Annotated in this window: 55 protein-coding genes, 1 tRNA gene and 2 pseudogenes (1 of these 58 running past the window's edge); 19 read left to right on the top strand and 39 right to left on the bottom strand. The window is 66.2% G+C overall.

Annotation, left to right across the window (positions count from 1 at the left end; genetic code table 11):
• A partial coding sequence (locus HLH25_RS20005) for a hypothetical protein (protein ID WP_220791772.1) occupies window positions 1-423 on the top strand: 423 nt, incomplete at its 5' end.
• A 561-nt stretch (window positions 424-984) separates the two neighbouring features.
• Here the strand turns inward: HLH25_RS20005 and HLH25_RS10035 are convergent.
• Both HLH25_RS10035 and HLH25_RS10040 read right to left on the bottom strand, forming a co-directional pair.
• Window positions 985-1,500, bottom strand: coding sequence for a DUF192 domain-containing protein (locus HLH25_RS10035; RefSeq protein ID WP_182974035.1), 516 nt, complete (start codon window positions 1,498-1,500; stop codon window positions 985-987).
• Window positions 1,501-1,532: 32 nt separating this feature from the next.
• A complete protein-coding gene (locus tag HLH25_RS10040) occupies window positions 1,533-2,213 on the bottom strand; it encodes an MBL fold metallo-hydrolase (protein ID WP_182973938.1) in 681 nt (226 codons plus the stop codon).
• Window positions 2,214-2,392: 179 nt separating this feature from the next.
• Here HLH25_RS10040 and HLH25_RS10045 point away from each other — a divergent pair, with 179 nt between their 5' ends.
• The 4 genes from HLH25_RS10045 (at window position 2,393) to HLH25_RS10060 (ending at window position 5,579) form a co-directional block, all read left to right on the top strand.
• Window positions 2,393-3,466: an XdhC family protein gene (locus HLH25_RS10045; RefSeq protein WP_182974036.1), complete on the top strand. Its 1,074-nt coding sequence runs from the start codon at window positions 2,393-2,395 to the stop codon at window positions 3,464-3,466.
• Window positions 3,463-4,095, top strand: a complete 633-nt coding sequence (locus tag HLH25_RS10050; RefSeq protein ID WP_182973939.1) for a nucleotidyltransferase family protein — start codon at window positions 3,463-3,465, stop codon at window positions 4,093-4,095. The genes HLH25_RS10045 and HLH25_RS10050 overlap by 4 nt, the downstream gene beginning before the upstream one ends.
• Window positions 4,096-4,166: 71 nt before the next feature.
• On the top strand, window positions 4,167-4,517 hold the full coding sequence (locus HLH25_RS10055) for a RidA family protein (RefSeq protein ID WP_182973940.1): 351 nt from the start codon (window positions 4,167-4,169) through the stop codon (window positions 4,515-4,517).
• Between the two features lie 312 nt (window positions 4,518-4,829).
• Window positions 4,830-5,579, top strand: a complete 750-nt coding sequence (locus tag HLH25_RS10060) for a CHAP domain-containing protein (protein WP_182973941.1) — start codon at window positions 4,830-4,832, stop codon at window positions 5,577-5,579.
• Between the two features lie 220 nt (window positions 5,580-5,799).
• Here HLH25_RS10060 and HLH25_RS10065 read toward each other — a convergent pair whose 3' ends face one another.
• The 14 genes and pseudogenes from HLH25_RS10065 to rfaD form a co-directional block, all read right to left on the bottom strand.
• Window positions 5,800-6,255: a 23S rRNA (pseudouridine(1915)-N(3))-methyltransferase RlmH gene (locus HLH25_RS10065; protein WP_174788004.1), complete on the bottom strand. Its 456-nt coding sequence runs from the start codon at window positions 6,253-6,255 to the stop codon at window positions 5,800-5,802.
• Window positions 6,256-6,269: 14 nt separating this feature from the next.
• The gene (gene rsfS / locus HLH25_RS10070) at window positions 6,270-6,731 is read right to left on the bottom strand and encodes a ribosome silencing factor (RefSeq protein ID WP_220791775.1); all 462 of its coding nucleotides are present in this window, start codon (window positions 6,729-6,731) and stop codon (window positions 6,270-6,272) included.
• A gap of 204 nt (window positions 6,732-6,935) precedes the next feature.
• Window positions 6,936-7,478: pseudogene (locus HLH25_RS10075) on the bottom strand (nicotinate-nucleotide adenylyltransferase); the annotation flags it as partial.
• 2 nt (window positions 7,479-7,480) lie between these two features.
• Window positions 7,481-8,731, bottom strand: a complete 1,251-nt coding sequence (locus HLH25_RS10080; protein ID WP_246401992.1) for a glutamate-5-semialdehyde dehydrogenase — start codon at window positions 8,729-8,731, stop codon at window positions 7,481-7,483.
• A gap of 236 nt (window positions 8,732-8,967) precedes the next feature.
• A complete protein-coding gene (gene ychF / locus HLH25_RS10085; protein WP_182973943.1) occupies window positions 8,968-10,062 on the bottom strand; it encodes a redox-regulated ATPase YchF in 1,095 nt (364 codons plus the stop codon).
• A complete protein-coding gene (gene pth / locus HLH25_RS10090; RefSeq protein WP_182973944.1) occupies window positions 10,062-10,640 on the bottom strand; it encodes an aminoacyl-tRNA hydrolase in 579 nt (192 codons plus the stop codon). The genes ychF and pth overlap by 1 nt, the downstream gene beginning before the upstream one ends.
• 36 nt (window positions 10,641-10,676) lie before the next feature.
• Window positions 10,677-11,318, bottom strand: coding sequence for a 50S ribosomal protein L25/general stress protein Ctc (locus tag HLH25_RS10095; protein ID WP_182973945.1), 642 nt, complete (start codon window positions 11,316-11,318; stop codon window positions 10,677-10,679).
• 112 nt (window positions 11,319-11,430) lie between these two features.
• Complete coding sequence (locus HLH25_RS10100) at window positions 11,431-12,027, bottom strand: histidine phosphatase family protein (protein ID WP_182973946.1); 597 nt, start codon at window positions 12,025-12,027, stop codon at window positions 11,431-11,433.
• Between the two features lie 84 nt (window positions 12,028-12,111).
• Entirely contained in the window at window positions 12,112-13,092 is a 981-nt protein-coding gene (locus HLH25_RS10105; protein ID WP_182973947.1) for a ribose-phosphate pyrophosphokinase, read from the bottom strand.
• A 119-nt stretch (window positions 13,093-13,211) separates the two neighbouring features.
• A complete protein-coding gene (locus HLH25_RS10110) occupies window positions 13,212-14,186 on the bottom strand; it encodes a hypothetical protein (RefSeq protein ID WP_182973948.1) in 975 nt (324 codons plus the stop codon).
• Window positions 14,183-15,007, bottom strand: coding sequence for a peptidoglycan editing factor PgeF (gene pgeF, locus HLH25_RS10115; RefSeq protein WP_182973949.1), 825 nt, complete (start codon window positions 15,005-15,007; stop codon window positions 14,183-14,185). Before pgeF ends, HLH25_RS10110 begins: the two co-directional genes overlap by 4 nt.
• 14 nt (window positions 15,008-15,021) lie before the next feature.
• Complete coding sequence (locus HLH25_RS10120) at window positions 15,022-16,056, bottom strand: class I SAM-dependent methyltransferase (RefSeq protein WP_310889090.1); 1,035 nt, start codon at window positions 16,054-16,056, stop codon at window positions 15,022-15,024.
• Window positions 16,053-16,901, bottom strand: a complete 849-nt coding sequence (gene lgt, locus HLH25_RS10125; protein ID WP_182973950.1) for a prolipoprotein diacylglyceryl transferase — start codon at window positions 16,899-16,901, stop codon at window positions 16,053-16,055. The genes HLH25_RS10120 and lgt overlap by 4 nt, the downstream gene beginning before the upstream one ends.
• A 43-nt stretch (window positions 16,902-16,944) precedes the next feature.
• Window positions 16,945-17,925, bottom strand: a complete 981-nt coding sequence (gene rfaD, locus HLH25_RS10130) for an ADP-glyceromanno-heptose 6-epimerase (RefSeq protein ID WP_182973951.1) — start codon at window positions 17,923-17,925, stop codon at window positions 16,945-16,947.
• Between the two features lie 271 nt (window positions 17,926-18,196).
• On the opposite strand from rfaD, the gene HLH25_RS10135 reads away from it, so the two are divergent.
• The 5 genes from HLH25_RS10135 (at window position 18,197) to HLH25_RS10155 (ending at window position 20,948) form a co-directional block, all read left to right on the top strand.
• On the top strand, window positions 18,197-18,520 hold the full coding sequence (locus HLH25_RS10135) for an accessory factor UbiK family protein (RefSeq protein WP_182973952.1): 324 nt from the start codon (window positions 18,197-18,199) through the stop codon (window positions 18,518-18,520).
• 191 nt (window positions 18,521-18,711) lie between these two features.
• Window positions 18,712-19,215 carry a type III secretion system chaperone family protein gene (locus HLH25_RS10140; RefSeq protein WP_114729564.1) on the top strand — a complete coding sequence of 168 codons (504 nt, stop codon included), beginning with the start codon at window positions 18,712-18,714 and terminating at the stop codon, window positions 19,213-19,215.
• Window positions 19,212-20,042 (top strand): pyrroline-5-carboxylate reductase, encoded by an 831-nt coding sequence (proC, locus tag HLH25_RS10145; protein ID WP_182973953.1) that lies wholly within the window; start codon window positions 19,212-19,214, stop codon window positions 20,040-20,042. Before HLH25_RS10140 ends, proC begins: the two co-directional genes overlap by 4 nt.
• 104 nt (window positions 20,043-20,146) lie before the next feature.
• Window positions 20,147-20,797 carry a TetR family transcriptional regulator gene (locus HLH25_RS10150; protein WP_182974039.1) on the top strand — a complete coding sequence of 217 codons (651 nt, stop codon included), beginning with the start codon at window positions 20,147-20,149 and terminating at the stop codon, window positions 20,795-20,797.
• Between the two features lie 76 nt (window positions 20,798-20,873).
• Window positions 20,874-20,948 (top strand) — tRNA-Gln (locus HLH25_RS10155).
• 466 nt (window positions 20,949-21,414) lie between these two features.
• On the opposite strand, the gene HLH25_RS10160 is transcribed toward HLH25_RS10155, so the two are convergent.
• A complete protein-coding gene (locus HLH25_RS10160; RefSeq protein WP_114729562.1) occupies window positions 21,415-21,684 on the bottom strand; it encodes an HU family DNA-binding protein in 270 nt (89 codons plus the stop codon).
• Window positions 21,685-21,932: 248 nt separating this feature from the next.
• Here HLH25_RS10160 and HLH25_RS10165 point away from each other — a divergent pair, with 248 nt between their 5' ends.
• The gene (locus HLH25_RS10165; RefSeq protein ID WP_182973954.1) at window positions 21,933-22,853 is read left to right on the top strand and encodes a rhamnan synthesis F family protein; all 921 of its coding nucleotides are present in this window, start codon (window positions 21,933-21,935) and stop codon (window positions 22,851-22,853) included.
• On the opposite strand, the gene HLH25_RS10170 is transcribed toward HLH25_RS10165, so the two are convergent.
• Both HLH25_RS10170 and HLH25_RS10175 read right to left on the bottom strand, forming a co-directional pair.
• On the bottom strand, window positions 22,762-25,482 hold the full coding sequence (locus tag HLH25_RS10170; protein WP_310889089.1) for a glycosyltransferase: 2,721 nt from the start codon (window positions 25,480-25,482) through the stop codon (window positions 22,762-22,764). The genes HLH25_RS10165 and HLH25_RS10170 overlap by 92 nt on opposite strands.
• 9 nt (window positions 25,483-25,491) lie before the next feature.
• Window positions 25,492-26,841, bottom strand: coding sequence for a beta strand repeat-containing protein (locus HLH25_RS10175; RefSeq protein ID WP_182973955.1), 1,350 nt, complete (start codon window positions 26,839-26,841; stop codon window positions 25,492-25,494).
• Window positions 26,842-27,041: 200 nt separating this feature from the next.
• Between HLH25_RS10175 and HLH25_RS10180 the strand changes: the two genes are divergently transcribed.
• Window positions 27,042-29,897, top strand: a complete 2,856-nt coding sequence (locus HLH25_RS10180; RefSeq protein ID WP_182973956.1) for a glycosyltransferase — start codon at window positions 27,042-27,044, stop codon at window positions 29,895-29,897.
• Between the two features lie 25 nt (window positions 29,898-29,922).
• Here HLH25_RS10180 and HLH25_RS10185 read toward each other — a convergent pair whose 3' ends face one another.
• Entirely contained in the window at window positions 29,923-31,815 is a 1,893-nt protein-coding gene (locus HLH25_RS10185; protein ID WP_182973957.1) for an N-acyl-D-amino-acid deacylase family protein, read from the bottom strand.
• 250 nt (window positions 31,816-32,065) lie between these two features.
• Window positions 32,066-34,108, bottom strand: a complete 2,043-nt coding sequence (locus HLH25_RS10190) for an NAD(+) synthase (RefSeq protein ID WP_182973958.1) — start codon at window positions 34,106-34,108, stop codon at window positions 32,066-32,068.
• 215 nt (window positions 34,109-34,323) lie between these two features.
• Here HLH25_RS10190 and HLH25_RS10195 point away from each other — a divergent pair, with 215 nt between their 5' ends.
• Window positions 34,324-34,500 (top strand): DUF1328 domain-containing protein, encoded by a 177-nt coding sequence (locus HLH25_RS10195; protein ID WP_114729551.1) that lies wholly within the window; start codon window positions 34,324-34,326, stop codon window positions 34,498-34,500.
• On the opposite strand, the gene HLH25_RS10200 is transcribed toward HLH25_RS10195, so the two are convergent.
• The 7 genes from HLH25_RS10200 to HLH25_RS10230 all read right to left on the bottom strand — a co-directional run bounded on the left by HLH25_RS10200 (window position 34,454) and on the right by HLH25_RS10230 (window position 39,464).
• Window positions 34,454-34,963, bottom strand: coding sequence for a disulfide bond formation protein B (locus HLH25_RS10200; protein ID WP_246401956.1), 510 nt, complete (start codon window positions 34,961-34,963; stop codon window positions 34,454-34,456). The genes HLH25_RS10195 and HLH25_RS10200 overlap by 47 nt on opposite strands.
• Window positions 34,963-36,327 (bottom strand): alpha,alpha-trehalose-phosphate synthase (UDP-forming), encoded by a 1,365-nt coding sequence (locus tag HLH25_RS10205; protein WP_182973959.1) that lies wholly within the window; start codon window positions 36,325-36,327, stop codon window positions 34,963-34,965. Before HLH25_RS10205 ends, HLH25_RS10200 begins: the two co-directional genes overlap by 1 nt.
• On the bottom strand, window positions 36,315-37,073 hold the full coding sequence (gene otsB / locus HLH25_RS10210) for a trehalose-phosphatase (RefSeq protein ID WP_182973960.1): 759 nt from the start codon (window positions 37,071-37,073) through the stop codon (window positions 36,315-36,317). Before otsB ends, HLH25_RS10205 begins: the two co-directional genes overlap by 13 nt.
• Before the next feature lie 82 nt (window positions 37,074-37,155).
• A complete protein-coding gene (locus tag HLH25_RS10215; RefSeq protein ID WP_310889088.1) occupies window positions 37,156-38,067 on the bottom strand; it encodes a DUF2155 domain-containing protein in 912 nt (303 codons plus the stop codon).
• 8 nt (window positions 38,068-38,075) lie between these two features.
• On the bottom strand, window positions 38,076-38,300 hold the full coding sequence (locus tag HLH25_RS10220; protein ID WP_182973961.1) for a hypothetical protein: 225 nt from the start codon (window positions 38,298-38,300) through the stop codon (window positions 38,076-38,078).
• Window positions 38,297-38,878: an outer membrane lipid asymmetry maintenance protein MlaD gene (mlaD, locus tag HLH25_RS10225; protein WP_182973962.1), complete on the bottom strand. Its 582-nt coding sequence runs from the start codon at window positions 38,876-38,878 to the stop codon at window positions 38,297-38,299. The genes HLH25_RS10220 and mlaD overlap by 4 nt, the downstream gene beginning before the upstream one ends.
• A 217-nt stretch (window positions 38,879-39,095) precedes the next feature.
• Complete coding sequence (locus tag HLH25_RS10230; protein ID WP_182973963.1) at window positions 39,096-39,464, bottom strand: NADH-ubiquinone oxidoreductase subunit NDUFA12 family protein; 369 nt, start codon at window positions 39,462-39,464, stop codon at window positions 39,096-39,098.
• A 187-nt stretch (window positions 39,465-39,651) separates the two neighbouring features.
• Here HLH25_RS10230 and HLH25_RS10235 point away from each other — a divergent pair, with 187 nt between their 5' ends.
• Genes HLH25_RS10235 through HLH25_RS10245 form a run of 3 tightly spaced genes read left to right on the top strand, consistent with a single transcriptional unit; the run spans window position 39,652 to window position 42,895 of the window.
• Window positions 39,652-41,220, top strand: coding sequence for a TSCPD domain-containing protein (locus HLH25_RS10235; RefSeq protein ID WP_182973964.1), 1,569 nt, complete (start codon window positions 39,652-39,654; stop codon window positions 41,218-41,220).
• Window positions 41,221-41,258: 38 nt separating this feature from the next.
• Window positions 41,259-41,723: a RidA family protein gene (locus tag HLH25_RS10240; RefSeq protein WP_182973965.1), complete on the top strand. Its 465-nt coding sequence runs from the start codon at window positions 41,259-41,261 to the stop codon at window positions 41,721-41,723.
• Window positions 41,724-41,737: 14 nt separating this feature from the next.
• A complete protein-coding gene (locus HLH25_RS10245) occupies window positions 41,738-42,895 on the top strand; it encodes a GNAT family N-acetyltransferase (protein ID WP_182973966.1) in 1,158 nt (385 codons plus the stop codon).
• A 540-nt stretch (window positions 42,896-43,435) separates the two neighbouring features.
• Here the strand turns inward: HLH25_RS10245 and HLH25_RS10250 are convergent.
• Complete coding sequence (locus HLH25_RS10250) at window positions 43,436-44,110, bottom strand: hypothetical protein (protein WP_182973967.1); 675 nt, start codon at window positions 44,108-44,110, stop codon at window positions 43,436-43,438.
• A 201-nt stretch (window positions 44,111-44,311) separates the two neighbouring features.
• Here HLH25_RS10250 and HLH25_RS10255 point away from each other — a divergent pair.
• Window positions 44,312-44,533: pseudogene (locus HLH25_RS10255) on the top strand (peptidogalycan biosysnthesis protein); the annotation flags it as partial.
• 122 nt (window positions 44,534-44,655) lie between these two features.
• On the opposite strand, the gene HLH25_RS10260 reads toward HLH25_RS10255, so the two are convergent.
• From HLH25_RS10260 to HLH25_RS10305, 10 genes are all read right to left on the bottom strand, one after another.
• The gene (locus HLH25_RS10260; RefSeq protein ID WP_182973968.1) at window positions 44,656-45,597 is read right to left on the bottom strand and encodes a LysR family transcriptional regulator; all 942 of its coding nucleotides are present in this window, start codon (window positions 45,595-45,597) and stop codon (window positions 44,656-44,658) included.
• A 120-nt stretch (window positions 45,598-45,717) separates the two neighbouring features.
• Window positions 45,718-46,524 (bottom strand): formate dehydrogenase accessory sulfurtransferase FdhD, encoded by an 807-nt coding sequence (gene fdhD / locus HLH25_RS10265; protein WP_182973969.1) that lies wholly within the window; start codon window positions 46,522-46,524, stop codon window positions 45,718-45,720.
• 151 nt (window positions 46,525-46,675) lie between these two features.
• On the bottom strand, window positions 46,676-47,284 hold the full coding sequence (locus HLH25_RS10270) for an NTP transferase domain-containing protein (RefSeq protein ID WP_182973970.1): 609 nt from the start codon (window positions 47,282-47,284) through the stop codon (window positions 46,676-46,678).
• Window positions 47,281-47,574, bottom strand: coding sequence for a hypothetical protein (locus HLH25_RS10275; RefSeq protein WP_182973971.1), 294 nt, complete (start codon window positions 47,572-47,574; stop codon window positions 47,281-47,283). The genes HLH25_RS10270 and HLH25_RS10275 overlap by 4 nt, the downstream gene beginning before the upstream one ends.
• 4 nt (window positions 47,575-47,578) lie before the next feature.
• On the bottom strand, window positions 47,579-48,652 hold the full coding sequence (gene moaA, locus HLH25_RS10280) for a GTP 3',8-cyclase MoaA (protein ID WP_182973972.1): 1,074 nt from the start codon (window positions 48,650-48,652) through the stop codon (window positions 47,579-47,581).
• Window positions 48,653-48,719: 67 nt separating this feature from the next.
• The gene (locus HLH25_RS10285) at window positions 48,720-51,023 is read right to left on the bottom strand and encodes an FdhF/YdeP family oxidoreductase (protein WP_182973973.1); all 2,304 of its coding nucleotides are present in this window, start codon (window positions 51,021-51,023) and stop codon (window positions 48,720-48,722) included.
• A gap of 4 nt (window positions 51,024-51,027) precedes the next feature.
• Window positions 51,028-51,489 carry a nitrate reductase associated protein gene (locus HLH25_RS10290; RefSeq protein ID WP_182974043.1) on the bottom strand — a complete coding sequence of 154 codons (462 nt, stop codon included), beginning with the start codon at window positions 51,487-51,489 and terminating at the stop codon, window positions 51,028-51,030.
• 53 nt (window positions 51,490-51,542) lie between these two features.
• The gene (locus HLH25_RS10295) at window positions 51,543-51,692 is read right to left on the bottom strand and encodes a DUF2474 domain-containing protein (RefSeq protein ID WP_182973974.1); all 150 of its coding nucleotides are present in this window, start codon (window positions 51,690-51,692) and stop codon (window positions 51,543-51,545) included.
• Window positions 51,679-52,698: a cytochrome d ubiquinol oxidase subunit II gene (cydB, locus tag HLH25_RS10300; protein ID WP_182973975.1), complete on the bottom strand. Its 1,020-nt coding sequence runs from the start codon at window positions 52,696-52,698 to the stop codon at window positions 51,679-51,681. The genes HLH25_RS10295 and cydB overlap by 14 nt, the downstream gene beginning before the upstream one ends.
• Before the next feature lie 3 nt (window positions 52,699-52,701).
• Window positions 52,702-54,135 carry a cytochrome ubiquinol oxidase subunit I gene (locus tag HLH25_RS10305; protein WP_182973976.1) on the bottom strand — a complete coding sequence of 478 codons (1,434 nt, stop codon included), beginning with the start codon at window positions 54,133-54,135 and terminating at the stop codon, window positions 52,702-52,704.
• Between the two features lie 337 nt (window positions 54,136-54,472).
• Between HLH25_RS10305 and HLH25_RS10310 the strand changes: the two genes are divergently transcribed.
• Window positions 54,473-55,510 (top strand): Dyp-type peroxidase, encoded by a 1,038-nt coding sequence (locus tag HLH25_RS10310; RefSeq protein WP_182973977.1) that lies wholly within the window; start codon window positions 54,473-54,475, stop codon window positions 55,508-55,510.
• Window position 55,511: 1 nt separating this feature from the next.
• Window positions 55,512-56,243, top strand: the 5' portion of a protein-coding gene (locus HLH25_RS10315; protein WP_182973978.1) for a family 1 encapsulin nanocompartment shell protein. Its footprint extends 93 nt past the window's final position; only the first 732 of its 825 coding nucleotides appear in the window; its start codon is at window positions 55,512-55,514; its stop codon lies beyond the right edge, outside the window.

Here is a 56,243-nt window from a genome sequence, read left to right on the forward strand (position 1 = left end):
CAAAGGCCCAAGCAATCAAACTCGAAAGCTATAAAAACGCATAAATCAAAGAAATATGCATCACAGCGTCCCAAGCAGGCATCAATCAAACCCAGGCTAAACCCAGATCAACCAATCCCAAATCAACCCACTTCCGCAGGCCGTCAGAACGCCGCCAACATATCCCTTCCATTCCATATTCTGTTGTCAAAGACCTCTGCTAACCATCCACTCAACCCAGCAGGGCCAAGGAAACTAGCAGGTCCAAACCGCCAGGTCAAGAACCTCAGCCCCGGCGGTGAAGAGCGATCTACACCCCACCCTCAGAACCGTCAACAGGCGACTTTCACCCAAAGCCACAAAAAATTCGTCCACGCCCATCAAAATCCGTCGCAAGGCGCAGAAAACAGGGGTTTTTCCCGATTAAAAAAATGGCGTCGTTGACTCAGAACTCCGGGACTTCCCGTCCCTGCGTCGTCCCAAGTCGTCTTGATACCCGACTCATGCCCGAGAAAAGCCGCATGTCAGAGCACCAGCCCCGCCGCCAGAGCCCTCAGCCCGCCGATGATCGATCATGGAAACGGGCACCTCGGCCGCCGCAAGGACCGCCCCAATGCCGCACGAAGCAACGACACCGGTTCTGAGGCCGCGCAACATCGCGTCACCAATCAATCCGAATCAGGACTATCACCGGAATCGCGAAATCGACTCCAACAGACCGCGGCAACACTTGCTGGAGCACGGCCTAACGCGCGAGATCGCCCGCTGGACCCCATGCCCACTGGCGGCAATCAACCCCACGCCTCATGCATGATCACGCAATTCGCCGCATCGCGATCATTGATCCGGATGAACATGCGGCTGCTTGAAACCCTTCCGTCTCGCACGACAGCAACATCCCCGCGTGCCCCCAGGCCCCGGCGCAGGCAAGGCTTGCATGACCCGACACGCCGGAGCACAGGAAACGCATGCCGCTCCCAGCGGAGCGGCTTTGTAGACTGCCTCTCAGCCCACTGGGGCTGTAAGCGCCTTGCTCTCCACCTTGTCGCCGACAACGATGCCAAGCTTCTCGGTCACACCGCCCTGCAATTCCAGCGTCGCGCGCGCAGGCCCATGGCTGCTGATCCGCGCCAGACTCTGCGGCACGGCGTTTTCGGCAATCGCCGAAATCCGCCCATCCTCGCCAATAAAGACGATATCCAGCGACACCAGCGTATTTTCCATCCACATGTCGCTCTGCTGCGGATAGGGCCAGACGAACAGCATGCCGCGATCGGCAGGCACCGACGTCCGGAACATCTCGCCGACCCGCTGCTGGCGCGGGGTCGTGGCCAGTTCGACGGAGAAGACGTGCTTCGTCCCGTTCGCGCCCGTGATCGTCAGGTTCTCACGCGGCAGTTCCGCCTGCGCCTTGGTCGGCGCATCATCCCCGACCTGGGCATGCGCGATCCCGATCAGTTGCCCTCCGCCCAGCGCCACAACCAGGCCGCACGCCGCGGCGCACATGCGCAAATCCCACATCATCCATTGCTCTCTTCTGTTTGTCGGCGACATCACCGCACGAACGGGTTGCTGCGCCGTTCGGCACCGATCGTGGTCATGTCGCCATGGCCGGGCAGAATCGTCACCGCATCGCCCAACGGCAGCAGACGATCCGCGATGGCCTGAATAAGCTGCGGACCATTGCCATAAGGAAAATCGGTGCGTCCGACCGACCCGCGAAACAAGGTATCCCCCACAAAGGCAAAACCAGCCTTGGGGTCATGGAACACCACATGACCAGGCGTATGGCCGGGAACATGCAGCACCGCGAGCGACCGCCCCAATACCGGCAGGCTTTCGCCATCGGTCACATAGCGATCCACCGTCACATTGCCCATGCCCGTCAGCCCGTATCGAGCCGCCTGCGCCGCGATATCGGACAGCAGGAACGCATCCCGCTCATCCGGCCCGATGATCGGCACCGTTCCGCCCTGAAGCCGAACCAGTTCATTGCGCAGCCCATCCGCTCCACCCGCATGGTCCAGATGACCATGCGTCAGCAGGATGCAATCCACCGTCAGATCACGCGCCGCGAGGGCATGCAGCAGGACCGGAACATCCCCACCCGGATCGACCACCACCGCATGCCGCGTGGCAGGATCCCACAGGATCGAACAATTCTGCCCGAAGGCGGTGACCGGCACGACGGCCAGTTCCAGCCCGGCCAGATCAGGAGTGGAAGACAACGACATAATGGCGACTCCTAGCCTTACACGCCGCGCGCCGGGACCCAGGGCCACGCTCCAACCCCTGCCCCGAACCAGACGCCGGAGGTTTCCGTTGTGTACGAGCCGACGACCGACGGAGCAAGGCCGCCCTGCGGCACGGCTGCTGGCCTGTCTATATTCACGCTGATAGAGTGATGCGCATGATGTCACAGCCCCTCCTTCATGACCCGCTGGACCTGGCCATCGCCTGGGCCGAGAACGGACAGCCGGCGGCACTGGCCACCGTCATCGCCACATGGGGAAGCTCCCCCCGACCGGCCGGCAGCATGATGGCAGTCAACAGCGACGGACGCATCGAAGGATCGGTCAGCGGCGGCTGCGTCGAGGCATCCGTCTTCGATGCGGCCATGACCGCGATGCAGGATGGCCGCCCCAATCTACTGTCTTATGGCGTGACATCGGAACAGGCCTGGTCGGTCGGCCTGGCCTGCGGCGGTGAACTGGACGTGCTGGTGGAAGCGGTCGGCCCAGGCGGCACCCTGCCCATGCCCATATTGCGCGCGGCGGTCGATCTGCGGCACCAGCGGAAACCCGCATTACTGGCGACACGCCTCTCCGACATGCGCCATGTGCTGGTCACCCGCACAACCCAGGGCGAGTTGACCGGCACCGTCGGCGGATCGATCGATCCACACCTGCTCCCGGCGCTGGAACAGTCATTCCGCGATGGCCGCAGCCGCCGCGTCACCGGCGCGGCCGACGAATCCTGGTTCCTGCATCTGTTGACGGCGCCCTACCGGCTGCTGATCGTCGGCGCGGTCCATATCGCACAGGTCCTGGCACCGCTGGCGACGACGATGGGCTTCGCGGTAACCGTCATCGACCCCCGCACCCAACTCGCCACCCCGGAACGCTTCCCCGGCATCACACTGGTCACCGAATGGCCGGACGAGGCCCTGGACTCTCTTGCCATCGACACCCACACCGCGATCGTCACCCTGACCCACGACGCCAAGCTCGATGACCCGACCCTGCGCACGGCCCTGGAGAGCCCCGCCTTCTATATAGGTGCGCTCGGGTCGCGCAAAACGCAGGCCTCACGCCTGGAGCGACTGGCGGAAGACGGGGTCGGCCCCGAGCGGACAGCCCGCATCCACGGCCCGGTCGGACTGGCGATCGGCGCGATCGGCGCCCCCGAGATCGCCCTGTCGATCCTGGCCGAGATCGTGGCCGTGCGCCGCGACGCAGCGCTGGCCCGCCACCCCGGCTGGACATGACCGCAGCCCCCGTCATCGCTCTGGTCCTGGCCGCCGGCCGATCGTCACGGTCCGCCCCGCACCACAAGCTGCTGACCGCCGATGCCAGCGGCACGCCGATGATCGCCCGCACCCTCCACGCCCTGTGCGCCAGCATGATCGACCGCGTCGTGGTCGTGCTGGGCCACCGCGCGACAGATCTGCGGAACGCGATCACCGCCCAAGCGCCCTATGCCCGCCCGCTGAGCACGATCATCGCGCCCGACCATGCGACAGGTCTGTCCGCCAGCCTGCGCGCGGGACTGCAAGCGATCGCGGAGCCCCCACCCGAAGCCGTGCTGATCTGCCTGGGCGACATGCCGACCCTCCGCCCGGACCTGATCAACCGGCTGATCGCCCGCCACCGGCACGACAACCCGCCCGTGACGATCCCCAGTCACGACGGACGGCAAGGTCACCCCGTCCTGTGGGACCGGACGATGATCCCGAGACTGATGACCCTGGAGGGCGACCGGGGCGCCGGCGCGCTGATCCGTGCACTCGGCGCACAGACAGCCATCGTGCCGGCCGACGAGACGATCCATGAGGATTTCGACACCCCCGCCCGGCTCGAACGGTTCGCCGCGTCGCGACCACCGCAGGGCGGTTGACTGGCCCCGACCCGGTGTCGGAGAAGGGCATGCGCGGCCCCGGTGGCCGCCAACATGAAGGACTGGCCCCAATGAGCAAGATCATCCGCACGGAACCGAACGCGATCCTGTCCAAGGTCGTGGAATATCACGGCTTCCTGTTCACCCAGGGTTTCGTCGCGCGCGACCTGAAGGGCGACGTCTCCGCCCAGACCCGCGATATTCTGGAGCAGATCGACGAAGCGCTGGAACTGCACGGCACCGACAAGACCCGCCTGCTCCAGGCCCAGATCTGGCTGAAGGACATCGCCGACCGCGACGCCCTGAACGTCCTGTGGTCCGCCTGGCTGCCGAAGGATGGCGCTCCGGCCCGCGCCTGCGTCCAGGCCACGATGGCCAGCCCGGAGGTCCTGGTCGAGATCATGCTGATCTGCACCAAGTAAGCCTTTCGATTTACCCGGAAACGGGGCCCGCCGGCCATGCCGGATGTCACTTTTATGCAACGGGTCCCGATTCCGATTCTCCTTCCGGGGCTCCGACCCCTCTGTTCCCCACATCCCCACACTTTCCATTTTTCATTGAATAACCGTGGTCTGCATTTTTCGATGAGGAATATATTCCTATTTTCTGAATCCAAACATCCCGTTTTCTGAAAATGTCATCGAAGCCGCATGAGAAATGCGGCGCCGTCTTGTCAGGGTTGCAGTGTCATTGCTACCCCTGTTGGGCAACGACAGTGTGTGAGGTCTTGTAGGATGCGGGCAGGTGGTTTGGGACGTGCGTTCCTCTTTTCTGTAGCAGCGGCGTCCCTGGGCCTCGTCTTCTCCGCCAACGCAGATGCGAACACGCGCCGGTCGGTTCATCATGCTGCACATGCCGCTCACGCGGTACATGCCGTGCAGCACGGGCACCATGTGGCGTTCCGTCGCGGCAGGCATCACGAAGCCGGCCATGTCATCCAGTGCGTGGCCTTCGCCAAGTCGGCATCCGATGTCGTGCTGCGCGGAAACGCGGCCAACTGGTGGTACAACGCTGCCGGCGTCTATGCCCGCGGCGCGGCCCCGGAATCCGGCAGCATCCTGAATTTCCGCGCCAACCGACGCATGCCGCTGGGCCATGTCGCAGTCGTTCGCCAGGTTGTCGACAGCCGCACCATCGTGATCGACCAGTCGCACTGGGCGCAGCGCGGCATCAGCCGCAACGTGTCGGTAATCGACGTTTCGCCCAACAATGACTGGACGGCGGTTCGCGTCGCCCTGGCCCATAACGGGGCCTACGGCAGCATCTATCCCACCTACGGCTTCATCTATTCCCGCCCGGACAGCAGCGGCCGCATCATGACCGCCAGCAGCGAGCGTTCGGTGCCGCAGACCATCAACAGCGTCCCGAGCGACCTGCGTCATCCGATGCGCTCGACCGAAGTGGCTGAAGCTCCCGAGAGCCTGCCTCGCGTGACCTACGGCCACGCCTTCCGCGAAGACGCCCCGAACCGCTCCATTCGCTAAACTGCGCGGCAACAAAAAGCCTTTCTCAAACACTCCCTGAGCCACCGCACACACCAGAATCCTGCCTGGAAATGTGGGCTGGTGAGCGAGAGCGCCGCATAGCGGCGCGCCCGTCGCGTGTTTCCGAGCATCGAAGCGGAGCGGCCTCAATGGCCGTGAGCACCGCAGCGCAGGAAACACGGGTCGGATCGCCACCAGCGCGCATTTCCAGGCAGGATTCTCAGGGGCGTCCGGCGCGATGGTAGGGATGTCCCGAGGCGATCGCCCGCGCCCGATAAAGCTGTTCGGCCAATAGACCGCGCACCAGCATGTGCGGCCACGTCATAGGCCCAAGCGAAAGCGTATCGTCGGCCCGCGCCAGCACCGGCCCGTCCAGCCCTTCCGCCCCCCCGATCAGGAAGCAGACCGGCCGCGACAGGCCCAGCCAGCGCTCGACATGCCGGGCGAAATCCAGGCTGGCATGCGCCCGCCCGCCCTCGTCCATCGCAATGACGAATGCCCGATCGGGCAGGGCGGACAACAGGGCCTGCCCTTCGCGCCGCTTGATTTCCGCGGCTGCCCCCCTACCCTCCGCAACCTCGACCATCTCCAGCTTCGGTGTCAGTCGTTCGGCATAACGCTGGAACAGGTCGCGATCCACACGGTCCTTCATGCGCCCGACAGCGATCAGCCGCATCATCGGACCGCGTCCTACTCGGCTTCCGGCGCTCCGCCGGGCGGCACGTCGAGATCGGCCCCCCACATGCGCTCCAGGCCGTACTGGGCCCGCGCCTCGGTCTTGAACAGATGCACGACGATGTCGCCGGCATCGATCAGCACCCAGTCGGAACCGTTCGCCCCCTCGATCAGCACCCGCTTCAGTCCCGCCTCACCCAGCTTGCGCTCCAGATGCGTCGCCATGGCGGAAATCTGCCGATCGGCAATACCGGTGGCGATCACCATCCGGTCGGCGAACGACGCACGCCCCGTCAGGTCCAGCACCACGATCTCCTCGCCCTTGTCGTCGGCCAGACTCTCGGTGATGACCGAGAGATATTTTTCCAGCTTGCTGATTTCCGCCGGTTCGCGGTTCACCGCCTTGCCGGGGCCGGCAACGGCCGCCTTCTTGCGCGGCGTACCCGGCGCCCGCGCGGCACCCGGCACTGCGGCCAGTCCGGCCGTTGTCTTTCTGCCGGTCGTGCCGGCTGTCTTCTTGGGTGCCGTGCGACGAGTGGTACCCGTATCGGCCGGAGGCTTCCTGGCGATGACTCTTACTCCTGATGTTTTCTGTGCGGGATCACCTTGAGGCGCCAACGCACGCTCCAACGCGGTGGCACGCAATTCCGTTGCTGATATACCGATCTGCGGGGCAGGAAGAAAGGCCCAGGCGCACGGCGCGCACTCGGCCAGGACCGGCGCCTCCCGCGCCGGCCGCCGCCAACGGCCAAGCGCCAGCGCCGCCTGCCCCCGAAGCGCCGCCGGATTGTAAGGCGGCCGGGGCAACACCGCGAACGGCACCATCGAGACCATGCGCCGCCACCGCCGCCAGCGCGGCAGGTCCGCCAGCCCGTCCGCCCCCATCAGCCAGACAAATTCCACATTGGGAAAACGCAGCCGCAGCAACGCCAGCGTATCGACCGTATAGCGCGTGCCAAGATGCCGCTCGATATCGGTCGCGATGATGCGCCGCCCATCGACCTTCGCCGCCACCCCGGCCAGCCGCTCCGCGAGCGGCGCCATCCCTCTGGCGGGTTTCAGCGGATTCCCTGGCGAGACCATCAGCCAGACCTGATCCAGCCGCAACAACCGCAACGCCCGCTGCGCCAGTTGCAGATGCCCGACATGAACCGGATTGAACGATCCCCCGAGAAGACCGACCCGAATCCGCCGCCCGTCTCCCCAAACCGGAAGCGATGTCACAATCAGGGACGCTGCTGGCCCGTCCCCACCACTTCGTAGCGGAAGGTCGTCAGCTGCTCCAACCCGACCGGACCACGCGCATGGAAGCGCCCGGTCGCAATACCGATTTCCGCGCCGAAGCCAAACTCCCCGCCGTCACAGAACTGGGTCGAGGCGTTCCACATCACCACCGCACTGTCGGTGCCGTTCAGAAAGCGCGCCGCGACCTCGGCATCCTCGGTCACGATCGCCTCGGTATGCGCGCTGCCAAACCGCGCGATATGCGCCAGCGCATCCTCCACACCATCGACCACCGCGATCGACAGAATCGCATCCAGCCATTCGGTGGCGAAATCGGCCTCGCTGGCCGCCGGCAGGTCCGGCAGAATCGCCCGCGCCCGCGCATCCGCCCGAAAGCCGCACCCCTTCGCCGCCAGATCGGCAACAATCCCCGGCAACAGCGCCGGCGCCACCGCGGCATCGATCAGCAGCGTCTCGGTCGCCCCGCAGATCCCCGTGCGGCGCATCTTGGCATTGACCACCACCCCCCGCGCCATCGCCGGATCAGCGGCTTCATGGACATAGGTGTGACACAGCCCTTCGGCATGCGCGAGCACAGGCACCCGCGCCTCGCGCTGCACGCGCTCGACCAGCGATTTGCCACCACGGGGAATGATCAGATCAATCAGCCCCGCCGCCCCCAGCATATCCGCCACATGGCGCCGATCGGCATCCGGCGCGATCTGCACCGCCGCCTCCGGCAGGCCGGCAGCCCGCAAGCCCGCCGCCATCGCCCCATGAATCGCCCGCGCACTATGCAGGCTTTCCGACCCACCGCGCAGGATCACCGCATTGCCCGACTTGATGCACAAGCCCGCCGCATCGGCCCCGACATTGGGGCGGCTTTCATAAATCATGCCGATCACGCCAACCGGCGTCGCCACCCGGCTGATCCGCAACCCGTTGGGCCGGGTCCACTCCGCCAGCACCCGCCCGACCGGATCGGGCAGCTTCGCCACATCCTCCAGCCCCGCCGCCATCGCCTCGACCCGCGCCGGGGTCAGCGTCAACCGATCGCGAAACGCCGCACTCGCGGTCGAGGCTTCAAGATCCAGCGCATTCGCCGCCAGGATCTCGTCCTGCCGCTCACGCAACGCGGCGGCGGCATGGCGCAGGGCCGCATTCCGGGTTTCGGTAGAACTCCGCGCCAGAATCCGGGTCGCCTCACGCGCCCGCGCACCCAGCGTCGGCATGGCCGGGGCCCACTCTTCCATGACGGATGTCACTGCGTTCATGACCGGCCTCCCTGCCTCGATAACGGATCATTTTCGAACCGTCCGCCCGGCGAGGGCAAGGGGAGAAAAAGCCGGGCGATCATTTCCCGTTCTTTTTTGAAAAAAAGAACCAAAAAACTTTCATCCGTTCAGGAGCCTTGTGCTGGGGACACGCGACGCCCCTGAACAGATCAAAAGTCTTTTTGCTTCTTTTTCTTCAGAAAAAGAAGACCCCCTTACACATTGAAGCGGAACAGCAGAACATCGCCATCCTGCACCACATAATCCCGCCCTTCGATCCGCAGCTTGCCGGCTTCCTTGGCACCAGCCTCGCCCTGGTAACGAACGTAATCCTCATAGGCGACCGTCTCGCAGGCGATGAACCCCCGCTCGAAATCGTTATGGATCACGGCCGCAGCCTGCGGCGCGCGCGTGCCGGCCGTAATCGTCCAGGCACGGGTCTCTTTCGGGCCAACCGTGAAATAGGTTCGCAGCCCCAGCAGCCCGTAACCGGCGGCAATCACCCGATCCAGGCCGCTATCGGCCAGACCCAGCCCCTCAAGAAATTCCTTGCGATCCTCCGCCCCCAACTGGCTGACTTCCGCCTCGATCGCCGCCGAAACGACAACGACGGCCGCACCTTCAGTCTCCGCGCGCGCCTGCACCTTCTTCGAGAAGTCATTGCCGGTGGCGGCCGACGCTTCCTCGACATTGCAGACATACAGCACGGGCTTGCTGGTCATCAGTTGCAGGCGACGCACCGCCTCTTCCTGCCCGGCGGGAATCGCCGTACGCGCCGGCTGCCCCTCGCGCAGGGCCGCGATCAGCGGCTCCATCAGCGCGACCTGGGCAGCGGCCTCGCGGTCATTGCCCTTCGCCTTCTTCTGAAGGGCGACGATCCGCTTCTCCAGCGAGTCCAGATCGGCCAGCATCAGTTCCGTCTCGATGATCTCGGCATCACGGATCGGATCGACCCCGCCTTCGACATGCGTGATGTCGTCATCCTCGAAACAGCGCAGAACGTGGATGATCGCATCCACCTCACGGATATTGGCCAGGAACTGGTTGCCCAGCCCCTCCCCGCGCGAGGCCCCGCGCACCAGGCCGGCGATATCGACGAATTCCAGACTGGTCGGCAGGATCTTCTGCGACTTGCCGATCTCCGCCAGCTTTTCCAGCCGAGGGTCAGGCACCGCCACCCGGCCCACATTGGGCTCGATGGTGCAGAACGGATAATTCGCTGCCTGGGCCGAAGCCGTCTCGGTCAGGGCGTTGAACAGGGTCGACTTGCCGACATTCGGCAGGCCCACGATACCGCAATTGAACCCCATCAGCCCTTCTCCCCGGCCAGCATCGCCATTTTGGTCATGAACAGTTCGGGCTTCCCGTCCGCAAGGACCGGCGCCGTGTCGGACAGGCCGTCGAGCATCGGCTCCAGCCAGTCCTGATCGCTTTTCGAAAAATCACCCAGAACGTGGCCCGTCACACGCTCGCGCACACCAGGGTGCCCGATGCCGAGACGTACACGCCAATAGTCCTGGCTCCCCAGCATCCTGTCCATCGAGCGCAGGCCGTTATGCCCCGCCGCGCCGCCTCCGCGCTTCACCCGCACCCGACCGGGCGCCAGATCCAGCTCGTCATGAAAGGCGGTGATGGAATCGACTGGTATCTTGTAGAAGGCCGCCGCCTGCTGAACGCTCTCGCCCGAAAGGTTCATGTAGGTCATGGGCTTGAGCAGCAGCACCTTGTGCGCACCGACCCGCCCTTCGGCCACCTCGCCGCGAAAGCGTTTCCGCCATGGCGTAAAGCCATGGCGGAGCGCGATGCGGTCGACGGCCATGAAACCGACATTGTGCCGATGCCGGCTCATTCCCGGCTCAGGATTACCGAGCCCGGTCCAGAGCAGCATTGCCTTTTCCCTGTCGTCTGGCCGTCAGGTCCGTTCTTACTTCTTCGCCGGCCCCTTCGCCGGAGCCTTCGCCGCCGGAGCGGCAGCGACTTCCGCCGGGGCCGTGTCGTCGACGGTCGGCGCCGCAACGGTGGCGATCACGAAGTTCGGGATCTGCAGAACGGGGGTCACGTTCTCCGTACCCGCCAGATCATCCCAGCGCACGTTGTCATGGATGTCGAGCTGCGACAGGTCCACGGTGAAGGCATCGGGGATGTTCGCCGGATCGACGCTGACATCCACGCTGTGGCGGACGATGTTCAGCACGCCACCGCGCTTGATGCCGGGCGACTTCTCTTCACCGGTGAAGACGATGCGCACTTCGACATGCACGCGCTCGCCGGCGGCCAGACGCTGGAAGTCGACATGCACCGGCTGGTCGGTCACCGGGTGCAACTGCACGTCGCGCATCAGGGCAGTGGTCGACGCGCCATCGACGGTGATGTCGTACACGCGCGAACGCCAGCCGCCCTTGTGCATCTCACGCAGCACCAGACGGGGGTCGAGGCCGATCAGCGTCGGTTCCTGCTTCGCACCATAGATAACGGCCGGCACCTGACCGGCACGCCTCGTCGCGCGCGCTGCCCCCTTACCAGCCTTCGCGCGCGAAGAAGCCTCAAGTTTCGTAAATTGGGTCACGTTCTGCTCCTGAAAACCTGTTCACGCAGGCCTCCAGGGGTGCCCGCGCGTGGGGGCGTGTAACGGAAAAGCCCGACCGAAGCAAATATTTCGGCGCCAGACGGCCGCGCGATCAGCCCATCTCGTCCAGGCTCCACGCCGCATCGGCCGCAGCCGGCGGCCGAACCCACAGCGGCGTGGCATTGGGCAGGCGCACATTGGCCGGCAGCCCCATCGCCGATCGCAGGGCACGGAACATCGCGCCATGGCAGACGATCAGCACCGTCCCCTCGCCATCCAGCGCGCGATTGACCGCCGCCACGGCCCTGGCCCGCAATTCAGCGAACGGCTCGGCCCCGTTCGGCGTGTAGTCGCCGGCGATCCAGCTATCGTACCAATGGCCCATCGGCTGGCCTTCCTGGTCGCCGAAACAGACCTCCTGCAACCCGTCATCCACCGCGACCGGCAACGGGTGCCCACCCGGCGCGGCCATCGCCTGCGCCACGATCTGCGCCGTGCGCAGGGCGCGGACCAGCGGTGACGCCACGATCCGCGCGATCGGCGCATAAGCGGCTTCATCGCGGGCCAACAGCGCGCCGGCCGCCTCCGCCTGGGCGATGCCCCGCGCATTCAGGGGAATGTCCGACCGCCCCTGCGACCGCCCCTCGGCGTTCCAGTCCGTCTCGCCATGACGCAGATACCAGTAAGGCCGGGCGATCAGCTTGGTCATATCCGGAAGCTCCTGTCGGTTCATCCACCCCCGATAGGTCGTCCCCCTCTCCCCGGTCAATCCGGGGGAGGCACCCTCAGCCGCTCAATCGAACAGCGAGGAGACCGAGCTTTCGTCCGATATCGCCCGCATGGCGCGCGACAGCAGGTCGGCCGTGCTGATCTGGCGGATATTCTCCGCCTTCGCCACGGCCTCGGTCGCGGCAATGCTGTCGGTCAGAGTCAGCATGCGAATCGGCGACTGTGCGACGCGCGACACAGCACTGCCGGTCAGCACACCATGGGTCACATAGGCTTCAACCGCCACCGCACCCTGGTTCATCAGGGCCACGGCGGCGTTGCACAACGAACCGCCGCTATCGACGATATCGTCGACCAGAATGCAGTAGCGGCCGCGCACATCGCCGATCACGTTCATCACTTCGGACACGCCCGCCCGCTCGCGCCGCTTGTCGATGATGGCCAGATCGACATTCAGCCGCTGCGCCAGTTGCCGCGCCCGCACCACGCCACCGACATCGGGCGAAACGATCATCAGGTTCTCGAAGCCACCGGGGATATCCAGAGCAGGCGCCGCGTACGGTAGCGAACCGGGCTCGATCCGCCCCTTGATATCGCGCGTAAACAGCGGCGCAGCGTAAAGATTGTCCACCGGAATATCGAAGAATCCCTGGATCTGCATCGCATGCAGATCCATCGTCAGGACGCGATTTACCCCAGCCTCGACCAGCAGGTTGGCCACCAGCTTGGCGCTGATCGGCGTACGCGAGCCGGATTTACGATCCTGCCGCGCATAGCCGAAATAGGGTATCACCGCCGTGGCCCGACGGGCCGATGCGCGACGCAGCGCATCGAGCATGATCAGCAGTTCCATCAGGTTGTCATTGGTCGGCGAGCAGGTGCTCTGGATGACGAACACATCCTCGCCGCGCACGTTCTCATGGATCTCGACGAAGACTTCCATGTCCGCGAAACGCCGGACCGACGCGTTGCACAGCGGCATCCGCAATTCCGCCGCCACCTTCTCGGCCAGGGGCAAATTGCTGTTACAGGCGACGATCTTCATCTGGCAACGCTCCCGGAAGGCGCACTCATGGCTGGCGCGCGGGTTCTAGCAACCGCGCCCCGTCCTGTCATCCGTCTCGCGTATCGATCACGCATGCCGGCCATGCCGCAGGCGCGGGATCAGCCCGACCGTTGCCCCTTCGCCACAGAAGGCGCACCCGCCTGCGTCCCGGCAGGCGGCGGCAACGGCGCATTGTCCCGCCCCGAATAGCGCGAGATCACCTGCCGCACCCCACCCGCCGCCTCCTGCGCGGCGGCCAGCGCGACTTCGCCCCAATGGCCGTCCAGCGAATGGGCGTCGATATCGTGAAGCTGCGTGGCCGCCCCCGATTCCTTGCCCTGCGCATCCACCACCCGCCAGACCAGTTGCAGATGCTGCTGCGGATGGCCGGAACCGCCGGGAATGACCTCGCTGACCGTCACCACGCACGAGACGGTAAAATCGGCATCGCGCGGATTGTCCTGCACCGCATCCTCGGCATCCCGCAGCGCGCCCACGAACGCCTGGGCCAGCGCCACATTCCCGTCCCCCGGCGCCCCTTTCACCCCGGAGAAATAGACCCGCGCCGCACGATGCTTCAGGCTGTGCGGGTCCAGCGCCATCTGGTCGGCCTGAATCCCCGTCAGCGCCCCCGCGATCGCCAGCGCAAGCTGGCGCGCCGACCCACGCAGCGCCTCCACGTCGCCGGCAGCCCAGGCGGCAGCGGGCACCCCCACGCCCTCACCCGCGTTCCGCACCACGCCGGCCGGCGTCATGATGCTGTAGGTCGGCACCACCATGCCGCCCCGCGTCTCCGCGCCCAGCCGCAACCACCAGTCGCCGGGCCGCACGGGCTGGGCCATCGCCGGCACGGTCTGTTCCAGCAGGGCGGCGGCCATGTCGCGGCTCCACTCCCGCGCGGCGGCATCGGTCAGCAGCGCCGCCGCCGGCAGCGGAATCGCCAGCCGCGCGGGCGGTGCATTCCGGGCCAGCGACCGCCCGACCTGCCCCGGATCGCGAAACGGATGCGGCACGTCCAGACACCCGGACAGGAGCAGCAGACCGGCCGCACCGGCCAGCCCGGCGAGACGACGAAGGGGAAACACGCAAATCATGCCAGACCTGTAGCACCAGCCGGCGCGATGACCGAAATCTGGTGCCCGATCGGCCCGCCCCCCGCCAGCGTCCGGCGCCGATGGCTGAAGAACCGTGCCGCGTCGGCCAGCGTATCGACCCCCAGGGCCACCGCCTCGCCGACCCCCGCTCCCCGCAGGCGCGCCACGCAATACCCCGCCAGATCGAACTGGAAATGCTCCACCCGCCGACCGGCGTGAAAGAACGCTTCCGCCGCCGGATCGGCCGCCAGCGCCTGCGCGCGCATGTCGGCCCCCACCTCGTAACTGTCCAGCCCGATGCAGGGGCCGACGACCGCCCGCACCTGCGCGGCCGCCGTCCCCAGCGCCGCCATGGAAGCCAGCGTGGCTTCCAGCACGCCGCCCACGGCCCCGCGCCAGCCGGCATGCGCCGCGCCCACCACCCGACCGTCCGCCGAGGCAAACAGTACCGGCCCGCAATCGGCGGTAATCACCCCCAGCGCCAGCCCCGGCCGATCGGTCACCATCGCATCGGCCGCCGCCCCCTGCCCGACGGGCCAGGGCGCCGTCACCGTCACCACCCCATCGCCATGCACCTGCGTCACGCCCAGCAAATGCGCCGGCGCCACGCCGATGGCCCGCGCCACCCGCCGCCGGTTTTCCGCCAGCGCCGCCGGATCGTCGCCCGAACGGGTCGAGCAGTTCAGGCTGGCATAAGGCCCCTGCGACACCCCGCCCTGCCGGGTAAAGAATCCATGCGGCACGCCATCCAGCAGCCCATGCCGCAGGATCGCGGCAGACGGAATCGTCCCGGCCTCCCGCACGATATCCTCCTGGCTCATGGCGTCCTCCCTCCTCACCGTGCGTCCCCGCCGGCGGGCGCGACGGCAAAACCCGGCGGCACCGGCAATCCCGGCGATGTCACCGCCAGCGCCCTGAACAACCGCCCCATCCGGTCCGGCGCCGCCAGCCGCTGGGCGGCATCCTGAATGGCGTGGGCTTCGACCGGCGACCGGTTGCGCGCCAGTTGTCCGGCCCGCGCGAAAAGACCCAGTTCCGCCAGCAGCGCCCCCTGCGTCACGCTGCCATGACACGCCGCCCCCGTTGCCGCACGCGCGAAAGCCGCAAAATCAACATGCGCCGTCAGGTCGGCCAGTCCCGGATCGGCCAGCGGCCAGGCCGGCTGGCCATCGCGCAGCGCCTGCAATGTGTCGCCCCACAACGCGCCGTCATACCCATAATCAATGAACAAAGCCGTACCGACCGACCGGGCGAACCGAGCCGCCACCAGCCGCGCCACACCCAGCGCGTCGGGGCAGCACTCCAGGATCTCGCCCTCGGGCACCGGCCGGTCGAACGGCCCTTCCGGCAGGTCCACCGCCGGCAGCGTCACGAACCCCACCCCATCCACGAACCGCTCGTCCCAGCCCGCCTCGGTCCGCACGAACTGCCGGATCGGCAAGGCATCGAGAAATTCATTGGCCAGCAGGATCATCGGCCCGTCGGGCAGCGCCGCGATCGTCTCATGCCACGCCACCGGATGCGCCGTCCGCCCCGCCAGCGCCGCACGCTGCACGTCGCACAGACGGGGCGAGGTCTCGACCAGATGCACGCGCGCCGCGCCATGGCAATCGGGCGCCACCCGCGCCAGCAACCGCGTCATGTCGGCCATCAGCGTCCCGCGCCCCGGCCCGGCCTCGGCGAGGATGAACGGATCGGGCCGTCCCATCCCCTGCCAGGTCACGGCCACCCACGCCCCGAGAATCTCGCCGAACATCTGCGAAATCTCGGGCGCGGTGATGAAGTCCGCAAACGGGTCCCGCCCGGCATAATAGGCCGCATTGGCCCGCGCCATGAACCGGTCCAGCCGTTCCGGCGCGGCACCGCTCACGAATGCTCGCCTTTCACGGCCTCGGCCGGCATCAGGACCGGGCAGGGCGGCTTCAGCATCGCCTGCGCCATCAGCCCGGCACCGGCAATCGCCATCGGAATGCACAGAAGCTGCCCCATCGTGGTCCCGAACGGCAGGAACCCGATAAAGGCGTCCGGCTCGCGGAAAAACTCGCAGAAGCTGCGCGCCAGCGCATAGCCGAACAGGAACAGCCCGGCCAGAAAGCCCGGCCGCTCGCGAATCCGCTCGTGGCGCGCCACCAGCCACATGACGGTGAACAGCACCGCGCCTTCCAGCAACGCCTCATAGAGTTCGGAAGGATGACGCGGCTCCGGCCCCGCCTGCGGAAAGATCATCGCCCACGGCAGGTCGGCCGGCGCGGCCCGCCCCCACAATTCCCCGTTGATGAAGTTCGCGATCCGCCCCAACCCCAGCCCCATCGGCACCACGATGGTCACCCGGTCGGAAAAGGCCAGGAAACTCAGCCCGTTGTGCCGGGCGAACAGCGCCAGCGCCACCACCACCCCCAGCGCCCCGCCATGGAACGACATCCCGCCATGCCACACCTGCAACGCGGCCAGCGGATGCGCCAGATAGACCTGCGGCTGATAGAACAGGATGTAGCCCAGCCGCCCACCGAGCACGACGCCCAGCGTGGCCCAGGTCAGGAAATCATCCACCTGCTCGGGCGTACCGGCGCGCGGCGTCAGCGTGACCAGATGGCGCACCAGCCGCCAGCCCACCAGCAGCGCGGTGATATAGGCCATGGCGTACCAGCGGATGGCCAGCGGCCCCACATGCACCATGACCGGATCGAATTGCGGAAAGATCAGTACAGGCAGCATGCGGCGTCCTTCGACGTCGAGGGGGGCAGGAACCGGGCGAACGTCACAGATAGGCGTCGGCGGTGGCGAGGTAATCATGCACGTAGCGGCGGACCCCGTCCTCCAGCGACGTAAACGGCCGAATATACCCCGCCGCGCGCAGCCGCGTCATGTCGGCGCAGGTATAGGATTGATAATGCCCGCGCAGCGCCTCGGGCATGTCCACGAATGCCACCTGCCGGGCCACGCCGGCCGCGTCGCACACCGCATGGGCCAGATCCAGATAGGTCCGCGCCACCCCGGTACCGCAGTTGAACAGCCCGCCGACATGCGGATTGTCCAGCAGCCACAGCATGACATTGACCACATCCCCCACCCAGATGAAGTCGCGCGCCTGCGCCCCGTCCGCCAGGCCGGGCACGTTCGAGCGGAACAGCGTGGCCGGCCCGCCGCGCATCAGTTCGTCGTATTTCACCTTCACGACCGAGACCATGCCACCTTTGTGGTATTCGTTCGGCCCATAGACATTGAAGAATTTCAGCCCGGCCCACTGCGCCGGCGCGGGCTCGTTTCCGGCCGTCCACGCCTGCACGTGGCGGTCGAACACATGTTTCGACCAGCCATACAGGTTCAGCGGCCGCAACGCCTCCAGCCCCGCCGGATCGTCGGAAAACTGCTCGGGCCGGTCGGCCGCGCCATAGGTGGCGGCCGAGGACGCATAGATGAACCGCACCCCTTCCCGCGCGCACCACTGCCACAGCCGCGTCGACAGATCGACATTGGTGCGCCAGACCAGATCGCCGTCGCGGGCGGTGGTCTCGCTGATCGCCCCCATATGCAGCACGGCGGACACGTCGGGCCGGCTGTCCAGAAAGGCGTCCAGCGCCTCGGGGGCCACCAGCCGATCGGGCGCATGGCGCGCCACATTGCGCCATTTGTCGCCCGTTCCCAGCCAGTCGACGATCACCGTCTCCTCGCCCCGCGCCCGAAGCGCCGCCTGTAGACACGAGCCGATGAAACCGGCTCCACCGGTGATGATGATCATGCCGTCTCTATAAAACAGATCGCGCCACGTTCGAAGAGGCTGTGCGGACTGCGCTTCGGATCGCCACCAGAGCGGATTGCAGACAGCCTCTCCGGCACTCCGATGGACAGTCTCAACCCGCCCCGGCCCCCGCGCCGCAAGCCCGCCTTTCGCATTGCCGGATGGCCTTGCGGCACCGGACTGTCTATATGCTGCGCATGCGATCCCTCGGTCCGCGCTCCCTCCGGCGGGTGCGGGCACAGACCCGGCAGTGAACATAGGAGGACCCGCCATGTCCGACAGGCCACGCTTTTTTGATGATCTCGCCGGTGTCGCCGGCGGCGCGCTCTCGGCCCTGGCAGGCGTGCGCGAGGAGGTCGGCGCCATCGTCCGCGTGCGGGTCGACGAAGCCCTGTCGTCGCTCAACCTGGTCCGGCGCGAGGAATTCGAGGTCGTGCGCGAGCTCGCCGCCCGCGCCCGCGCCGCGCAGGAAGAGTCCGACGCCCGGCTGGCCGCGCTGGAAGCACGAGTCGCCACGCTGGAAGCCGTCATCGCCCCCAACGCGCCGTTTCCGGCCCCCGAGCCGCCGGGCGGGTCGTTCAGCAATTACGCCTGAACGCGCATTTTTTCGTCTCGATCGCCCGCACGCATACGCCCGCGCTTGCCAGCATGGCCAGACCGCCCATAGGGTTGGGGTGTGACCACATTCCCACCCGTGGCGGGAATGACACATGGTCCGGTTTGCAGACGTTCGGGGTCCGACGCACGACGCCGGCCCCCTCCCTCCACGGCCTAGGGGAGTCCCACATGCCTGCCCTCTCCATCTCCACTTCCAAGCACGACGCCAACCCGCTCGACCTGATGGAACAGATCGTCGGCGGATACGAATGGGCGTTCGAACGCCGCAACGATTCGGAAATGGCCGCCGAGGCCCCAGGGAAATGGTGCGACTACGGTCTGTATTTCTCCTGGTCGCGCGAAGTCAGCGCGATGCACTTCACCTGCACGTTCGATCTCAAGGTGCCTCACCAGCAGCGCCGCGCGCTGTTCGAACTGGTGGCCCTGGCCAACGAGCGGTTGTGGATCGGCCATTTCGGCATGGATCTGGAAAGCGGCATGCCGCTGTTTCGTCACGCCGTCCTGCTGCGCGGCGCCCCCGGCGCATCGATGGAAAGCCTGGAAGACATGATCGACATCGCCATCACGGAATGCGAGCGCTTCTATCCCGCCTTCCAGTTCGTCCTGTGGGGCGGCAAAACCCCCACCGAGGCGCTGGAAGCCGCCATGCTCGACTGCGCAGGCGAAGCATGACCGACGAAAAGACTCCGCCCGCCCCGCTCCCCCCGCTGCTGCTGGTCGGATGCGGGCAGATGGGCGGGGCGATGCTGGCCGGCTGGCAGGCGGACGGGCTGGCCCCGTCCGTCATCCTCGACCGGCACCGCGACGACATTCCCGCCCCGCACACGGTCGTCCGGCAGGCCGCCGACCTGCCGGACGATTTCACCCCCGCCCTGATCGTCCTGGCGACGAAACCGCAGAAGGCGGCGGACATCCTGCCGTCCATCGCGCGTTTCGCCCGCCACGCGCCGGTCCTGTCGGTCATGGCCGGCAAGACGGTCGGCGGCCTCACCGCCGCCCTCGCCGCCGCCGGCGCCCCCGGCGCGACCGTCATCCGCGCCATGCCCAACACGCCCAGCGCCGTCGGCCAGGGCATGACCGTCTGCTTCGCCCCCCCCGCCGCGACCGAGGCCGACCGCGCCCTCTGCACCCGCCTGCTCTCGGCGGTGGGCGACGTGGCCTGGGTGGCGGAAGAGCGGCAGATGGACGCCGTCACCGCCGTCTCGGGCAGCGGCCCCGCCTATGTCTTCCTGCTGGCCGAACTGATGGAACAGGCCGGCATCGCCCAGGGCCTGCCGGCCGGCCTGGCCAGGCAGATCGCCCGGCGCACCGTCTCGGGCGCCGGCGCGCTGATGGAACAGTCGGGTCTCGACGCGGCGGAACTGCGCCGCCGCGTCACCAGCCCCGGCGGCACGACCCAGAAGGCGCTGGATGTCCTGATGGCGCCGTCGGCCTGGCCGGCGGAAATGGAGGCGGCAATCGCCGCCGCCGCCCACCGCGCGCACGAACTGGCATCCTGAGCGACGAACTTGCACGCCCCTGCGCCGTAATTTAACCGCAATGAGGACCAAGCCTTCCGGATCGGCCGGATCGGGCCACAGACCAGATGACCGTCAGAAAGCTTATGGATAACGATCAGTTCGACGATGCCCTGCTTCGCGCCGCCATGGAGCGCGCCGCACTTTACGGTTGGGGACGGCTGACCGTCGTCGACGCCGCGCGCGACGCCGGCGTGCCGCTGGACGAGGCCCGGCGCCGCTTTCCGGTCAAGACCGCCATTCTGCTGAAACTGGGCCGGCTGGCCGACGAATCGGCCCTGGTCGATGACGGCAGCACCGGCACGGTGCGCGAACAATTGTTCGACGTGCTGATGCGCCGTTTCGACGTCCTGCAACAATATCGCGAGGGCGTCCGCGCCGTCATGCGCGCCCTGCCGTTCGATCCCGCGCTGGCCCTGTTCCTGGGCGCCACGACGACGGAGAGCATGCGCTGGATGGCCGGCGCCGCGGGCCTCGACCTCTCCGGCCCCGCGGGCGTCCTGCGCCTCCAGGGTCTGATCGGCGTCTGGGCCTACACGATGCGGGCGTGGGAGCGCGACGACACCGAAGACATGTCGCGCACAATGGCCGCCCTCGACCAGGCGCTGGACCGCGCCGGCCGCCTGGGCACCATGCTCGCACGGCGCGGCGCCGCCACGGCGGAGACCGGGCAGAGCATGGACCCGATCGACCCCTCGATCGACCTGCCGCTCGATCCTCTGTCGGACCAACTGTAACCCCCGACGCAGGAACCCTCTTTACGCGGCCCCATCCTTCCCTCTAGAAGGACGAGGCCGACACGATCCGGTCCAATGGGGCGTAGCCAAGTGGTAAGGCAGCGGATTTTGATTCCGCCATTCGGAGGTTCGAGTCCTCCCGCCCCAGCCAAACCGACACTATAAGAGCCCAGCCCCTGCCGGCCCCTTCCCGGTGAAGACACGGGCGGACACCTCCGCACAGGGCCTCTCCACGCCAGAAACACAGCCTTATCATATTGTTTCTGAAAAGAAACATGATATGGAACGATCGCCCGCGCAATCAGGTCGTCACCCCGCCATTCCTGTTCCTGACCGGAACGGCAACCAGCGCGCGCATCCCGATTTCACAATCAGGAAGACATAGGCTCGAAATTTCCAGAATCGTTCCCGGCGGGCCGTCATCACGGCCACGTCCGGCACAGGCGACGCCATCGCCGCGTCGATACCGGAGATCTGAAGAACAGACCCGGCACACTTTCCCCGATCACCCGGCGAAAGCAGTCTTTGCCACATCCGCGTCGCGGGGGGTCACACCCGCGTCACGGGGGCGGGCCACGGCCGCTGGCAGCCATGGCCCAGACGAATCCCCAGACGGATCAGACCGCCTTCTTGAGGTTCGGACTGGCCTTGAAACGAACGGTCTTGCCGGCCTTCACCTTCACCGGCTCGCCGGTGCGGGGGTTCAACGCCTTGCGCGCCTTGGTCTTCTTGACCGTGAACGTCCCGAAAGACGGCAGGGTGAATCCGCCTTCCTTCTTCAGTTCCTTGACGATGGCAGCCATCAGGTCGGACGCGGCCTGGTTGGCGGCGACGCCGGTGCAGTCGATCGAATCCTGAATAACGGCTGCAATAAAGGCTTTGCTCATGTGCTCTCTCTTCTCCTGCCAGGTCCTGGAAATACATCCGCGACGGGCCGAAACCGTTGCGACGCTCCGAAACAGCGGTCGCGGCTTTTAGCGCGCTGTTAAACCTTATGCCACAAAATTCTTCAATGCATGGAGATTCTTGCTGACATGAACAGCGAAATAGCCACCCCTTCCCGAAACTGCCCGATTTCGCGGAAAACTGGACAACAGACGGTGAATGATAACGGACGCGCACCGCTTTTCGTCCGATGACCCGGCCCCGCATCACCTGCCTGTTCGCCCAGTACGATCCGGCGGGCCTGCTGCGCGTCCACACCCGTCATTATCTGGCCGAACTCGCCGCCTGCGGCATGACGGTGCATCTCGCACTCTCGGGCGCCCACCATATCGCACCCGATATCGCCCGTTTCTGCGCCGATCACGGCATCGTCCCTCATACACGGCCCAATCGCGGCCTGGATTTCGGCGCCTGGCAGCATCTTCTGTCCGCCGGCTGCGCCAGGGGCGCCGACAGGGTCCTGTTCGCGAATGACAGCGTATTCGGCCCGCTGAATCCTCTGGCACCGATCCTGGAGCGGATCATGGCGTGCCCCGCCGATGTCTGGGGTCTGGTCGAATCCCGTCATCCCGTCTGGCATCTTCAATCGTGGTTCCTGTGCTTCAGCGCCGACGCGCTCGCCCGCCCGGCGGTCCAGCGCGTGCTGGCCCTCCCGTTCACCGAGATGACCAAACCGGAAATCATCCTGCACGGCGAACTGGGCCTGGGCACGGCCATCCGCGCGGCGGGCCTGCACGTGGCCGCAGCCTGGAGAGACGATGCAAGAGGGCCGCGCCGCCTCGTTCCCGTCAATCCGATGCATGTCGACTGGCTGTCGATCGCGCGCTCGCCCGACTGCCCCTTCATCAAGATCGAACTTCTGCGCGACAATCCCTGCGGCATCGGCTGGATCGGCGCATGGCGCGACCTCCTGGCAACGCGCGATCATTTTCCGGCCGCCTGGATCGACGACGCCCTGCGCGGCCGCCCCGCGTCCGCCGCCATGGCCGGCTGGAAAATCCGGCTGCTGTTTCTCCTGATCAGCCGCGACCGGCCGGCAATCCTGCGGGCCATGCGTTGGCGGCGGTCCGCAACAGTTCCAGCAACGTCACCGCCTGCTGCTGCCACGTAACCAGTTGGCTCTTGCAGGGATTGACATGCCCCGCCAGCCGGTCCGGCCGGTCCAGAAGCTCCGTCACCGCCGCCACAAGCGCGTCCACATCGGCCGTCAGCCCGATCAATGTGCCGTTCACGCCGGCAACGATGTCTTCCGCCTGCCCGCCCGGCGCCGATGCGATCACCCAGACATCGCGGGCCAGCGCCTCGCGCACCGTCAGGCCATAGCTCTCGGGCCAGCTTGACGGAAACAGCAGCACGTCGATGGAGTCGAAAAAAGCGTCGATCGTCGCACTGTCATAAGCCGGCATCACCTCGACGGTGCCCCGCACCCGCCAGTCGGACATTTCGACGGTGTTCATGCCCAGCACCGTCTTGCCGTCCACCAGCCGCAACACCCAGTCTCCACGCTCCAGGGCCTCGAACGCCGCGCGAACCAGCGGATACCCCTTCACCGCCTCGACCCCTCCGACATACCCGAACCGCAGCGGCGCCCCCTCCGGCCGCCGCGTCCTGGGCGTCACGGGCCAGCGGAAGCCGTTGCGATGCACGACGATCCGCGCAGGATCGACACCGTTGGCCAGATGCAGGTCCCGATGCGTGGCACTCGGGCTGAGCAGAAGGGCGGCATCCCGCAGGGCGGCACCCGCCAACGCCGCGCGATCTTCCAGATGCCGCGCATCCGGCCGGCATCGCTGGCAGGCACGCAGGTCGATGCGCTTCTGCCCGCAGAAGCGCCCGTCCTCACGCACCATGAACTGCCTGTCGCACAGCCACCAGGCATCATGAAGCGTGATTACATAAGGAATATTCCTCTCCCGGCACACATCGACCAGCCCCACGCCCAACCCCTGGGTGGCATGAAAATGGACCACATCGGGCCGGAACGCCGCGACATGCTGCGCGAACAGCGCGGCAGCCGCCGGATGATGAAACATCATGATCGGGTCTGCCGTGGACGGCAGGTCCACCGCCACCACCGGCACGCCGTCCTGGTCGTACCGCATCGCCGCCGCCGGACGATCGGGATCGTACACACCCCCCGGCCGCGTGGTGAAAACCGACAACGCGACCCGCCCACTGGCCCGCAGCCGCTCGACCATCTCCACGGCGACATGCGTGGCCCCGCCGAAAGCCCGTGGCGGGTAATAGACATTCACGCACAGCACACGCAGCCGCCCGTCCTGCGCAACCGGCGGCGGGGCACCGAACACGGCCCGCAACTGGGTCTCCGCCACGCGCGCGGGGGCATAGCGCGCACCGACATCGCCTCGCGCCCGCGCGCCCATCTCCCGCCGCAACGCCCCATCCGCCGCCAGCGCCAGTATCGCGCGCGTCCACTCCGCATCCGTCCTGGCCAGCAAGCCGGTCTGCCCGTCAACGATCACATCGGCAAAAGCCCGCCGGGGCGAACAGACCAGCGGCACGCCCACCGCGGCGGCTTCCAGATATTTGATATTGCTCTTGGCATCATTGAAGACGCTGTCTTCCAGCGGCGCGATCGCGATATCCGCGCGCGCCATCAGCGCCAGATAATCCGCATAGGACCGTCCGGCCAGAACCACCACCCGCTCGCCCATCGCCCGCATGGCGGGCGGCAGCGCCAGTTCCCCGACAATCCACAGCACCAGCCGGGGATTTTCCGCCATCGCCGCCATCAGCCCAGGCGCCGCGGCAAGAAAATCGGCATCATGCGTACGGGTGCCCGACCCGTAGATCACGACGACCGGCCCATCACCCTCCGCCTCCGCCCGTGGCGGCAGGCTCAGCCGCGCGGAACGCGCGGCATCCATCGTTTCCGCATCAAGCGCGTTCTCGATAACCCCGACGTCCCGCACCCCGGCATCCCGCATCACCTGCGCCAGGACGGGCGTGGAGGCAATGCCCCGGCGGCACCCCAGCATGCAGGCACGGAACAGTCCCGCCCCGAACAGCAGCCGCGCGCGCTCCTGTTTCGTCAGCATCGCAAGATTGCCGTTGCGGGCATAAAGGTCACGGTCGAAGATCAGATCATCGACTTCCCACCAGGAGGGAACAGCCAGACGCCGCGCCTCCTCCAGCATGACCTGGACCGAGGCGAAAGCCGGCACACGATAGAACACCACGCCGGAACAGAACTGCAACGCGCCCAGCGCATCGGCCGTATGCCGCCAATCCACCACCCGGCAGTCCCAGCCCAGCAGACGCATCTGCTCCACCCGCTGCCAGACACGATATTTCGCACACTGGCTCAGGCTGAGTTCCGCGATGATCAGGATCATGGGCGTCCACGCGACCGGCGCCACCGGCAACGCCGCGTCGCCGTCCCGCGCCCCTGCCGGCCCAACCTCCCCGCGCGGAAAAAGCGCGCGCCCGACATATCCAAGCGCCGGCCCGACCCCGTCACGCCCGATCCGGCCCCACAGCCGCACGATCGCTTCGCTCAGCGGGCGGCCGAACGGATCGCGCCCGCGCGTAGCCGCCCGGATCATCCGCGCCACCCGCAGAAAACGGCCGGTCAGCGCCCGATCCTGCATCGCCATCAGATGGCGCAACTGGTCGAGTTCCGCCCGCAGATCCGCCGCGCGAACCGCCTGAAGCCGCATGCCGGCCTGCCCGATGCCCCGGTCGCCGGCGAGAGGCAGGCTGGAAGCGGAGCCGTCCACGCGCCGCGATCAGCTCAGGGTGAAGTCGCTGGTCTTCAGGTCCGTAATCCCGACGAACGTAATCCGCGTGTTGTCGGTCAACTGGATGGTGCTGTTTCCGCCCGCGATGGTGGCGGCGGAAAGAATGGTCTGCAACTGGTTGTTGTTCTGATAACCATATTGATACAGCGCGACCATGTTCCCCGCCGCACTGCCGAAATCGGTGATGACGTTGTCCCCGCCGCTGCTGGGGCCGTTGGTGAAGGCGAACAGGTTGTCGCCACTGCCGCCCGTCATGGTCGCGCTGCCGGTGCCGCCCACCAGCGTATCGTTGCCCGACCCGCCGATAAACGTCACGTTGCCGCCATCGGCGAAGGCATGCAGCGGGCTGCTCGCCTGCGCACCGTCCAGGGTTTCGTTTCCTTCATTGGCCACGAACAGGGTCGGCCCGGACGCCCCCAGCGTCATGGTCAGGCCCGCCGCGCCGAAGATGGTGGATTGCCCCGCCACCACGCTGGTCATGCCCGTGCCGTTCAGGAAGGTCAGGCTGCCGGTGACGCTGATCGTATTGCCGACGCCCTGCGTAACCTGAAGGTTTCCAGCCGCCGAAATCGTATCGGAGACCGCGCCCGCGATCGTGCCCGACGTCCCGGTGAACGACACCATGTCCTGCGCTCCGCCGGACACGGTGCTGCCGCCACCCACCGAGACGATGCTGTGGGACGCCTTGTCCACGACGGTCGCATTGTCACCCAGCAGCACCAGCGAACTGCCGGCATTGATCGTCACCGACTGGGTGCCCATTGTCCCGACAATGGTATCCGTCCCCATCGAATTGACGGAATTCGATCCATCTCCCAGGAAGATCCGGTTCGCGCCACTGCCGGCATTGACGGTATCGTTGCCATGATCGGTCACGACCAGGTCATTGCCCGCGCCCATATTGATGGTAAAGCTGCCGTTCCCACCAATAAAGACGTTGTCGCCGGCCGTCGCCAGGAAGCTGCCCCCGGCCGCACCACCCAGGAAGGTCGTCCCCCCCAGCGTGCCGGAGATGACATCCACCGGCGTCGTGACCTCATGCGCGTCGATCGCCACCGGCGCCGTCAGCACGGAATCCAACGCGCCACCCGACAGCGCACCGGCCACGATGTTGACGTAGGCCCCATCCAGCGCATAGGCGCCGCCGACCGTGATCACCCCGACCGAGCTGCCGACGCTGGCGGAATTAAAGCCATTCTGTAATGTAGAAAAGCTTTTCCCCGCGGCGCTCTCCCGCAAAGTCTTCGCATAGGCATTGGCCAAGGCAAGCGTGTCGCCGCCATCGACCGTCACGTTCACATTTGTGCCCGCGGCACCCATCACGGTTACAATCGCCACAGCCCGCTCCCCGATATTGCTTGGCCGGACGACAACACGTCATCAGCCATTACGAACCGATCCGAAGCCGCATCACATGACGATGTGCGCCTGGAATGATCGGGATCATGTAAGCGCACAGACCTTCCCAAAATATTAACATCCTGTCGTGCAGGATCGAAAAATCACGTATCACTGTAAGATGGACGCGCGACATTCCGATGGACGCAGACACCTGGCACCCCCCTGCCCGCCCCCAGGCGGACGGCCCCGCGCTGCTGGGCTGCGACGCGCTCGATCCCTATTTCCTCTCCCCCCCGGACCTGGACCCGGACCCCGCCATCAATACGGTACTGCCCTTCCTGGGCTGGGTCCTCGCCCTCGTCCGGCCGCATAGTGTCGGCCTGTTCCCCGACCGCCCCGCCCTGCACCTGTTCCTGGAGGAACAGGCCCGCCACCTGCGCCTGCGCATGACCCTCCACACCGTCCCGGCACGCATTCGCCCCGGCACGTGCGACCTGCTCTGGGCCGCCCTGCCCCCCACAGGCACGGATACGCCGGCACCGGACCATCTGGCCCCGCTCCTGTCGCCGCGCGGCGCAATGCTGCTGTACGGGCCGGATACCGCAACCAGCCACCCCGCCCCATGGGCCCGCTGGCTGGCCGGCCGCCCGACCGCAACCCTGAAACTGGGCGGCGATCTGACCATAGCCCTGCCGGAGCCGGCCCCCGGCACCGAACATACTCACCCGCTCGCCGGCCTGTGCGCGGCGCTGAACGGCACGCAGGGCGATCGCGTGGCCGCCAACCTGGCCAGCCGCTTCGCCGCCATCGGCGCGCACTGGGCCACCCGACGCACCCTGGCCGATACCAGGGCGGAACTGGCCGAAACCCGCGCGGCCCTCAGCCGCGCCCGGCTGGACGTCATGGAGCTGCGGCTGGACCGGGCCCACGCCCCCACGGCCGACGCGCCAGCCGCCGCCCCGCCCGCACACACGCCGCCGCCGCCGCCGCTCCCGGCGCCGCCACCGGCCCCGCCGCCCCCACCGCCCCTGTGGGTCCGCCTGGCCCGCCGACTGGCAGGCCCGCGCACCCCTCCCGTGGTCATGCCGCCCCCCGAACCCGCGCGGGCACGCCTGCCCGTCCGCACGGTGCTGTTCGTCTCCGGCGAACCGACGACACCGGGCACGATCTATCGCGTCGACCGCAACGAAGCCGCCTGCCGCAGGGCCGGCTACGCCACCCGCAGCCGCGCCTGCGCCGCCGTCGGCCCGGACGACATGCTGTGGGCCGACCTGATCGTCCTGTGGCGCGTGGAATATAGCGGCCATGTCGATACGCTGATCGGGATGGCCCGCGCTCGCGGCGCCCTGCTGGCCTTCGACGCCGACGACCTGGTGTTCGAACCCGCACTGGCGCGCGGCGACCTGATCGACGGCATCCGCGTCAGCTCCGCCCCGGTGGCGCGGATCGAACGCATGTATGACGACATGCAGCGCACGCTGCGACGCTGCGATTTCGGCATCGCCACCACCGACCCCCTGGCCGACCGGATGCGCCCCTTCACGCCGCTGACGGTCACCATCCCGAACATCCACGACCGGCAGACGCTGGAACGCTCCCGCCAGGCCGCCCGCCGCCGCGCGGCCACCCCGCCCGACGGGCTGGTACGGATCGGCTACGCCGCCGGCACGCGCACGCACCAGCGCGATTTCGCCCGCGCCCTGCCGGGCCTGCTGGCCGTCATGGCCCGGCGGCCAGACGTGCGGCTGGTCCTGTTCCGCGAGCCCGGAGGCGGCCGTCCGCTGCTGCTGACCGAGGAATTCCCCACCCTGCACGCCCACGCGGCGCAGATCGAATGGCGCGACATGGTCGGGCTGGACGCCCTGCCCGACGAACTGGCAAGGCTCGATATCTCGATCGCCCCGCTGGAAACCGGCAACCCGTTCTGCGAGGCCAAGAGCGAACTGAAATTCTTCGAGGCCGCCCTGGCCGGCGCCTGCACCGTCGCCTCCCCCACCGCGCCCTTCCGCGCCGCGATCCGCGACGGCATCACCGGCCTGCTGGCGGACAGCGACGCGGAATGGGCGGACGCGCTGACCCGCCTGGTGGACGATCCCGCCCTGCGCAGCCGCATGGCGCGCGACGCACTGCATACGGTCCTGTGGGAATACGGCCCGCAACGACAGGCCACCCTGATGGCACTGACCATCGCCAGCCTGGCAGGCGGCCAGACCACCGCGCTGGCCGGCGCCCAGGCCCTGGCACGCGGCCCCGCCCGAGTCCGCGCCATACCGACCATCCCCGACAGCGAGATATGCCTGCACCACGACCAGTTGCAGAACGCGGCGGTCACCGTCGTCATCACCGCGTACCAATACGCCGATCATGTCATCGAGGCCCTGGATTCGGTGCGTCACCAGACGCTCGCACCGCTGGACCTGATCGTGGTGGACGACGCCTCGACCGACGACACCGCCGCCCTGGTCAGCGGCTGGATGGCGCGCCACGGCAAGCGATTCAACCGCCTGCTGCTGCTGCGCGCCCGCAGCAATGCCGGGCTGGGCGGGGCGCGCAATATCGGCATGGCCGCCGCCGAAACCCCCTACGTCATGCAGCTCGATGCCGACAACCGCCTGCTGCCCGATGCCTGCGCGCACCTGCTGGATGCCATCCAGCGGGACGATGCCGGCTTCGCCTACCCGATCATCCGCCGGTTCGACCGGGCCTGCGGCGTGATGGGCGACCTCCCCTGGCACCCGGCACGCCTGGTGGGCGGCAACGTCGTCGACGCCATGGCGATGGTGGCGAAATGGGCCTGGGCGGCGGCCGGCGGCTATTACGTACGCCGCGACGCCATGGGGTGGGAGGATTACGACCTCTGGTGCACCCTGGCCGAACTCGGCATCGCCGGCACGCACCTGCCCGAGACGCTGGCCGAATACCGGGTCCACGACGCCGCCATGACCGACACGGTCACCGAACGGGCCGCGCACAAGCAGCGCGTGGTCGCCTTCCTGCGCGCCCGCCATCCCTGGCTCCGCCTGACCGCGCCGGACGCAAGAAGCCGGGCATAGACTGCCCGCCTTCCCCGACAACCCGTCAGGACCAATGCTTCTCCAGCGGATGATCCTTCGCCCGCATCACACGTCCATACGCGCGTTCCCCGAACCCGTCGGCGTATCCGTCCCCCTCCCACACGATCCGCCCGCCGATCATCACATTCCGCACGACGCCCACCGGACGATTGACGACCTGCCGGCACCCAAGCTGGCTCCGATGGAGAAAATGATAGGTCTCCTCCGGGTTCCACCGTTCAAGCGCAGCCGGGTCGATCACGCACAGATCCGCCTGCGCCCCCACCCGCGCCACACCCGCATTCAGGCCGAAAAATGCGGCCGGAAGCGCCGTCAGCCGATGGACGGCTCGGGAAACCTGCGCCAACCCCTCCCACTGCGCGACCTTCAGCGTCCGGAGGTTGCCGTCATAGAAACCAATATTGGCCAGATGCGCACCACTGTCGTTGAAACCCGGCAATGTCTGGTCGTGGAAGAGCAGCTTTCTGAGCGTCGCGGGATTCCGGTTGGCGATCGTCGTCTCCCAGCGCAGGTCGGTATCCCACACCCGCAGCAGATGCAGCAGAAACGCCGCGTCATCGCCGATCGGGTCGGGAAAACCCGCGAAAAACGCGGCCTCCGCGTCACGGGCGCGCGGAAAGCGACCATTGGCCGCCTGAAAGGCCAGAAGCCTGCGATAAGGCGCCTCCAGGCTCTCCCCCACCCAATGCGCCAGCGGACATTCCGCAACGAACATGTCATCCAGCCGCCGGCTCAACACCACCGTCTCACAGCGCAGGCGCCGCCGCAGCCGCGCCATGGACCATCCTTTCCCCTTTCCCGCCAACCACATTTTCCGGAAGGATGCGACCCAGCCAGGATCGTTCAGAATCCGCACCCGCCCCGGCCGATCATCAAGCTCCAGTTCGTTAAGCGCCCGAAACGCCGCAATCTCGTCCGCCAGCGGGTTGATCGCACCGTCACTCCAGATCCGGAAAGACGAAGACAGGGCCTGAAAACGCAATGCCCCCTTCAGCAGCCGGGAATTGAGAATCGAAGAGAGCAGCAGGCAGAGATGCATGGCCGACCGGCTGGTTTGCAGGTCGAGCGCCGCCAGCACGGTCGTCCTGAGCGGCCGACGGTACAGCCGCCCGCTGGTCAGCATGAAACTGCGCACGGCGGCAAAAACATCGTCCTTGGCCGGCGTCGCCTGCCACACCCGGCCATGACGCCGCACGATCTCCGTCAGCCGCGCCAGTTCCCGAAACCCGGCATATTGCGTCGGAATCCGCTTCTTCTTGTTCGGTGCATTCGCAAGAAAGTGAAACGGCAGCGCATCGGTCGAGAACCCCGCATAGCCCTGCGCCATCCCGGCTTCCAGTAACTGCTCCATGCGCGCCAGTTCTTCCGGGGTCGGCGGCCCGCTGACCGACCCGTCCAGGCCCATGACCTCGATCCGCAGCATGGAATGCGGAATCATCGGCACGACATTGGGGCCGAGCGGCAGCCCCTCCAGATGGTCGAGATACCCCTGCGAATCCCTCCACGTACAGGCATCCGCAACGCGCTTCAGAACCGATTTGGGCATGTTCTCGACCCGCGCGAAGCAATCCACGATCGGGTCTTCGCCGTCGCGCCGCTGATGGCCATAGGTCACGCCGATCGAACAATTGCTCATGACGACCGTGGTGGTGCCATGCCGCACCACTTCCGGCAGTTCGGGGGCGAGTTCCACTTCCAGATCAAGATGCGTATGGATGTCGAGCAACCCCGGCATCACCCACAATCCGCGACAATCGATCTCGGTAACCCCGGCCTCCACCGCAAGATCCCGCCCGATGGCGACAATCCTGCCGTCTTCTACGGCCACATCCGCAATAACCGGCGCTTTTCCAGACCCATCGAAAAAAATACCGTTCCGATAAACACTATCCGCCATACACCTCTCCAGAGGCGAAGCCAGGACACATAATAGACCCCGATATCACTGGACAAGAAGCCTGCGCCGTCGCTCCGACTATCTGGTCATAACAACGCAGGACCAAAGAAGTTCCAACCGGAACCCCCTCCAATTCAATCAGCTTTCAGGTCCATTTCTGTCAAAACAGAATCAATCTCTTTTCCAATGCACATCTTCGGAACAGATCGTCACCCGATACCCCTTTCGCCTGACCGCGCGCGGAGGCCGATCATGCCGCTGGAACGTTGCGCTCCAGTTCCTCCAGCCACAGCCGCGCATTGCCATCCGACGGCGCCCGCCAGTCGCCACGCGGCGACAACGCACCACCGGCCACCACTTTCGGCCCGTTGGGCATCGCCGAACGCTTGAACTGGCTGAATCCGAAGAAGCGGCTCAGGAAAACCGACAGCCAGTGCCGGATCGCCGGCAGGTCATAGGCCACCCGCCGATCCGCCGGGAAGCCCGGCGGCCACGTACCCGCCCCCGCATCGCGCCACGCGATTTCCGCCATATACGCAATGCGCGAGGGCCGGAACCCATGCCGCAGCACATGGTACAGCGTGAAATCCTGCAAGGCATACGGCCCGATCTTCTCCTCGGTGCTTTGCAGGGCCTGGTCGGCACCCGCCGGGATCAGTTCGGGCGAAATCTCGGTTGCCAGGATCGCCTCCAGCACCCGCGCCGCATCAGCCTCCACCCGGCGGGAGGCGACGACCCAGCGGATTAGATGCTGGATCAGCGTCTTGGGCAGCCCGGCATTGACGTTGTAGTGCGACATCTGGTCGCCGACGCCATAGGTACACCAGCCCAGCGCCAGTTCCGACAGATCGCCGGTCCCGATCACGATGCCCCCATGCTGGTTGGCCAGCCGGAACAGGAAATCGGTACGCAGTCCCGCCTGCACGTTCTCGAAGGTCACATCATATTGCGGCACACCATGGGCAAAGGGGTGGCCCATCTCTTCCAGCATCACCCGCGCGGTCGGGCGGATATCCAGTTCCGCCGCCGCCACGCCCAGCGCCTGCATCAGCGCCATGGCGTTGGACTGCGTGCCGGCGCTGGTCCCGAAACCGGGCATGGTATAGGCCAGCACCGCATCGCGCCCCAGACACAGTTCGTCGGCAACACGGATCGCCACCAGCAGCGCCTGGGTGGAATCCAGCCCGCCGGACACCCCGATCACCATCTTCCGCGCCCCGGTCGCCAACAGGCGCTGCTTCAGGGCCGAAACCTGGATCGTCCAGGCTTCGAAACAATCCTGCTCCAGCCGCGCCGGGTCGCTGGGCACGAAGGGAAACCGCTCGATCCGGCGCAACAGGCCCAGATCGCCCGGCGGCGGCGCCAGCGCGAAGCCGATCCGGCGCCACTCTCCGCCCTGCCGCACGACACGACAATCGGCGAACGTCCCCATCCGGACGCGTTCCTGCCGCAACAGATCCAGATCGACATCCGCCACCGCCCGATGCGGCCCCTGCGGAAAACGCTCCGTCTCCGCCAGCAGCGCGCCGTTTTCGTAAATCGAAACCTGCCCGTCCCAGGCAAGGTCGGTGGTCGACTCCCCCTCACCCGCCGCCGCATAGACATAGGCGCACAGCGCGCGCATTGATTGCGAGCGGCACAGCAGGTCGCGCTGGTCGGCCTTGCCCACCGTGATATCGCTGGCCGACAGGTTGGCGATCACCGTCGCCCCCGCCAGCGCCGCATCCGTGCTGGGCGGTGCCGGCACCCACACATCCTCGCAGATCTCGACGCCGACCACGAAGCCGGGCAGATCCTCCGCCTCGAACAGCAGGTCGGTGCCGAACGGCGCCGTCTGCCCCGCCACATGGATCGTCTGGCCGCGCAGCCCGGCCCCGGCGACGAAATGCCGGGCTTCGTAGAATTCACGGTAATTCGGCAGATAGCTCTTGGGCACCACGCCCAGCACGGTCCCGCGATGCAGCACCACGGCGCAATTGTACAGCGCGTCGCCATGCCGCAGCGGCGCGCCCGCCACCACCACCGGCATCAGCCCGGCGGTCGCCTCCGCCAGGATCGCCAGCGCGCTCCCCACCGCATCGAGCAGCACGTCCTGCTGGCGCAGATCGTCGATCGCGTAGCCTGACACACCGAGTTCGGGAAAAACCGCCAGCGCCACACCCTGGGCGTCGCAGGCGCGGACCATGTCCGCCATCCGCGCGACATTGGCCGCCGGGTCGGCCAGCGCCACCGGCAGCGTACACCCCGCCACCCGCGCGAAACCCTGACGATAGAGAGAGCGGAAATCCGGCACGATCAGTCACCCGCCTGCTGAAGGCCGCACCGGACACACGGAGCAGGCCATTGTCTTCACCCTGCCGGGCACGCATGGCCTCCAGCCCATCCCCAGAACGCCGGGACAGGCCGCAACCCGCGAATTCTCATACGAAACCGCAACCATACGGGCAGCCAGCCATTGAAACCATAACGGACCATCCGGTCCAGACACATGAATCGGAGGATATCCCGATGGACCTCTTACGCTGGACGCTGATCTTCCTCGTCCTGGCCCTGATCTCCGCGGCCCTCGGCTTCGGCGGCTTCGCGGCCGATTTCGCCTATATCGGCAAGATTCTGTTCTTCATCTTCCTGGTGCTGTTCATCGTCGGCCTCTTTTTCGGCCGCGGGAGAGGCAGTACGCTATAACCGCCAGCACACCGGCCGCACACAGCCCGTCCATCGCGGCCATCGACAGCGGCAGCGCGCCGACCAGATAGGTCGGCGCGTCGCACGGCTTCGACGGGCGCATGGGCATGGCGGCCAGACGCTCGGCGAACGTGCCGGGATGAAAGACCGGCGCGCGACATTCCGGCAGCGGGCTCGGCCACCACCCATGTTCCACCCCGACATGAACGGCCGAAAGCCCGCAGGCCGCCAGCATCACCGGAACAGCCAGCCACAGCATGGCCCGCGCCCCCTGCCCGCGCAGCAGGGCGGCCAGCAGGCCCAGCCCCACCAGCACGCGCCAGGGCCAGCGTTCCCACAGGCACAGCCCGCACGGCACGTCCCCCAGCCCGTATTCGACCCAGGCCGCAATCCCCAGCGCCACCGCCCCGGCAACCGCCAGCGCGATACCAGGCCCCCGGCCCATGCCGGTCCCCCGCCGCATCACGATGGTCCGAGCGGAGGCATCGCGACCGGGGGGGCCGCGTCCAGCGCCTTCAGGAAGTCCCGCGCCCAGAATCCCGCCGTGGTCCGGCGCACATCCTCGTCCAGATGGCGCCAGCGCCGTTGGCGCTCCTCCAGCCCCATGGTCAGCGCCTGATGCAGCGCATCGGCGATCTCGTCGGCGTCGAAGGGATTGACCAGCACCGCCTCGTCCATCTCCGGCGCGGCGCCGGCGAAATGCGACAGCACCAGCACGCCGGGGTCGGCCGCGTCCTGCGCCGCGACATATTCCTTCGCCACCAGGTTCATCCCGTCGCGCAGCGGCGTAATCAGCGCCACGTCGGCCATGCGATAGAACCCGGCCAGGATGTCCCGCGCCACCGGCCGCGTCAGATACCGGATCGGCGTCCAGTCGAACTCGGCATAGGCACCGTTGATCCGCCCCGTCAGCTCGTCCAACTGGCACCGAAGCTGGCGATATTCCTCCACGTCGCCGCGCGAAACCGGCGCGACCTGAAGAAACGACACCTTGCCCCGATGTTCGGGATAACGGGCCATGAACGCCTCGTACCCCCTGAAGCGTTCGGGCAGGCCCTTGGAATAATCCAGCCGGTCCACGCCGAGGATCAGCGCCGTCCCGCGCAGGCTGGCACGCAGGCGGTCCGCCTCCTCGCGCCGCACGCTCTCCTCGGCCTGTTCGCGGAATTCATGCGGATCGATGCCGATCGGAAAAGCCCCCGCCCGTTCGGTCAGCCCGTTCAGGCGGAAGGCGTGGTTCAGGTTGTCCGCATCTTCCTCGGTCTGCACCCCGATCAGGTCGTAGGCCTGCATGTCTTCCAGCAGCAGCTTCGCCCCCGGCATCGAGCGCACCAGGCTCCAGGGCGGCACGGGAATATGCAGAAAGAAGCCGATCCGCCCCGCCACGCCCAGGTCGCGCAACGCCTGGCCCAGCGGAAACAGATGATAGTCATGGACCCAGATCACGTCGTCCGGCTGCAACAGCGCGCGCAGGCAGCGCGCGAACATGGCATTGACCTCCAGATAGGTCTGCCAGTCCCGGCGCGAATAACTCATCAGCCCGACACGGTAATGAAACAGCGGCCACAGAATGCCGTTCGAGAAATTCTGATAGAATCCCTCGTGCTGCCGTGCCGTCAGGTCGATCGTGGCATAGGTCACGCCATCGACCTCATCCATGCCGATGACGGGGTCGCCCTCGAATTCGGACTGATTGCCCGACCAGCCGAACCACAGCGACTCCCCGCCCCGCAGCGCGTCCTTCAACCCCACGGTCAGACCGCCGGCCGGCTGCAGACGCTCACGCGGCGAAGGCACCCGGTTGGATACGATGATCAGACGCCCCATGAATCATCCCCTCCGCCCGCGAGCGTCGCCAGCCAGGCCCGAAAGGCGGCCGGATCGGGAAAATCCCGAGGAATACGGAACCCCGCCCCACCCAGCGCCTCGGCCGCGCGGATGCCGTCTTCATCCGTCACGTCGTCGCCGACGAAGACCGGATGCCGCCCGGCGAAGGGCGGCGACTGCATCAGCGCCGCCACCGCATGGCCCTTGTCCACGCCATGGGGCCGGATTTCCCACGCCATCTTGGCCGTCTGCACATGGAAGCGCCCGTGCGTCGACGCAACCCACGATTCCGCGGCTTCGCGCAGCATATCCGCCATCTCGGGCGCCGCACGGTAATGCAGCACGAAACCGGCGGGCTTGCGCTCGATCCGCACGCCCGGATGCTGCGCGGCCAGAGTCTCGGCGGCCGGCAGCCAGGTCGGCGGCATGGCGGGCAGTTCGGCACGCACGATCGGCCCGTCCGGACGATGCCGCACCGCCAGCCCGTGCTCGCCGGCCACGGCAAACGGCACGTCGCCGAGGAAATGATCGATCTGATCCACCGCGCGGCCCGAAATCACCGCCAGCGCATCGCCGCATTTCGCCCGCAGCCGCCGCAGCACGTCCGGCAGGCCGGGCGACACGACCACCGATTCCGGCGTGGGCGCGATATCGACCAGCGTACCGTCAAAATCCAGCAGCAGGGCCGCCTCGCCTGGGGGCGGCATGAACCGGCCGGCCGGGCCGGCATAATCCGTCGGGCTCATGGGCATTCTGGACTCCTTGGGACCGAAGGCTTGTCATTCATCCCGGACCGACACCGGCGGGACAGGTTGCTTCCCGTCCCCGTCAGGGGGGCAGGAGGGATTGCGGCTGTCCAGGCTGGGCCTGCGATGCCGCCGGGGCGGACGATGCAGGCGGCGACCGGGTCGGCGCTGCATAACCCGTTGCAAAAGGCGTCGGCGGAGGCAATGGCATAGGCCTCCCCGCCGGCTGCATGGCGGCACCGGATGGAGCAGCCCCCGACACCGGCGCCTCCTCGTCAGGCGGCGACAGGGAGAGCGGCGCCCCGCCGAAACGCGCGGCAGGCACCGCCGGGGCGGATGCCGCGCCCGGCTGCCCGGCCGGCGGCGCCGCCGGAACCGTCAGCACCTGCGGCCCCGAAGACCCCGGCACGGACGGCGTGCCCTGATCCGACGTTCCCGAGACTGGTGTTCCCGGCACCGGCGATCCCGAAGCCGCCTGATCGCCCGGCTGCGCCGCAGCCGCCGCCAGAGCCGCCAGCGGAGGCGGAACGGGCGCCACCATGTCGCCCGCGCAGCCCACGAGGCGCACGGCGTAGATCGGGTCCTGGAAAACGCCCAGGAAGGGTTCGCCCGCCAGCATCCATCCGTTGAAGCCGGGGCCGTCCTGCCGTGTATCGCGCACCGCCAGCCACCCCGCCGCATCGGGCGTCAGCGTCGCCGGCCGGTCGCGGCAGGCGCCGACATGGATCGTCAGTGCCCTGAACGTCGCATCCTGCCCCACCGGAATGGTCAGCACCTGCACGCTGGAGTCCAGCGTATCCAGCACCCGCACGGTCGCGACCGAGCGCCCCTGCCAGGTATCGGCGGGATAGATCGCAGGCGGCGCCACGATCTGCTGGGCGCGGGCAGCCATGCCCCCAGGCCCGCCACTCCATGCCACCAGCGCCGGCACGGCGGCCAACGCCGCGCGCACGGCCCCCGCCCGGCGCGACGCCGGGCGGAGCAGACGCAACACGTCCCGCCTCACGATCTCGGGCTTCGCAGCGCGGCCGCGACCTCCGCGATCAACCGCCGCATGCCGTCCTCGTCCACACCGATCAGCACCGCGTCCTCGAACGTGTCCCGCATGACCTCGCAAAGCTCGGCATAATTCTCGTTCAGCACCCGGATCTTGTCCTGGCATGAAACCGGCGTGCCATCGGATTGCTGCCAGATCGCGGGCGGCGGCGGAAGCGCGGCCCCGCTCATGGCTGGTCGCCGCCCCCGGTATGCCCTGCCGGAGCCTGCCCATTGTCCGGCGTCGCCGTTCCCTGGGACGCCGCCCCCTGGTTCGCGCGCTGCTGGTTGGCCTTGGTCATCGTATCCGTCACCGAGAAGATGAAGCGGCTGAGCAACTGCTCCAGGCTGATCGCCCCCTGGGTCTCGGTGATCGCGCCGCCGGGCTTCAGCATCGCATTGTCGGCTCCCGGTGACAGGGCGACATATTTGCCGCCCAGCAGGCTGTCGCTGGTGATGATGGCCGCGCTGTCGGTCGGCAAGTGCACGTCGGGGCTCACGGTAAAGGTCACCTGCGCCTGGAAGCTGGACGGATCGACGCGCTCGTCGACCACCTGCCCCACCGTCACCCCGGCCAGCCGCACATCCGACCCGACCGACAGCCCGTCGATATGGGCGAAGGACGCATGCAGCCGATAGCCGGATTCATGCCGCCGCCCCTTGTCGACCACCGCCAGGGCCAGAAGCCCGCCCAGCAGTACAAGAACCCCGCACCCGGCGGCGAGTTCGGCCGAACTCCGGCTCACCCGGCCTGCAACCGCACTGACCATTCTGACTCTGTTCCCCAATTCACAGCACGGAGACTGCGTAAAAACGGCCACCGCCGACCAGCCCCCGCCGGTCTCCGGGCGCCGGCGCACGGCCCGCGAGGCCGCTCCGATCCCCAAAGACATACGCAGGCCGCTGCCGACCCAAGCCGCGCGCGACTCAGCATCCACAGCATTCAGGCAGTATCAGGGCGGACCTTAACAGGTTCCGCCCACCGTTTCACCCTTCGGGAATCCAGGCTTCGTAATCGCTGGTCGAGTCCGCGCGACGGCCACCGCGATAATCGCTTCCGGGCGGGCGATAGGCGTCCACCGTCCCGGTCCGGTTGCCCGGATACGGGATCTGCCAGGGCTGGCGCGCGCTCTCGGGCAGGGGCGCGTCATCGACATGGTGCAGCCACCCCCACCATTCGGGCGGCACGACCGAGGCATCCTCGCCCTTGTGATAGATGACCCAGCGCTCATGCCGCGTCAGGCCGCCACCGGTACGATTCGCGGTGCGCGCCTCGTAGTAGCACCGGCCATCGGCATCCTTGCCGACCAGCCGACCCTTGAACCTGGTGTAGATACGGGTGCCGAGATTTGCCATGCCCCGAGGATAACCCTCTTTCCGGCGGCCGGTCCACCCGGCGGGGCGGGACTCGCCCGATCACAACTCCGGGATCGGGAAACCGCGAACTTATCCCCCATATCCACAATATACAGTGGTCTGTATAGTCTGGGACCCACCATATACGGCTTCCGCCCCGTCACGAAGCGGGCCTAGAGTGACTGCCATGACAGCCCGAAGCCACTGGAACGGCGTGCGCATGCGTACCACGCAGGCCGCCGCGGACCCGGACGACGCTCTCCGCGCCGTCACCCTCCCCGCCGATTGGGATGACGAGGCGGCGGCGGCCCTGGCGCGCCTCGCGTCCGGCCGGGGGGCTGCCCGTCTGGCGACCGAAGCGGCACGCTGGGTGGACGACGTGGCCGTGGACGCGCTGGCCACGCAGGCCCGTTCGCTCTCCTGCCTGCTGATGCTGCGCCAGGCGGCCCCGACCGAGTCCCTGTGGACCGGCCAGCACGACCGGCGGCCGGGCTTCATCGTCAATCTGGCGGCCTTCGTCCAGCCCGGCAGCGGCTTCCTGGCCGAGGATTTCGTCGCCGCCCTGCGCCTGCTCTGCCAGGTCCTGCGCGACGTGACCGAACGCAAGGCGGCGCTGCGCAACGGCGAACTCCCCTTCCCCGACCTGGCCCCCCCGCCCCCGGCCCCACGCGGGCGCAAGGCCCGGCCCGAGGCCCCGCCGGCCGAGCCGCCGCCGATCGCCGGCGACCTGCTGATGACCAATCTCGATGCCTGTCTGGCGGCATTGGGGCTGGATTACGACAGCGACGCCGGCCGCGACGTGGCCTGTAGCCTGGCCTCGCTGGCCACCTCGGTCGCCCATGCGGGATGCGGGGCCGACTCCCTGCTGCTCCCCCCCGCGCGCAGCACGGTGCCCGGCCTCGCCGAAACCGCGCGCGCCGTCTGGCGCGACGCGGCGGTCGAGACCGACGCCCCCCTGCCCCGCATCGAAACCGGCTTTTCCGCACCCGGCCCGATCGACGCCCTGCTGGGGGTGGAAGCCTGCGGCCTCGCCCCCATCTTCTCGCCGCTCCGCCCGGACGGCCGGCTGGCCGCCAGCACCCTCTCCCGCCTGACGGCACGCGGCCTGACGCCCGAGGCCGCCTTCGCCGCCGCCCTGGCGGGCGAAAGCGTCCTGCCCCTGCCGGATATCGAGGCCCACAAGGCGATGCACCGCGCGCTGGCCGGCTTCGTCGACCGCATGCCCGCCCGTCCGGACCCTTCGTCCATGCCCACCCTGCGCGCCCGGCTGGCGCTGGATCGCGGCGTGCGGCGGCACCTGCCGGCCCGCCATGGCGGCTTCACGCAGAAGGCCAGCGTCGGCGGCCACCGCCTGTTCCTCCGCACGGCGGAATATGAAGACGGCTCGCTGGGCGAAGTCACCATCACCCCGGCCCGCGAGGGGCCGATGACGCGCGGCCTGCTCGACGCGCTGGGCCAGGCCGTCAGCATCGGCCTGCAATATGGCGCGCCGCTGAACGATTACGTGGATGCCTTCGCCTATACCCGCTTCGGCCCCGCCGGCACGGTGGAGGGCGATCCGGTCGCCTCCTATGCGACCTCCATGCTCGATTATGCGTTCAGGGCCCTGTCGGACGCCTATCTGGGCCACAAGCTGCCCGACGCACCGCATCAGGACGACCTGACCGACACCCCGTCTCCGATGCTGCCGCTGGATTTTCCAGAGACAAAAGGGGACAATACCACCCGGCGCGGCAAACTTCGCCTGGTCGGCTAAGCGCCACGCCCGCCCGTTTCGGACAAGGAGCCCCGTTCATGACCGACACCCCCGAAACCCGCCTGGACCGGCACGGCATCATCCTGCCCGTGCCCCCCGCCCCCGTCGCCACCTATGTCGCCAGCGTCCTCAGCGGCTCGCTGCTGGTCGTCTCCGGCCAGTTGCCATTGCTCGACGGCAAGCTGTTCGCCACCGGCAAGCTCGGCGCCGATGTCGCGGTCGAAGTCGGGGTCGAGGCCGCCCGCTACGCCATGATCAACGTCATCGCCCAGGTCCGCGCCGCCGTGGGCGACCTCTCGCGGGTCCGCCGCGTGGTCCGGCTGGGCGGCTTCATTTCCTGCGTCCCCAGCTTCACCCAGCATGCCACGGTCATGAACGGCGCGTCCGACCTCGCGGTCGCGATCTTCGGCGAGGCCGGGCGGCACGCCCGCTCCACCATCGGCGTCCCCTCCCTGCCGCTCGACGCCGCCGTCGAGGTCGAGGGCCTGTTCGAGATCGCCTGACCGGCGGCCCGATCATGACCGCCCTGACCCTGAGCCTGCATCCCGCCATCGCCGACATCCCGGCGACGGAGTGGGATGCCTGCGCCGGCCCCGACAATCCGTTCGTCAGCCACGCCTTTCTCTCGGCCCTGGAAGACAGCGGATCGACCGGCTCGCGCACCGGCTGGCTGCCGCAGCACGCCGCCATCCGCGACTCCGCCGGCCGGCTGCTGGCGGCGGCGCCGATGTACGCCAAGCCGCATTCCTACGGCGAATACGTCTTCGACCAGAGCTGGGCTCGCGCGTTCGAACAGGCCGGCGGCGACTACTACCCCAAATTGCAGGTCGCGGTCCCCTTCTCCCCGGTGCCAGGCCCGCGCCTGCTGGTGCGCGACGACGTGGCGGACCGGCCCGGCCTGCGCCAGGCCCTGGCCGGCGCCCTGAGTCAGGCCGCTACCGAACTGGGCGTCTCCTCGGTCCACGTCACCTTCTGCTCCGAGGACGACTACACGTCGCTGGGCGAAGCCGGCTGGCTGCAACGGCTGGGCGTCCAGTTCCATTGGGACAATGCCGGCTACACCAGCTTCGACGATTTCCTGGCCACCCTCGCCTCGCGCAAGCGCAAGGTCCTGAAGCGCGAGCGGCGGGACGCCAATCAGTGCGGCCTCACCTTCCGCACCGTGCAGGGCCGCGCGATCACGCCCGATCTCTGGGCGCATTTCTACCGGTTCTACACCGCCACGATTGATCGCAAATGGGGCAGCGCCTACCTCACGCCCGAATTTTTCCCCCTGCTGTCCGAACGGCTGGGCGACCGGGTGGTGCTGATGCTGGCCGAACGCGACGGCACGCCCGTGGCGGGCGCGCTCAACCTGATGGGCACCGACACGCTCTACGGCCGCAACTGGGGCTGCGACGGCGACTATCCGTTCCTGCATTTCGAACTCTGCTATTACCGCGCGATTGATTTCGCCATCGCCCACGGCCTGCGCCGGGTCGAAGCCGGGGCGCAGGGCCAGCACAAGATCCAGCGCGGCTACCGCCCCACCCCCACCTATTCCGCCCACTGGATCGCCCACTCCGGCCTCCGCCGCGCGGTCGCCGAATTCGTGACCCACGAACGCGAAGCCATGCTGCACGACATGGCGGAACTGGACGCACAATCGCCCTACCGCACGGCGGGCGAAGACTGAAAGCCTCTTCTTTTTCTGAAGAAAAAGAAGCAAAAAGACTTTTATCCGTTTTGGGCCATCGCATACGCCCCGGAAAAATCAGGAATGTACCAAAGCTTTCCCGCTTATAGGCAAGACGATACGCTCATATACGCTTCAAAAAGAGATCGAGCCGCTCGGGACCGCCTTATGACAGGCCCAACCATGGCAACCCACAATCCAACAGCCTGCTAATGCTTCTGCCTGATCATAATATAGACGATAGCAACCTCCATCAAAACAACACCGCCCAGAATAACAACGCGCAACCATATTGGATAGGTATAGATTTTCCTTTTTAAGCGCGACTTGTCACCAGATGCGCACCATGCGATAGTTGAAAACCATCCGACCCATGTAAATCCAAGAACTATATTGAGAGTCAGAGCTTCTCCAAACGGAACCCGCCTCAATACCAGACTCAAAATTGTAGGGATAAAGAAAACTATACTACCAATAAGAACGATATACGGAATTGACATGGTATTCCAGCCTCCTGAAAAAATTTATATCATTTCCATACTAAGAAGTCTTAATATAATAAACCACCGCACAAATAATCATCAATGCCGTCGGAAGGTATGGGAGGGTGGCTTTTACTATCGTCTTTTTGTGCACAAACTTGATATAATAGTATGCGGTAATGGCTGTTGCGATAATAACGTCGACATAAATGGCCGACAGGAAAGAACCGAGACTGGTATTGACGTCCACCTGTAAAAAATTCAGAGAATCGACGTAAAATGACGCCTTATCATCCGGAGTTCCCTTGTTGGCGATCAGGTTAATAATATTAATGATATTTCCGAATGCCATGACGGAAAATGTTGCGATAAAAAACTTGCCCCCATAATCGTTATCAGCACTGCTCTCCAAATAAACTCCGTAAACAACAAGAAAGAATAATGTCATCAGCACCGCATAGATGGCGGACATGCCAATGCTGACGTTCTCCATAAAACGGATTTGAGCGTCACTGAAACTTTGCCCTGACGCATGTGCGCTGAAGGTCGAAGATATATAGCCTTGGGGCATATAATAGAAGTAAAGATAAGTGAATGCAACAGTCGTCATGACGAATGCGATTACAGAAAATATGGCACCGATAGCATCGGCCAGAGGCTCCCCACACATAGAAATGGGCGTCGACAACCGGGCGCTTCTAATAATATGTTTGATATCCTCGCCATTTCTCATGGCGACCTCCTTGGCTGATGATCGGCACCTCGCGACACCGATCGGGTTTAATCTTTAATACGATTACGAAAGAAAAACAACATTTTGATACATTTCTTGCCCGATCACATTTCTTTGACGAGTGAGGCTGGACATACCTCATATCAAAGCAAGACCAACTCACCTTGAGTCTGACACCCTGTTCGAGGTCGCCTGACCTGGACCGGCTGGCTGCCGCAGCACGCCGCCATCCGCGACCCCGCCGGCCGCCTGCTGGCGGCGGCGCCGATGTACGTCAAGCCGCATTCCAACGGCGAATATGTCTTCGACCAGATCTGGGCCCGCGCGTTCGAACAGGCAGGCGGCGACTACTACCCCAAATTGCAGGTCGCGGTCCCCTTCTCCCCGGTGCCAGGCCCGCGCCTGTTGGTGCGCGACGACGCGGCGGCCCGGCCTCCGCCGCGCGGTCGCCGAATTCATGGCCCACGAACGCGAAGCCATGCTGCACGACATGGCAGAACTGGACGCACAGTCGCCCTACCGCGCGGCGGGCGAAGACTGAAAGCCTATGCTTTCCCTCCCGGCGCGGTCGCGGGCTTGCAGAGCAGGTCGATGTCACCCTGAAGGCTCGTTTTCATCACGCTATCCCACACGTCAGACGCAAATTCCGGCGTCGCCTGTTCGCTGAGACGCACCACCCCCACCGCGCCGGGTGAAAAGCCCGGCAATCGCCGCATCCCAAGCCGGCCGGGCGGGGGCACCCGCAACGGAAAAGACGAAATCGGCAGAATGGTGGCGACCTTTCCGGTCATGACCTGCGCATGGATCAATTCCAGCGAATTCGTCTCCAGGCGAATCATCGGTTCGATATCGACCGTCTGAAATCCCACATCCACCAGTTGCCGGCAGCGCATTTCCCTGGTCAGCAGCGCAAGCGGCAATCGGGCCGCCGCCTCCCAGCTTATATCGTCTCCCTCAGGAAGCTGAAACACGCTGGACGCCGCCAGAACCTGCTGTTCGGCATACAGCGTGCGAACCTGGAACGCTTTCGCCTGCGGGCACTGATCGTAATACATGATCCCGATATCAAGCTCCTTGCTGGCCAGTTTCTCGATGATCGCCCCGTTGGGCAGCACATGCACCTCGCTTGCGAAATCGCCGCATCGCGCCTGCACGGCATCCAGCAGGAGCGGGACGATATGCACGGCAGTCGGGATGACGCCGATCCTGGCGATCCCCGCGATCGCCTGCTTCGCCACCGAGACCTCATTCCGCAGTTCGCTGACCCCTCTGAGGATGTCGTGCGCCCATTTGAGAACGCGCCCCCCATCATCCGTAATCCCGAACATTTTTTTCTTGCGATCGACGATGACGACGCCCAGTTCGTCCTCCAACTGGCGGATGGCGCGGGACAGCGCAGGCTGCGACACGCCGCACGCCGTGGCCGCCTTGGAAAAACTCTTGTAGCGTTCGATTTCACGCAGGTACTGCAACTGCTTCAGAAACATCTCATGCTCCTTGCGGATAATGGCTCGCCAGATCCGCACCCCCGGCCCTCACAACGGTCCCGGATGACAATGCGCTCTCAACGCACACCGGCCGGCGCCCCCCTCCGCCCGCCGGCACGGTCATGGCCCGATCAGGCGCTGTCCGCCGCAAAAGACGAACTGCCGGTCATGCCGCGCGATTGCGATCAGCGTCTGGTTCATCGCCTCGGCCAGACGCAGGGCACGATCGGTGGGGGCCGACACCGCGACCACGGTGGCCATGCCCGCGCGCACGGTTTTGAGCGCCATCTCATACGAATAGCGGCTGGTCAGCAGGCAGATGCCCGTCTCCGAAAGCGTGTCCTCGCGCATACGGGCACCGATCAGCTTGTCGAGCGCGTTATGCCGCCCGACATCCTCCCGGATCAGCAGAATCCGGCCGTCCATAGTCGCCCAGGCCGCGCCATGGACCATCCGCGTGCGGGCATTCAGATCCTGCCAGCGATCGAGGTCACGCAGCGCGCGGCGGATCGCGACCGGGGCGATCCCCGGCTCCACGGGAAACGGCGCAGGCCCGCTCGCCTCCACGGACGGCACGTCGGCGCTGCCGCAAATGCCACAGCTCGAATGCCCGGCCTGGGCACGCGGCCTGCGCCGCGACAGCATCGCGAGGCGATCGCCTGAAATCGAAACGTCGATCGTCGGCCCGTCCTCCCCCTCCGACACCGAGACCGAACGGATCTGTTGCGCGGACGCGACGATCCGTTCGGTCAGGCAGTAGCCGAACGCGAAATCCTCCAGATGATCCGGCGTCATCATCATCACGCCATACGGAAGGATGCCATTGAAGACGAGTGTGACCGGCACCTCGTCGGCAATGTTCAGGTCGACCTGCTCGCCGGGGAGATCGAGCAGGGTCGCCGTCCGCGTATGAAACAGGGCGGTCACGGGGCCGCACCGCCCCGTCGCGCCGGCCGGCACCCTGCCCGGCGCGCCCCGACAGCGTCCGGAGCCGCCGCAACCGCCAGCGGGCTCATCCGCCCCCTCGTCCCGGACCGGCGGCCCGCCGGCGCGCCCGATCGCGCGCGATCGTCGCGTTCTATCCGTGGCATGTCGGCTCCTGCCGGCGGGCCAGCCGGTTCTCGGCCTGCCGCCGCTCCTCGGGGGTATTGATATTGTCCAGCGCACCGGGGGTCCGCGGGGATAAAAGGCAGGTGCCGCCATCGCTCAATGCGTGCCGCGGCCCGACCCGGCCCGCCGCCACCTGGCGAGACAGCCTCTCCAGGGTCGCCGGCTCCCAGATGGCGCAGAACGGTTCCGGCAACCCGTCATGCTCGCTGCGGAACGCGACGGCCGTATAATCGGCGCGACGCGCCAGAATCAGCGCATCGAGGGTCGGCGCATCCACAAACGGCATGTCGCATGCCAGCACCAGCCACGCGACGTGCGGATAGTCCCCATGGGCGGCCAGCAACCCTCCGGCCGGCCCGATCGCGCCGGACCTGTCGGCGATTCCCGGATAGGCGCGTCTCAGACCATCGGTCGCCTGATCCTGCCGCAGGGACACGAAACAGCGCGCCACACGCGGCGCAAGCAGGCTGAAAGCACGATCGAGCTGCGGCCGCCCCTCATAGGCCAGCGCCGCCTTGTCCTCTCCCATTCGGCGGCTGGCGCCCCCGGAAAGGACAAGCCCGTAAAGCGGCCTCATGGCCCCGCCACCGCAGGCATCGCCGCGCCGAAATCGCGCCTGCCCCCGTAGCTGCCTCCCCACCTGTCTCCACGCCTGCCGGCAGGACGAACCGCACGGACCACCCCATCACGAGCAAGCCCCCCGCCCATGGCGTCACCGGTCGCCGCCGCCCTGCCCACACCGATGCACCCCATGCAGCGCACATGCCGATCGAAGCCCGCCCCGTCGCCGCCGATCATGCCATCGACCAGGCGCGGCGCCTCACCGCGCGCGTCAGGATGGATGAGAACAGGCCAATTCCCGGTCATGTCATCACCCGCCGATATAATGCATTTCGATTTTGTCGTCCTCGCCCCCATGCTCGGAAATCGCGGTGCGGCTCCGTCGTTCCTGCCGTTCCTCGCTGTAACGGTCGGCGCGACGCTGCCAGATCGCGGCCAGCGCCCGCCGCAACGCGCCATCGTCCTCCGCAGGAGCGGGATCGCGCAGGATCGTGCGCAAATCGGTGCCGCTCGTGGCGAAAAGGCAGGTAAAGACCTGTCCGTCCGAAGACAGGCGCGCCCGCGAACAGTCCCCGCAGAACGGTGCGCTGACCGAGGAGACAAAGCCGATCTCCCCGCCGCCATCGGCGTAACGGTATCGCGTGGCGACCTCGCCCCGATAAGCCGGCGATACCGGATCGAGCGGCCAGAGCGCATCGATCCGCGTCATCAGGTCGCGCGATGTCACGACATCGCCGCGCTCCCAACCGTTCCGGTTGCCGACATCCATATATTCGATGAAGCGCACGATCACACCCGTATGCCGGAAATGCGCCAGAAGCGCCGGCACACCCCGATCGTTCACGCCGCGCTGGACGACGGTGTTGATCTTCACCCCGCGCGGAAATCCAGCCGCGCGCGCCGCCTCGATACCATCGAGCACGGTCGTCAGGTCGCCCCGCCCGCCGCTCATCCGCGCGAACACGTCCGGGTCCAGACTGTCGAGGCTGACGGTCACACGATGCAGCCCGGCCGCATGCAGGGCCGAGGCCTGACGCCGCAACAGCATCCCGTTGGTCGTCAGCGCGATATCCTCGATGCCGGGAATGCGCGCAAGCCGCGCCACCAGGTCCTGCAAATCGGGCCGCAGCAGCGGCTCTCCGCCCGTAAGGCGCAGCTTGGTAACGCCCAGGTCCGCCGCCACCCGTGCCACCCGTTCGATCTCGCCGAAATCCAGCCGCTCCTCGGGCGCGAGAAAGCGGAATCCCTCGTGATAGAGCGAATCCGGCATGCAATACGGACAGCGGAAATTGCACCGGTCCATCACCGAGATGCGCAAATCCCTGAGCGGGCGCCCCACCCGGTCCGCGACCGGCCGGCTCTTGAATGAAAACTCCGCGCTCATGCCCTGGGTCCCCGCTCTCCATCCCCGGCCTCCTTCATCGCTGAAGGACGCCGGGGATGGAAGCCATTCAGCCCGCGATCCGCATCGGCGCCGCCGACGCTACGCTCGGCACGATCCGGACCGGAATGGCCTTCGCCGCCGGCGTGCCGCTGATCTCGTCATAAAAATCGAGCGGCAGGAGCGGATTGAGTTCCGGATAATATCCGGCAATCGCGCCACGCGGCATCGGGTAGTCAAGAACCGTCAGCCCGTCGACATACCGCCGATAGCCATCGTCGCTATAGGTCTCCAACCCGACGACCGCGCCATTCTCCAGCCCCCGATCCGCGCGATCCTCCTTGTTCATGAAGATGACGAGGCGGTTGTTATAAACCCCGCGATACCGGTCGCTGTTGCTGTAGATCGTGGTGTTGTACTGGTCGTGCGAACGGATCGTCGCCAGCCGCAGCATCGCCGGGTCATCGACCACATCGTTCACGTCCAGGCCCGGCATGACGAGGAAATTCGCCTTCCCGTTCGGGGTCTTCCAGACCCGCCGCCGGGGCGGAATATCCAGATGAAAACCATGCGGATTTTTCATCTTCTCCGAAAAATCAGCATATATATCGGGATAAACGTCCGCGATCCGGTCGCGGATCAGCGTATAATCCTCGATATAATCGGCCCAGGGCGTCTTCGAGTCCGGCAGCGTCGCCATCGCCACGCGGCAGACGATTTCGGTCTCCGGCCGCACATGCTCGCTCACCGGCTCGAACACGCCGCGCGACGGCGTGACATTCGCCATCGCATCCTCGATGGTGACGAACTGCTCCCCCTTCGCCGTGCGAATGATTTCCGAACGCGCCACGACCGGCAGCATCAGCGCCTCCCTGCCATGGACCAGATGCGCGCGATTGAGCTTGGTCGTCACGTTCACCGTCAGGTTCAGGCGCGCCATGGCGGCATAGGAGCGTTCGGTGTCGGGAATGGCGCGCGCGAAATTGCCGCCCATGCCGAAAAACACCTTCGCCGTGCCCGCTTCCATCGCGGCAACGGCCTCGACGACATGGTGGCCGTGCTCACGCGGCGGCTCGAAGCCGAAAACGTCGCGCACGCGGTCGAGATACGCCTGGGTCGGTTTCTCGTCGATCCCGACGGTGCGGTCTCCCTGCACGTTGGAATGGCCACGGATCGGCGCGATACCGGCACCCGGCTTGCCGAAATTCCCCTTCAGCAGCAGCAGGTTCGTCAGTTGCTGAAGCAGATGCGACCCTTCCTGATGCTGCGTCAGCCCCATGCCGTAACACATGATCGTCGCATTCGACTTCGCATAGATCCCCGCGATATGCCGGATCTGCTCTTCCGAAATGCCGGAGATGCGCGTGATATCCGCCCAGGACGTGCTCATGACATCGGCGCGCACCGCGTCCATGCCCACGGTGTGCTCGGCGATGAACGCCTTGTCCAGCACGTCCTCGCCCGCCTCGTCGGCTTCGAACAGCGCGCGCATCATCCCCTTGAAGATGGCCAGGTCGCCACCGATCCGGACATGCACGAATTCCGTGGAAATCGCCGTGGACCCGAACGTCCCCATCTGAAGGATGTCCTGCGGCTCGGTAAAGCGGATCAGCGCGCGCTCGGGCATCGGATTGATCAGGATGACCGGAACGCCGCGTTTGCGGGCCTCGACCAGATTGGTCATCATGCGCGGCGAGTTGGTGCCTGTGTTCTGGCCGATGACGAAAATCGCCTCCGCCTGGTCGAAATCGGCCATGACGATGGTGCCCTTGCCGATCCCGATCGCGGGCGGCAGGCCGCGCGATGTCGGCTCGTGGCACATGTTCGAACAGTCGGGGAAATTGTTGGTCCCGAATTCGCGCACGAAGATGGAATACAGGAACGCCGTCTCGTTCGCCGTCCGGCCGGAGGTGTAGAATTCCGCCTCATGCGGGCTGTCGAGCGCCTGAAGATGCTTGCCGATCAACGCATAGGCATCGTCCCACGCGATGGGCACATATTTGTCGGTCGCGGCATCGTAGCGCATCGGCTCGGTCAGGCGGCCCTGCATCTCCAGCCAGTGATCGCTCTGTTCCATCAGTGACGTAACGGTGTGCTGCGCGAAGAAATCCCGCGTCACACGGGCCTTGGTGGCCTCGAAGGCCAGCGCCTTCGCACCGTTTTCGCAGAATTCCAGCGTCTTGCGATGATCGGGGTCAGGAAAGGCGCAGCTCGGGCATTTGAAGCCCCCAGGCTGGTTCATGGACAGCAGGCCGCGCGATCCCTTGACCAGAATGCTCTGCTCCATGAGCACCTTGGCCGTGGCATTCGCCGCCCCCCATCCGCCGGCCGGGTGGTGATAGGGCTTGAACTCGGGTTTTTTCTCTTTGCTCATGGTCTCAACCCTCTCCCTGAAGGATGCCGAACTCTTTCAACGCCGGGACGAAATTCTCGTTCTCATGTTTCGACCGTGCCAGCTTGATCAATGCAAAACGCTCCAGCGGCGTCAGCCCGGCCCATTGCGCGGGCGTGGGGGCGGCAACACCGTCCGCCTTCGCCTGGATCGTCACGGCCTCCGGCATCAGGTTCGCCTCGCGCCAGTCGTCCAACGGCTGGGGCGGCAGAAAACGAACCGGCTCATCCGCCCGCGCCGCGATCAAATCCTCGACGAGCATACGATAGCCCGCCTGCTCCCCGTCCGTCGCGCACGGCCCCTCCACCAGCAGGCCGCGCTCCGCGCGCGACAGCCGGCTCCATTGCCGGAGCGTCATCTTGATTCCGACGATATCGAGCTTCTGCCGCGCAATCATGGGAATGCAGCGCAAAGACCCGGCGAAATCACGTTCGAATTCGAAAATCACTGGATTTTCGGACATTGTACCCGTCCTTTCGGCCGTCACGGAAGGCGTCATGCTCATCGGGGCACCAGCAGATGAAGCAGCGACGCCCCGACGAAGAATGCGACGGTGCTGGCGGCCCAGATTCCCACAAGCCAGCCGAACCGGGCGCTCCAGCGACGGGGCGCCTCCGACCCGTCGCCCTTCACGATTTCAATGATAGCCATCGGCCTCAGACACCTTCCCGCGAAACACGCGATAGGAGTAGATCGTATAGGTCAGAATGATCGGCAGCAGGATGGCGGTGCCGACAAGCTGGAAGAACTGGCTCGACGGTGGCGACGACACATCCCACAGGCTCAGCGTCGGCGGCACGGCATAAGGCCAGACCGTAATGCCCAGGCCGGACAGGCACAGGAAGAACCAGCCCAGCGCACACAGGAAGGGCACACGCGAATGCCCCTTCCGCAGGCTCGCCGCCAGCAGCAGGCCAAACACGACCACGAGAACCGGCACCGGGGCCACGATCGCGATGTTCGGCCATTCCGTCCAGCGCCGCAGATAGGGCGCATGCAGCAGCGGCGTCCAGAAACTGACGGCGACGATGCAGGCAAAAAGCCCGACGGCCAGCCGCCCGGCCCAGCGACGGCACGCCGCTTCCAGCCCGCCGGTCGTGCGCCACACCAGCCAGGTCGCGCCCAGCAGGGCATAACCGCACATCACGGACAATCCGCACAGGACGGTAAAAGGCGTCAGCCAGTCGAGCGAGCCGCCCGAAAAGGCGCCATCGGTCACCTTGACCCCCTGGATCACACCGCCAAGGATCGCCCCCTGGCAGAACGCGGCCACCGCCGAGCCTGTCATGAACCCGAAATCCCACTGTCGCGCCCGTGGCGTATCCCTGGTCATCACACGGAATTCAAACGCGACGCCGCGAAAGATCAGCGCGATCAGCATCAGCATGATCGGCAGATAGAAGGCCGGCAGTAGCGTGGCATAGGCACCGGGAAAGACGCCGTACAGAACGGCGCCGCCAAGCACCATCCAGGTCTCGTTGCCATCCCAGACCGGCGCGATGGTGCCGATCATGACGTTGCGCCGCGTCTCGTCGCGCTCCGCCACGAACAGCATGCCGATGCCCAGATCGAATCCGTCGAGAACGACATAGATCGAGATCGCGGCAATCAGGATCACGGCCCAGACAATCGGCAACCAATGTGCGAAATCCATCATCGCTCAGGCCCCTTTCGCGGCGGATGCGTCGACGACCGCGGGGTGCATATGCGTCGCCAGAATATCGGATGCATGCAGCGGATCGGCATTCCGTTCCCCTTCCTCCGGCGCGCGGCCCAGCAACCGGACGAGAATGCCAAGGCCGGACCCGAAGACGATAACGTAAACGACGACGAAAACCGTCATCGACACGACCATGCTCGACAGCACGATCGGCGATACGCTGTCGGCGGTCCGCAGCAGGCCATAGACCGTCCAGGGTTGCCGCCCGACCTCGGTGGTCACCCAGCCGCACAGCAGGGCCAGAAAGCCCGCCGGCGCCATGCACAGGGCGACACGGTGAAAGAGCGGATTCAGAAAGAGCGTGCTGTTCCGCCGATGCCACAGCGACCAGAGCCCGACCAGCATCATCAGGACGCCCAGCCCCACCATGATGCGAAACGAGAAGAAGATGATCGGAGAGGGCGGCCTTTCGTCACGGGGAAAATCCTTCATCCCCGGCACCTTGCCATCCAGGCTGTGCGTCAGGATCAGCGAGCCCAGGAGCGGAATGCCCACCGCATAATCCGTATGCTCGGTCTTCATGTTGGGAATGCCGAACAGCAGTTCCGGCGCGCGTCCTTCGCTGTTCCAGTCGCCTTCCATGGCCGCCAGCTTGGCGGGCTGGTATTTCAGCGTGTTCAGCCCATGGGCATCGCCCGCCAGAATCTGCAATGGCGCCACGATGGTCGCCATCCACATGGCCATCGAGAACATGACCCGCACCGGCTCGGTGGACATTCTGCCCTGCCGCCGCGCCTTCAGCAGATGCCACGCGCCGGTCGCGCCGACCGCGAAGGCCACCGACAGAAACGCCGCGAGCCCCATATGCACCAGACGGAAGGGAAAGGACGGATTGAAGATGATGGCCAGCCAGTCGTCGGGCAGAAACTGCCCGTTGGCCGGGTCGATCCGATAGCCACGCGGCGTCTGCATCCACGAATTGGACGCCAGGATCCAGGTCATCGAAATCAGCGTGCCGACGGACACGCAGCAGGTCGCGGCAAAATGCAGTCCACGCCCCACCTTGTTCATGCCGAACAGCATGACGCCGAGGAACCCCGCTTCGAGAAAGAACGCGGTCATGACCTCATAGGACAGCAGGACACCGGTAATCGGGCCGGCCTTCTTCGAAAAGACCGACCAGTTGGTGCCGAATTCGTAGGCCATGACCAGGCCGGACACGACCCCCATGCCGAAGACGACCGAGAACGCCTTGATCCAGTATCGGTAGAGATCGAGAAAGACCTGCCGTCCCGTGACCAGCCAGACCCCCTCGAGAACGGCCAGATAGGCCGCCAGCCCGATCGAAAAGGCAGGAAAGATGATGTGAACGCCCACAGTAAACGCGAATTGAAACCGCGCCAGAAGGAACGCTATATCATGAGCATTCTGCATCCATACCTTCCACACTCTTTCTCGACATCGACAGGAGGATGTCTGTTATTTTGCGCATCGGAAACCCCTATCGAGGGGCCAGATCCAGACACCGATGCGCAATGGATGGTCATCGCGCAGGGGGGAGTCCGGTCCTATCGTAGGATCATTCCAGCAGACGCGTCCAAGACCTTCTCTTTATAACAATATGCGTTTTGGTTATATCAAAGCGCCAATTCCATCCGTCCTGATTATGCACTATACCTGACGCCGTCACGCGACGACGCGATTTCCCCCTCTCTGACCCCCTCTCTGGACACATCAGGCCAGATACGACCCGGCAAGGAGTTTTCGAGTCTTGACCACGCCTCAACCCGTTGACGCAAAATTGACCCGAGCCGCGATGTTCCTGATCGTCACATTGCATGACGGCGCGGATGCCGCGATCGGCGCGCAGGTCCGGGATCTGCTGGGCGACATGTCCTCGCTGCTGCGGGGCATCGGCTTCCGCGCGCCCGACGGTCGCCTCAGTTGCGTGACCGGAATCGGCTCGGATGCGTGGGGCGTGCTCTTCGGCGGGCCGCGCCCGAAGGACCTGCATCCGTTCGTGGAAATTCACGGCGTGCATCACGCGCCGTCCACACCGGGCGATCTCCTGTTCCATATCCGCGCCACGCGGATGGATCTGTGCTTCGAACTGGCCAGCACGATCGTCTCGCGCCTCGAAGGCGCCGCGACCGTGACCGACGAAGTGCACGGGTTCAAATATTTCGACGAACGCGATCTGCTGGGCTTCGTCGACGGCACCGAAAACCCGTCCGGCCAGGCGGCGATTGACGCCACCATCATCGGCGACGAAGACCCGGATTTTGCCGGCGGCAGCTATGTCATCGTCCAGAAATACCTGCACGACCTGAAAAAATGGAACGCGATGCCGGTCGAAACGCAGGAAGACATCATCGGCCGGCACAAGCTGTCCGACATCGAACAGCGCGATTTCAACAAGAAGAGCTACGCGCACAATGTTCTGACGAACATCGAGGAAGATGGCGAACAGCTTCAGATCCTGCGCGACAACATGCCGTTCGGCGAGGTCGGCAAAGGCGAATTCGGGACCTATTTCATCGGCTACGCCCGCTCGCCCACCCGCACGGAACAGATGCTGCAAAACATGTTCGTGGGCAAGCCGCCGGGCAATTACGACCGGATTCTCGATGTCAGCACCGCCATCACGGGCGCGCTGTTCTTCATTCCCACCGCCGACTTTCTCGACGACGCGCCCGACCTGCCGTCCCCGCACCCGGCAGGGCACGACATGTCCGGGACTCCGGCGCCCGAAACCCGCGATTCCGGCCGCACCTCCCTGGGTATCGGCTCACTGAAAGAGAAACCGTAACATGAACAACCTCCATCGCCATCTCGCACCCGTTTCCAGCGCGGCCTGGGAGCAGATCGAAGAAGAAGCCGCCCGTACGATCCGGCGCCATCTGGCGGGTCGGCGCGTGGTCGATACGTCCGAGCCGCGCGGGCTTGCACTGGCGGGAATCGGCACGGGGCGCGGCAACCGGATCGACGCGCCCGAAGGCGGCATGCGCGCCGTAAAGCGCGAAATCCTGCCGCTCGTCGAATTGCGGGTCCCCTTCACCCTGTCACGGGAAGAGATCGACGCCGTCGATCGCGGCTCGCAGGATTCGGATTGGCAGCCGGTCAAGGATGCCGCGAAGACCATCGCGTTTGCTGAAGATCGCGCCATATTCGACGGGTACGCCGCCGCGGGCATCCAGGGCATTCGCGCGGCAAGCTCCAATACCCCGCTCACGCTTCCGGCACTGGCCCAGGACTATCCACGGGTCATCGCCGAAGCACTCAACACGCTGCGGCTGGCGGGTGTGAACGGCCCCTATTCGGTCGTGCTGGGGGCACAGGCCTATCTGGCCGTCAGCGCCGGCGACGATGACGGCTATCCCGTGCGCAGGCACATCGAAAGCATGATCGACGGCAAGCTTGTCTGGGCACCGGCGATCGAAGGCGCCTTCGTCGTCACCATGCGCGGCGGCGACCTGGCGCTCGATATCGGACAGGATGTCTCGATCGGCTATCTCAGCCACACGGCCGATACGGTCGAACTC

It is taken from the genome of Gluconacetobacter dulcium (genome assembly GCF_014174165.1).
Classification (GTDB): domain Bacteria; phylum Pseudomonadota; class Alphaproteobacteria; order Acetobacterales; family Acetobacteraceae; genus Gluconacetobacter; species Gluconacetobacter dulcium.

Excerpts from the sequence above, each read along its gene's own strand:
- moaA (WP_182973972.1), bottom strand. The coding sequence starts at position 48,652 with ATGAGCGCGGAGTTTTCATTCAAGAGCCGGCCGGTCGCGGACCGGGTG.
- HLH25_RS10060 (WP_182973941.1), top strand. The coding sequence starts at position 4,830 with ATGCGGGCAGGTGGTTTGGGACGTGCGTTCCTCTTTTCTGTAGCAGCG.
- HLH25_RS10285 (WP_182973973.1), bottom strand. The coding sequence starts at position 51,023 with ATGAGCAAAGAGAAAAAACCCGAGTTCAAGCCCTATCACCACCCGGCC.
- HLH25_RS10110 (WP_182973948.1), bottom strand. The coding sequence starts at position 14,186 with ATGATTTGCGTGTTTCCCCTTCGTCGTCTCGCCGGGCTGGCCGGTGCG.
- ychF (WP_182973943.1), bottom strand. The coding sequence starts at position 10,062 with ATGGGGTTCAATTGCGGTATCGTGGGCCTGCCGAATGTCGGCAAGTCG.
- HLH25_RS10045 (WP_182974036.1), top strand. The coding sequence starts at position 2,393 with ATGTCACAGCCCCTCCTTCATGACCCGCTGGACCTGGCCATCGCCTGG.
- HLH25_RS10180 (WP_182973956.1), top strand. The coding sequence starts at position 27,042 with ATGGACGCAGACACCTGGCACCCCCCTGCCCGCCCCCAGGCGGACGGC.
- mlaD (WP_182973962.1), bottom strand. The coding sequence starts at position 38,878 with ATGGTCAGTGCGGTTGCAGGCCGGGTGAGCCGGAGTTCGGCCGAACTC.
- pth (WP_182973944.1), bottom strand. The coding sequence starts at position 10,640 with ATGCTGCTCTGGACCGGGCTCGGTAATCCTGAGCCGGGAATGAGCCGG.
- rfaD (WP_182973951.1), bottom strand. The coding sequence starts at position 17,925 with ATGATCATCATCACCGGTGGAGCCGGTTTCATCGGCTCGTGTCTACAG.
- HLH25_RS10135 (WP_182973952.1), top strand. The coding sequence starts at position 18,197 with ATGTCCGACAGGCCACGCTTTTTTGATGATCTCGCCGGTGTCGCCGGC.
- HLH25_RS10240 (WP_182973965.1), top strand. The coding sequence starts at position 41,259 with ATGACCGACACCCCCGAAACCCGCCTGGACCGGCACGGCATCATCCTG.
- HLH25_RS10105 (WP_182973947.1), bottom strand. The coding sequence starts at position 13,092 with ATGAAGATCGTCGCCTGTAACAGCAATTTGCCCCTGGCCGAGAAGGTG.
- lgt (WP_182973950.1), bottom strand. The coding sequence starts at position 16,901 with ATGCTGCCTGTACTGATCTTTCCGCAATTCGATCCGGTCATGGTGCAT.
- HLH25_RS10080 (WP_246401992.1), bottom strand. The coding sequence starts at position 8,731 with ATGGAAGAGTGGGCCCCGGCCATGCCGACGCTGGGTGCGCGGGCGCGT.
- HLH25_RS10195 (WP_114729551.1), top strand. The coding sequence starts at position 34,324 with ATGGACCTCTTACGCTGGACGCTGATCTTCCTCGTCCTGGCCCTGATC.
- HLH25_RS10245 (WP_182973966.1), top strand. The coding sequence starts at position 41,738 with ATGACCGCCCTGACCCTGAGCCTGCATCCCGCCATCGCCGACATCCCG.
- HLH25_RS10065 (WP_174788004.1), bottom strand. The coding sequence starts at position 6,255 with ATGCGGCTGATCGCTGTCGGGCGCATGAAGGACCGTGTGGATCGCGAC.
- HLH25_RS10050 (WP_182973939.1), top strand. The coding sequence starts at position 3,463 with ATGACCGCAGCCCCCGTCATCGCTCTGGTCCTGGCCGCCGGCCGATCG.
- cydB (WP_182973975.1), bottom strand. The coding sequence starts at position 52,698 with ATGATGGATTTCGCACATTGGTTGCCGATTGTCTGGGCCGTGATCCTG.
- HLH25_RS10150 (WP_182974039.1), top strand. The coding sequence starts at position 20,147 with ATGGATAACGATCAGTTCGACGATGCCCTGCTTCGCGCCGCCATGGAG.
- HLH25_RS10230 (WP_182973963.1), bottom strand. The coding sequence starts at position 39,464 with ATGGCAAATCTCGGCACCCGTATCTACACCAGGTTCAAGGGTCGGCTG.
- HLH25_RS10220 (WP_182973961.1), bottom strand. The coding sequence starts at position 38,300 with ATGAGCGGGGCCGCGCTTCCGCCGCCGCCCGCGATCTGGCAGCAATCC.
- HLH25_RS10250 (WP_182973967.1), bottom strand. The coding sequence starts at position 44,110 with ATGAGAAATGGCGAGGATATCAAACATATTATTAGAAGCGCCCGGTTG.
- HLH25_RS10160 (WP_114729562.1), bottom strand. The coding sequence starts at position 21,684 with ATGAGCAAAGCCTTTATTGCAGCCGTTATTCAGGATTCGATCGACTGC.
- HLH25_RS10305 (WP_182973976.1), bottom strand. The coding sequence starts at position 54,135 with ATGCAGAATGCTCATGATATAGCGTTCCTTCTGGCGCGGTTTCAATTC.
- HLH25_RS10100 (WP_182973946.1), bottom strand. The coding sequence starts at position 12,027 with ATGACCAAGCTGATCGCCCGGCCTTACTGGTATCTGCGTCATGGCGAG.
- HLH25_RS10035 (WP_182974035.1), bottom strand. The coding sequence starts at position 1,500 with ATGTGGGATTTGCGCATGTGCGCCGCGGCGTGCGGCCTGGTTGTGGCG.
- HLH25_RS10235 (WP_182973964.1), top strand. The coding sequence starts at position 39,652 with ATGACAGCCCGAAGCCACTGGAACGGCGTGCGCATGCGTACCACGCAG.
- HLH25_RS10040 (WP_182973938.1), bottom strand. The coding sequence starts at position 2,213 with ATGTCGTTGTCTTCCACTCCTGATCTGGCCGGGCTGGAACTGGCCGTC.
- HLH25_RS10165 (WP_182973954.1), top strand. The coding sequence starts at position 21,933 with ATGACCCGGCCCCGCATCACCTGCCTGTTCGCCCAGTACGATCCGGCG.
- HLH25_RS10185 (WP_182973957.1), bottom strand. The coding sequence starts at position 31,815 with ATGGCGGATAGTGTTTATCGGAACGGTATTTTTTTCGATGGGTCTGGA.
- HLH25_RS10260 (WP_182973968.1), bottom strand. The coding sequence starts at position 45,597 with ATGTTTCTGAAGCAGTTGCAGTACCTGCGTGAAATCGAACGCTACAAG.
- HLH25_RS10295 (WP_182973974.1), bottom strand. The coding sequence starts at position 51,692 with ATGGCTATCATTGAAATCGTGAAGGGCGACGGGTCGGAGGCGCCCCGT.
- HLH25_RS10200 (WP_246401956.1), bottom strand. The coding sequence starts at position 34,963 with ATGCGGCGGGGGACCGGCATGGGCCGGGGGCCTGGTATCGCGCTGGCG.
- HLH25_RS10270 (WP_182973970.1), bottom strand. The coding sequence starts at position 47,284 with ATGAGGCCGCTTTACGGGCTTGTCCTTTCCGGGGGCGCCAGCCGCCGA.
- proC (WP_182973953.1), top strand. The coding sequence starts at position 19,212 with ATGACCGACGAAAAGACTCCGCCCGCCCCGCTCCCCCCGCTGCTGCTG.
- pgeF (WP_182973949.1), bottom strand. The coding sequence starts at position 15,007 with ATGAGCCAGGAGGATATCGTGCGGGAGGCCGGGACGATTCCGTCTGCC.
- otsB (WP_182973960.1), bottom strand. The coding sequence starts at position 37,073 with ATGAGCCCGACGGATTATGCCGGCCCGGCCGGCCGGTTCATGCCGCCC.
- HLH25_RS10055 (WP_182973940.1), top strand. The coding sequence starts at position 4,167 with ATGAGCAAGATCATCCGCACGGAACCGAACGCGATCCTGTCCAAGGTC.
- HLH25_RS10140 (WP_114729564.1), top strand. The coding sequence starts at position 18,712 with ATGCCTGCCCTCTCCATCTCCACTTCCAAGCACGACGCCAACCCGCTC.
- HLH25_RS10205 (WP_182973959.1), bottom strand. The coding sequence starts at position 36,327 with ATGGGGCGTCTGATCATCGTATCCAACCGGGTGCCTTCGCCGCGTGAG.
- HLH25_RS10275 (WP_182973971.1), bottom strand. The coding sequence starts at position 47,574 with ATGACCGGGAATTGGCCTGTTCTCATCCATCCTGACGCGCGCGGTGAG.